52 protein-coding genes (1 of these 52 running past the window's edge) are annotated in these 56904 nt (G+C 59.5%); 36 read left to right on the forward strand and 16 right to left on the reverse strand.

All coding sequences use genetic code 11. The features are described 5' to 3' along the window. The first annotated feature begins 130 nt into the window (after positions 1 to 130). Positions 131 to 340 carry a cold-shock protein gene (locus HBO23_RS02945; protein ID WP_003219353.1) on the forward strand — a complete coding sequence of 70 codons (210 nt, stop codon included), beginning with the start codon at positions 131 to 133 and terminating at the stop codon, positions 338 to 340. Positions 341 to 477: 137 nt separating this feature from the next. Here the strand turns inward: HBO23_RS02945 and HBO23_RS02950 are convergent, their stop codons facing one another. The 4 genes from HBO23_RS02950 to HBO23_RS02965 form a co-directional block, all read right to left on the reverse strand. Then, entirely contained in the window at positions 478 to 855 is a 378-nt protein-coding gene (locus tag HBO23_RS02950; RefSeq protein WP_170036447.1) for a hypothetical protein, read from the reverse strand. 54 nt (positions 856 to 909) lie between these two features. Then, complete coding sequence (locus HBO23_RS02955) at positions 910 to 1719, reverse strand: putative RNA methyltransferase (RefSeq protein WP_170036449.1); 810 nt, start codon at positions 1717 to 1719, stop codon at positions 910 to 912. Next, a complete protein-coding gene (dapE, locus tag HBO23_RS02960; protein ID WP_017137129.1) occupies positions 1719 to 2870 on the reverse strand; it encodes a succinyl-diaminopimelate desuccinylase in 1152 nt (383 codons plus the stop codon). The genes HBO23_RS02955 and dapE overlap by 1 nt, the downstream gene beginning before the upstream one ends. Positions 2871 to 3052: 182 nt before the next feature. Beyond that, a complete protein-coding gene (locus HBO23_RS02965) occupies positions 3053 to 5644 on the reverse strand; it encodes a glycosyltransferase (protein ID WP_099548548.1) in 2592 nt (863 codons plus the stop codon). Between the two features lie 211 nt (positions 5645 to 5855). On the opposite strand from HBO23_RS02965, the gene tcdA reads away from it, so the two are divergent. Then, on the forward strand, positions 5856 to 6677 hold the full coding sequence (tcdA, locus tag HBO23_RS02970) for a tRNA cyclic N6-threonylcarbamoyladenosine(37) synthase TcdA (protein WP_026013713.1): 822 nt from the start codon (positions 5856 to 5858) through the stop codon (positions 6675 to 6677). A 99-nt stretch (positions 6678 to 6776) separates the two neighbouring features. Here tcdA and HBO23_RS02975 read toward each other — a convergent pair whose 3' ends face one another. The 4 genes from HBO23_RS02975 to HBO23_RS02990 form a co-directional block, all read right to left on the reverse strand. Beyond that, positions 6777 to 7190 (reverse strand): SufE family protein, encoded by a 414-nt coding sequence (locus HBO23_RS02975; RefSeq protein WP_170036451.1) that lies wholly within the window; start codon positions 7188 to 7190, stop codon positions 6777 to 6779. Then, positions 7187 to 8392 carry a cysteine desulfurase gene (locus HBO23_RS02980; protein ID WP_169985372.1) on the reverse strand — a complete coding sequence of 402 codons (1206 nt, stop codon included), beginning with the start codon at positions 8390 to 8392 and terminating at the stop codon, positions 7187 to 7189. The genes HBO23_RS02975 and HBO23_RS02980 overlap by 4 nt, the downstream gene beginning before the upstream one ends. Positions 8393 to 8455: 63 nt before the next feature. Further along, positions 8456 to 9490, reverse strand: coding sequence for a 2,3,4,5-tetrahydropyridine-2,6-dicarboxylate N-succinyltransferase (dapD, locus tag HBO23_RS02985; RefSeq protein ID WP_017137134.1), 1035 nt, complete (start codon positions 9488 to 9490; stop codon positions 8456 to 8458). Between the two features lie 31 nt (positions 9491 to 9521). Next, the gene (locus tag HBO23_RS02990) at positions 9522 to 9830 is read right to left on the reverse strand and encodes an arsenate reductase (protein WP_231982825.1); all 309 of its coding nucleotides are present in this window, start codon (positions 9828 to 9830) and stop codon (positions 9522 to 9524) included. A 278-nt stretch (positions 9831 to 10108) separates the two neighbouring features. On the opposite strand from HBO23_RS02990, the gene HBO23_RS02995 reads away from it, so the two are divergent. Then, entirely contained in the window at positions 10109 to 11752 is a 1644-nt protein-coding gene (locus HBO23_RS02995) for a Na+/H+ antiporter (protein WP_170036453.1), read from the forward strand. Positions 11753 to 11771: 19 nt separating this feature from the next. Here the strand turns inward: HBO23_RS02995 and HBO23_RS03000 are convergent, their stop codons facing one another. The 4 genes from HBO23_RS03000 to map all read right to left on the reverse strand — a co-directional run bounded on the left by HBO23_RS03000 (position 11772) and on the right by map (position 17544). Next, positions 11772 to 12482, reverse strand: coding sequence for a M12 family metallopeptidase (locus HBO23_RS03000; RefSeq protein WP_099548552.1), 711 nt, complete (start codon positions 12480 to 12482; stop codon positions 11772 to 11774). Positions 12483 to 12649: 167 nt separating this feature from the next. Continuing rightward, entirely contained in the window at positions 12650 to 13846 is a 1197-nt protein-coding gene (dapC, locus tag HBO23_RS03005) for a succinyldiaminopimelate transaminase (protein ID WP_169985376.1), read from the reverse strand. Between the two features lie 146 nt (positions 13847 to 13992). Continuing rightward, positions 13993 to 16695 carry a [protein-PII] uridylyltransferase gene (locus HBO23_RS03010; RefSeq protein WP_017137139.1) on the reverse strand — a complete coding sequence of 901 codons (2703 nt, stop codon included), beginning with the start codon at positions 16693 to 16695 and terminating at the stop codon, positions 13993 to 13995. A 66-nt stretch (positions 16696 to 16761) separates the two neighbouring features. Continuing rightward, positions 16762 to 17544: a type I methionyl aminopeptidase gene (gene map / locus HBO23_RS03015; protein WP_017137140.1), complete on the reverse strand. Its 783-nt coding sequence runs from the start codon at positions 17542 to 17544 to the stop codon at positions 16762 to 16764. Positions 17545 to 17931: 387 nt separating this feature from the next. On the opposite strand from map, the gene rpsB reads away from it, so the two are divergent. From rpsB to ispD, 23 genes are all read left to right on the forward strand, one after another. Beyond that, positions 17932 to 18669 (forward strand): 30S ribosomal protein S2, encoded by a 738-nt coding sequence (gene rpsB / locus HBO23_RS03020; protein ID WP_003189158.1) that lies wholly within the window; start codon positions 17932 to 17934, stop codon positions 18667 to 18669. Between the two features lie 191 nt (positions 18670 to 18860). Then, positions 18861 to 19724 carry a translation elongation factor Ts gene (tsf, locus tag HBO23_RS03025; RefSeq protein WP_053254736.1) on the forward strand — a complete coding sequence of 288 codons (864 nt, stop codon included), beginning with the start codon at positions 18861 to 18863 and terminating at the stop codon, positions 19722 to 19724. A gap of 211 nt (positions 19725 to 19935) precedes the next feature. Then, entirely contained in the window at positions 19936 to 20679 is a 744-nt protein-coding gene (gene pyrH, locus HBO23_RS03030) for a UMP kinase (RefSeq protein WP_003172271.1), read from the forward strand. Continuing rightward, the gene (gene frr / locus HBO23_RS03035; RefSeq protein ID WP_017137142.1) at positions 20676 to 21233 is read left to right on the forward strand and encodes a ribosome recycling factor; all 558 of its coding nucleotides are present in this window, start codon (positions 20676 to 20678) and stop codon (positions 21231 to 21233) included. Before pyrH ends, frr begins: the two co-directional genes overlap by 4 nt. Positions 21234 to 21250: 17 nt before the next feature. Next, entirely contained in the window at positions 21251 to 22006 is a 756-nt protein-coding gene (gene uppS, locus HBO23_RS03040; protein WP_017137143.1) for a polyprenyl diphosphate synthase, read from the forward strand. Beyond that, complete coding sequence (locus tag HBO23_RS03045) at positions 22007 to 22816, forward strand: phosphatidate cytidylyltransferase (protein ID WP_170036455.1); 810 nt, start codon at positions 22007 to 22009, stop codon at positions 22814 to 22816. Further along, positions 22813 to 24003 (forward strand): 1-deoxy-D-xylulose-5-phosphate reductoisomerase, encoded by a 1191-nt coding sequence (ispC, locus tag HBO23_RS03050; RefSeq protein WP_170036457.1) that lies wholly within the window; start codon positions 22813 to 22815, stop codon positions 24001 to 24003. The genes HBO23_RS03045 and ispC overlap by 4 nt, the downstream gene beginning before the upstream one ends. A gap of 53 nt (positions 24004 to 24056) precedes the next feature. Beyond that, positions 24057 to 25409, forward strand: coding sequence for a sigma E protease regulator RseP (gene rseP, locus HBO23_RS03055; RefSeq protein ID WP_170036460.1), 1353 nt, complete (start codon positions 24057 to 24059; stop codon positions 25407 to 25409). A 74-nt stretch (positions 25410 to 25483) separates the two neighbouring features. After that, positions 25484 to 27874, forward strand: a complete 2391-nt coding sequence (bamA, locus tag HBO23_RS03060) for an outer membrane protein assembly factor BamA (RefSeq protein WP_017137147.1) — start codon at positions 25484 to 25486, stop codon at positions 27872 to 27874. 45 nt (positions 27875 to 27919) lie between these two features. Further along, complete coding sequence (locus tag HBO23_RS03065) at positions 27920 to 28423, forward strand: OmpH family outer membrane protein (RefSeq protein ID WP_003189173.1); 504 nt, start codon at positions 27920 to 27922, stop codon at positions 28421 to 28423. Positions 28424 to 28426: 3 nt separating this feature from the next. Next, the gene (gene lpxD / locus HBO23_RS03070) at positions 28427 to 29482 is read left to right on the forward strand and encodes a UDP-3-O-(3-hydroxymyristoyl)glucosamine N-acyltransferase (RefSeq protein ID WP_099548556.1); all 1056 of its coding nucleotides are present in this window, start codon (positions 28427 to 28429) and stop codon (positions 29480 to 29482) included. A 111-nt stretch (positions 29483 to 29593) separates the two neighbouring features. Further along, entirely contained in the window at positions 29594 to 30034 is a 441-nt protein-coding gene (gene fabZ, locus HBO23_RS03075; RefSeq protein ID WP_003172281.1) for a 3-hydroxyacyl-ACP dehydratase FabZ, read from the forward strand. Continuing rightward, a complete protein-coding gene (gene lpxA / locus HBO23_RS03080; protein WP_017137149.1) occupies positions 30031 to 30807 on the forward strand; it encodes an acyl-ACP--UDP-N-acetylglucosamine O-acyltransferase in 777 nt (258 codons plus the stop codon). The genes fabZ and lpxA overlap by 4 nt, the downstream gene beginning before the upstream one ends. Before the next feature lie 2 nt (positions 30808 to 30809). Then, positions 30810 to 31949, forward strand: coding sequence for a lipid-A-disaccharide synthase (gene lpxB, locus HBO23_RS03085; protein ID WP_099548557.1), 1140 nt, complete (start codon positions 30810 to 30812; stop codon positions 31947 to 31949). Continuing rightward, positions 31946 to 32578, forward strand: coding sequence for a ribonuclease HII (gene rnhB / locus HBO23_RS03090; RefSeq protein ID WP_017137151.1), 633 nt, complete (start codon positions 31946 to 31948; stop codon positions 32576 to 32578). Before lpxB ends, rnhB begins: the two co-directional genes overlap by 4 nt. Positions 32579 to 32655: 77 nt before the next feature. Beyond that, on the forward strand, positions 32656 to 36177 hold the full coding sequence (dnaE, locus tag HBO23_RS03095; protein WP_017137152.1) for a DNA polymerase III subunit alpha: 3522 nt from the start codon (positions 32656 to 32658) through the stop codon (positions 36175 to 36177). Positions 36178 to 36306: 129 nt separating this feature from the next. Continuing rightward, the gene (locus HBO23_RS03100) at positions 36307 to 37254 is read left to right on the forward strand and encodes an acetyl-CoA carboxylase carboxyltransferase subunit alpha (RefSeq protein ID WP_017137153.1); all 948 of its coding nucleotides are present in this window, start codon (positions 36307 to 36309) and stop codon (positions 37252 to 37254) included. 189 nt (positions 37255 to 37443) lie between these two features. Beyond that, positions 37444 to 38763, forward strand: a complete 1320-nt coding sequence (tilS, locus tag HBO23_RS03105; RefSeq protein ID WP_170036462.1) for a tRNA lysidine(34) synthetase TilS — start codon at positions 37444 to 37446, stop codon at positions 38761 to 38763. A 273-nt stretch (positions 38764 to 39036) separates the two neighbouring features. After that, entirely contained in the window at positions 39037 to 40668 is a 1632-nt protein-coding gene (locus HBO23_RS03110) for a CTP synthase (protein ID WP_078741105.1), read from the forward strand. 5 nt (positions 40669 to 40673) lie between these two features. Further along, a complete protein-coding gene (kdsA, locus tag HBO23_RS03115) occupies positions 40674 to 41519 on the forward strand; it encodes a 3-deoxy-8-phosphooctulonate synthase (protein WP_010212442.1) in 846 nt (281 codons plus the stop codon). 157 nt (positions 41520 to 41676) lie between these two features. Continuing rightward, positions 41677 to 42966 carry a phosphopyruvate hydratase gene (eno, locus tag HBO23_RS03120; protein WP_017137156.1) on the forward strand — a complete coding sequence of 430 codons (1290 nt, stop codon included), beginning with the start codon at positions 41677 to 41679 and terminating at the stop codon, positions 42964 to 42966. Positions 42967 to 43136: 170 nt separating this feature from the next. Further along, positions 43137 to 43415, forward strand: coding sequence for a cell division protein FtsB (gene ftsB, locus HBO23_RS03125; RefSeq protein WP_017137157.1), 279 nt, complete (start codon positions 43137 to 43139; stop codon positions 43413 to 43415). Continuing rightward, the gene (gene ispD / locus HBO23_RS03130) at positions 43412 to 44119 is read left to right on the forward strand and encodes a 2-C-methyl-D-erythritol 4-phosphate cytidylyltransferase (RefSeq protein ID WP_170036464.1); all 708 of its coding nucleotides are present in this window, start codon (positions 43412 to 43414) and stop codon (positions 44117 to 44119) included. Before ftsB ends, ispD begins: the two co-directional genes overlap by 4 nt. Positions 44120 to 44231: 112 nt before the next feature. Here the strand turns inward: ispD and HBO23_RS03135 are convergent, their stop codons facing one another. Next, the gene (locus tag HBO23_RS03135; RefSeq protein WP_017137159.1) at positions 44232 to 45128 is read right to left on the reverse strand and encodes a LysR substrate-binding domain-containing protein; all 897 of its coding nucleotides are present in this window, start codon (positions 45126 to 45128) and stop codon (positions 44232 to 44234) included. A gap of 109 nt (positions 45129 to 45237) precedes the next feature. On the opposite strand from HBO23_RS03135, the gene HBO23_RS03140 reads away from it, so the two are divergent. The 8 genes from HBO23_RS03140 to rpoS all read left to right on the forward strand — a co-directional run bounded on the left by HBO23_RS03140 (position 45238) and on the right by rpoS (position 52370). After that, complete coding sequence (locus HBO23_RS03140; protein ID WP_017137160.1) at positions 45238 to 46350, forward strand: S-(hydroxymethyl)glutathione dehydrogenase/class III alcohol dehydrogenase; 1113 nt, start codon at positions 45238 to 45240, stop codon at positions 46348 to 46350. Positions 46351 to 46358: 8 nt separating this feature from the next. Continuing rightward, complete coding sequence (gene fghA, locus HBO23_RS03145) at positions 46359 to 47204, forward strand: S-formylglutathione hydrolase (protein WP_017137161.1); 846 nt, start codon at positions 46359 to 46361, stop codon at positions 47202 to 47204. 54 nt (positions 47205 to 47258) lie between these two features. After that, a complete protein-coding gene (gene ispF, locus HBO23_RS03150) occupies positions 47259 to 47732 on the forward strand; it encodes a 2-C-methyl-D-erythritol 2,4-cyclodiphosphate synthase (protein WP_012722614.1) in 474 nt (157 codons plus the stop codon). Beyond that, a complete protein-coding gene (gene truD / locus HBO23_RS03155; protein WP_017137162.1) occupies positions 47729 to 48787 on the forward strand; it encodes a tRNA pseudouridine(13) synthase TruD in 1059 nt (352 codons plus the stop codon). The genes ispF and truD overlap by 4 nt, the downstream gene beginning before the upstream one ends. Further along, entirely contained in the window at positions 48775 to 49524 is a 750-nt protein-coding gene (surE, locus tag HBO23_RS03160) for a 5'/3'-nucleotidase SurE (RefSeq protein WP_017137163.1), read from the forward strand. The genes truD and surE overlap by 13 nt, the downstream gene beginning before the upstream one ends. A 41-nt stretch (positions 49525 to 49565) precedes the next feature. After that, complete coding sequence (locus tag HBO23_RS03165; protein ID WP_169850588.1) at positions 49566 to 50201, forward strand: protein-L-isoaspartate(D-aspartate) O-methyltransferase; 636 nt, start codon at positions 49566 to 49568, stop codon at positions 50199 to 50201. 209 nt (positions 50202 to 50410) lie between these two features. After that, positions 50411 to 51253, forward strand: a complete 843-nt coding sequence (locus HBO23_RS03170; protein WP_170036466.1) for a peptidoglycan DD-metalloendopeptidase family protein — start codon at positions 50411 to 50413, stop codon at positions 51251 to 51253. Between the two features lie 106 nt (positions 51254 to 51359). Beyond that, on the forward strand, positions 51360 to 52370 hold the full coding sequence (gene rpoS, locus HBO23_RS03175) for an RNA polymerase sigma factor RpoS (RefSeq protein ID WP_017137165.1): 1011 nt from the start codon (positions 51360 to 51362) through the stop codon (positions 52368 to 52370). A 235-nt stretch (positions 52371 to 52605) separates the two neighbouring features. Here the strand turns inward: rpoS and HBO23_RS03180 are convergent, their stop codons facing one another. After that, positions 52606 to 52815 carry a cold-shock protein gene (locus tag HBO23_RS03180; protein ID WP_002554837.1) on the reverse strand — a complete coding sequence of 70 codons (210 nt, stop codon included), beginning with the start codon at positions 52813 to 52815 and terminating at the stop codon, positions 52606 to 52608. A gap of 389 nt (positions 52816 to 53204) precedes the next feature. On the opposite strand from HBO23_RS03180, the gene dcd reads away from it, so the two are divergent. Together dcd and HBO23_RS03190 are read left to right on the forward strand one after the other, a co-directional pair. Then, complete coding sequence (dcd, locus tag HBO23_RS03185; protein ID WP_017137166.1) at positions 53205 to 53771, forward strand: dCTP deaminase; 567 nt, start codon at positions 53205 to 53207, stop codon at positions 53769 to 53771. A gap of 107 nt (positions 53772 to 53878) precedes the next feature. Then, a complete protein-coding gene (locus HBO23_RS03190; RefSeq protein WP_017137167.1) occupies positions 53879 to 54079 on the forward strand; it encodes a hypothetical protein in 201 nt (66 codons plus the stop codon). A 25-nt stretch (positions 54080 to 54104) separates the two neighbouring features. On the opposite strand, the gene pdeM is transcribed toward HBO23_RS03190, so the two are convergent. Both pdeM and HBO23_RS03200 read right to left on the reverse strand, forming a co-directional pair. After that, positions 54105 to 54755, reverse strand: a complete 651-nt coding sequence (gene pdeM, locus HBO23_RS03195) for a ligase-associated DNA damage response endonuclease PdeM (protein ID WP_017137168.1) — start codon at positions 54753 to 54755, stop codon at positions 54105 to 54107. Then, positions 54755 to 56904: the 3' portion of a ligase-associated DNA damage response DEXH box helicase gene (locus tag HBO23_RS03200; RefSeq protein WP_138452022.1), read on the reverse strand. Its footprint extends 331 nt past the window's final position; only the last 2150 of its 2481 coding nucleotides appear in the window; its start codon lies beyond the right edge, outside the window — the gene reads right to left on this strand; it ends in the stop codon at positions 54755 to 54757. Before HBO23_RS03200 ends, pdeM begins: the two co-directional genes overlap by 1 nt.

Consider the following 56904-nt stretch of genomic DNA (forward strand, 5'->3'; position numbering starts at 1 on the left):
TGCCGTATTCGCCGAAAATCGGCAAAAAAGCAGCGATGTAAACTTGAGTTGATCGTTTTTGAGCCTGTCTTATACTCGGCAGTTCAATGCGAGCGACTCAACAATAAAAATGCATGTGGGAGTAAGACAGATGGCAACGCGTGAAACCGGCAATGTGAAGTGGTTCAACGATGCAAAGGGCTATGGCTTTATCCAGCGTGAAGACGGCAAGGATGTGTTTGTGCACTACCGCGCCATTCGCGGTGAGGGCCACCGCTCATTGGCCGAGGGCCAGCAGGTGGAATACGCCGTGGTGACCGGCGAGAAGGGCTTGCAGGCTGAGGATGTGGTGGGTCTGTAACACCCTTGTCCCGCCAACCCAATCAACTGTGGGAGCTGGCTTGCCTGCGATGCAGACACCTCGGTCTATCAGTCGGACCGCGGTGATGCTATCGCAGGCAAGCCAGCTCCCACATTGATTGGGTTTTCCGGTTTGGATCAGGCAGTTTTCCAGGTGATCTGCTCTTCACCGTCGGCACTGATGCGAATCCAGGTATCAGCGCTTTCCTCACCTTCCTCCTCAACCCAGGTACCCGGCGCGCAGCGCACTTCGACGTTCAGCGCGGCAAAGGCGGCGCGGGCGCAGGCGATGTCGTCATCCCACGGCGTCTGGTCGCTTTCCAGGTACAGGCTGTTCCACTTGCCCACGGCTTTTGGCAGCCAGGTAACCGGCACATTGCCGGCCTTGCACTTGTAGGTCTGGCCTTTCTGGACCCAGTCGGTGCACGGGCCCAGGGCGGCACCCAGCCAGGCGGCGATGGCCTTGTAGTCGACCTCGGCGTCTTTCAGGTAAATCTCGATATCAGGTTGGCGCATGGATGTTCCTCGTTGCGGGATTCGAAAATCCATTCGCGGATACTTAAAAGTCGGTTATTGAAGCACGAAATAATCGTAGCGCATCGATACGGTGACCAGCAGCGGCTCGGCGGCCTCGATCACTTCAGCACGGCGCTCGGCACTCGCGCGCCAGCCATGGGGCGTCATCGCCAGCAGGTTGGCGCGGTCCTGGGGTTCGATCAGGCTCAGGGTGAATTCCAGCGTTTCACTGTGCGCCAGGCGCATGCCTTGTGGCACCAAAGCCAAATGCTTGTCGTCGGTGTATTCACGCACTTCGTCGTACAGGCGTTCGCGCAATTCCATCAGGTGGCCGGCAGTCGGGCCAACCTTCATCAAACCGCCGCCGGGGCTGAGCAGGCGCTTGGCCTCTTCCCAGTCCAAAGGGCTGAACACGCTGGCGAGAAACTGGCAACTGCCCGACGCCAACGGCACGCGGGCCATGCTGGCGATCAACCAGGTCAGCGCCGGGTTGCGTTTGCATGCGCGTTTCACCGCTTCCTTGGAGATATCCAGCGCATAACCGTCAGCGTGGGGCAGGGCGTCGGCGATTTGCGCGGTGTAGTAACCCTCGCCACACCCGATGTCCACCCAGCGCTGCGGCGCGCGCTCGGCGGCCAGTTCGGCCAGGCGCCTGGCCACTGGCGCATAGTGCCCGGCATTGAGAAAGTCGCGGCGTGCCTCGACCATGGCGAGGTTGTCGCCTGGGTCGCGGCTGTTCTTGTGCTGCACCGGCAACAGGTTCAGGTAACCCTGGCGCGCACGGTCGAAACGGTGCCCAGCGGGGCACGCCACGCCATTATCCACCGCGTTGAGCGGTGCGCTGCAAAGGGGGCACGCGAGCATCAGGCGAGCAACTTGATCAGGGTTTGGTAGTAGATTTCGGTCAGCACATCGAGGTCGCTGGCCAGAATGCGTTCGTTGACCTGATGAATCGTCGCGTTGACCGGGCCCAGCTCCACCACTTGAGTGCCGAGGGTGGCAATGAAGCGCCCGTCGGACGTGCCGCCGCTGGTGGACGCTTTGGTCTCGCGGCCGGTAATCGCCTTGATGCTGGCCGAGACAGCATCCAGCAACGCGCCCGGCTCGGTGAGGAATGGCAGGCCAGACAAGGCCCAATCAACGTGCCAGTCCAGGCCGTGTTTATCCAGAATCGCCGCAACCCGCTGTTGCAGGCCTTCGACGGTGGATTCGGTGGAGAAACGGAAGTTGAACACTGCTGTCAGGTCACCCGGAATCACGTTGGTGGCGCCGGTGCCGGAATTGAGGTTGGAGATTTGAAAGCTGGTCGGTGGGAAGAAGGTGTTGCCATCGTCCCAATGCTCGGCAGCCAGTTCCGCCAGCGCCGGTGCCGCCAGGTGGATCGGGTTTTTCGCCAGGTGCGGGTATGCCACGTGGCCCTGCACGCCGCGCACGGTCAAGGTGGCGCCGAGGGAGCCGCGACGGCCGTTCTTCACCACATCGCCCACCAGCGTGGTGCTCGACGGTTCGCCGACGATGCACCAGTCCAGACGCTCCTTGCGTGCCGCCAGACGCTCAATCACCGCTTTGGTGCCGTGGTGCGCCGGGCCTTCTTCATCACTGGTGATCAGAAAAGCCACCGAGCCCTTGTGGTCCGGGTAGTCGGTGACAAAACGCTCCGAAGCCACCAGCATTGCCGCCAGGCTGCCTTTCATGTCCGCTGCGCCACGCCCGCAGAGCATGCCGTGCTCGTCGATCAACGCATCGAACGGGTCGTTCTGCCAGGCCTGCACCGGGCCGGTTGGCACCACGTCGGTGTGGCCGGCAAAGCACAGCACCGGGCCTTCGTGCTTGCCATGGGTGGCCCAGAAGTTGTCCACATCTTCGATACGCATCGGCTCAAGTGCAAAACCTGCGTCGCCCAGGCGCTGCATCATCAGCTTCTGGCAGTCGGCATCAATCGGCGTCACTGAGGGGCGACGGATCAAGTCGATGGCAAGTTGAAGGGTCGGCGAAAGGTCGGCATGGGCCGTCATGGGAAAACTCCGGGAAGCGTGTAATGGGCGCGCAGGACGAATGTGGATAAAACAGGGTTCGATGTGGGAGCAGGCAAGCCAGCTCCCACAGAAAGCAGGGCCTGGCCAAGTCTCGTAAAACGGCCGTTATCTTATAGCAAAACGGCGGCCAGAGGCCGCCGTTTAGTGCATTGCGCAAGTTTTTACTCAGCGGTTGCCGGCTCAACCTTAGGTGCAGGTTTTGGCAGCGACGACAGGAACGCCATGATCAGCGCCGCCACATACGGCAGCGATTGCACCAGCAGCATCACCACCCAGAAGCGTATGTCATTGCTCGGCAGGCCCTGCACCAGGTAAATCCCGAGTGCGGCGCCCCACAACAGCAACATGATGAACATCTCTTCGCGGGCTTCGGAAATGGCTACCCAGAAGCCGTGGTTATCGGCGTTTTTCGGTGTGCGAAAGAACGGAATACTGGTGGTGAAGAAGCCATACAGCACCGCCTTGGCGATGGTGTGTGACAACGCCAGCCCGGCCAGCGCCGCGCAGAATGCGTCCTTCAAGTTCACACCCACCGCACGGCGGTAGAGGAAGATGATCTTGCCGACCTTGAACACAAACAACGCCAACGGCGGGATCGCGAAAATCAGCAGCGGCGGGTCAACACGGGTCGGCACGATGATCATCGCCGCCGACCACAACAGGGCGCCGACGGTGAAGAAGATGTTCATGCCATCCGCCACCCACGGCAACCAGCCCGCGAGGAAGTGGTAGCGCTGGCCACGGGTCAGCTCGGTGCCCTTGCCGCGCAACAGGCTGGCGGTGTGGCGCTTGATGATCTGGATCGCGCCGTAGGCCCAGCGGAAACGCTGCTTCTTGAAGTCGATAAAGGTATCCGGCATCAAGCCCTTGCCGTAGCTGTCGTGGTAATACGCGGCCGACAGGCCTTTCTCGAACACGCGCAGGCCGAGTTCGGCGTCTTCACAGATGCACCAGTCGGCCCAGCCCAGTTCCTCGAGCACCGAGCGACGGGTCATGGTCATGGTGCCGTGCTGGATGATCGCGTCACGGTCGTTGCGGGTGACCATGCCGATATGGAAGAAGCCTTTGTATTCGGCGTAGCAGAGCTTCTTGAAAGTGCTCTCGTTCTGGTCGCGGTAGTCCTGCGGCGACTGCACCACGGCGATTTTCGGGTCGGCGAAGTGCGGCACCATGTGCTTGAGCCAGTTGGGCGACACGCAGTAGTCCGAGTCGATCACTGCGATCACTTCGGCATCCTTGGCGGTATGCGGGATCAGGTAGTTCAGCGCGCCGCCCTTGAAACCGGCCAGGGGCGAGACGTGGAAGAACTTGAAGCGCGGGCCGAGGGTTTCGCAGTAGTCACGTACGGGCTCCCAGACGGCTGGGTCCTTGGTGTTGTTGTCGATGATCAGGACTTCGAAGTCCGGGTAATCGAGGGCGGCCAGGGCGTCGAGGGTCTGTTTGACCATCTCTGGCGGCTCGTTGTAGCACGGCACATGGATCGAGACTTTCGGGCGGTAGTCCGAATCGCCTTCCACCGGCAGGAATTCACGCCGGCGCTTGTGGGTCCACACCGCTTCAGCCAGTTCGTGGGCTTCGGTGAGCAACACGATAAACACGCCCAACGCGCCGAGGGCCAGCAAAATGCCGACGGTGACGCTGAACCAGGTGCTGTATTGCTGGCTGTAGTCGTAACCGATCCAGACCAATACCGAACCACAGAGGAACGCGATAAAGGTCAGGAAGGTGCGGCCACGCTGGCGCAGGGCCGAGCCGTCGATCATCAGCAGGGTCAGCGACAGCAGCGCCAGCACCACCGAGCCGATGGCCAGCACGCGCCATTGCGGGATCGCGACGACCGGGCCTTCAAAGTTGAATTTCTGCTGGCGTGCGGCGTTGTACACGCCCCAATAAGCGCCCGCCGAGCCTTCGTCGCTGACTTTCCACGGCTGGTCGAAGGCCTCGATCACGAAGTAGTTGTAACCCTGGCGGTTCAGTTTGTTCACCAGCGTACGCAGGTAAATCGCCTGGTCTGCCGGCGAGCTTTCATTGCCACCGCGCATACGGCCGTTGCTCGGCCAGCCCACTTCCGAGAGCAGCAGCGGTTTTTTCGGGAACAGCTTTTTCAGATCCCGTGCACGGTCCAGTACGTACTGGCCGGCCTTGTCCATCGGGATGAACTCCCAGAACGGCAGGATGTGCGCGGCGATCAGGTCGACGTGCTTGGCCAGTTGCGGGTTCTTTTCCCAGATGTGCCATTGCTCGGAGGTGGTCACCGGCACTTTCACGGCGGCGCGCACCCGGTCCAGCAGCACGATCAGCGCCTCTGGGGTGATTTCTTCGCGAAATAGCGCCTCGTTACCGACGACCACGCGCACGACACTGCGGGAGTTGTTGGCGATCTCGATGGCGCGCTGGATTTCACGCTCGTTGCGTTCCAGGTCCGGGCTGATCCAGATCCCCAGGGTCACGCGCAGGCCGAACTCTTCGGCCAGTTTGGGGATATCGCCCAAGGTGCCGTCGACTGAGTAAGTACGGATGTTGTCCGTCAGCTTGCTCATGATCGCCAGGTCCTGGCGCATCTGGTCGTCGGTGGGGTACTGGTCTTTCTGCGGGAACTGGCCTTGTTGGAACGGCGAGTAGGAGAACCCGGAGATCTGTTCAGGCCAGTTAGGGGTGGTGACCGGGCGGTTTATCAGCGCCCAGAAGCCGGTAAACAGCGCGGCAATTGCCAGCACTACCACCAGGTTGAGTCCAAATTTACGCGATGACATGGCTATTTCGGGTTCCAAAGGGTGTGGAACGAAAAGAGGTGTCGGCCTACGCCGAACGGCGCGCATCCTACACCGGCCTTTAACTGAGCGTACAGCAGACAGAGAAAAGCCGGACGTTAGTCAGCGAAAGACCCTCTAAGTTCTTTACTTGTAGCTGGAAGCTTCGAACTTGTCGCTGTGTAGTCCATAATGCGCGCCGGTTTTTGGGGTAATGGTCATGAGCACAGAAGATCCGCGGTTTGCAGGCGTCGCCCGCTTGTATGGCATTGAAGGCCTGGAACGCTTGAAAGCGGCCCATGTGGCGATCGTCGGCGTCGGCGGCGTGGGCTCTTGGGCGGCGGAAGCCATGGCCCGTTGCGGCGTGGGCGAGATTTCGCTGTTTGACCTGGACGATGTCTGCGTCAGCAACAGCAACCGCCAGTTGCACGCCCTGGACAGCACCGTGGGCAAGCCCAAGGTCGAGGTAATGGCCGAACGCCTGCGCGGCATCAACCCGGATTGCACGGTGCACGCGGTGGCGGACTTCGTGACCCGTGACACCATGGCTGAGTACATCACGCCGAATATCGATTGCGTGATCGACTGCATCGACGCCGTGAACGCCAAGGCCGCGCTGATCGCCTGGTGCAAGCGCCGCAAGATCCAGATCATCACCACCGGCGGCGCCGGCGGGCAAATCGACCCGACGCTGATCCAGGTCTGCGACTTGAACCGCACCTTCAACGACCCGCTGGCCTCGAAAGTGCGCTCCACGCTACGCCGCGACTACGGCTTTTCGCGCACCGTGACCCGCCATTACAGCGTGCCGTGTGTGTTCTCTACCGAGCAGCTGCGCTATCCCAAGCCGGACGGCAGCATTTGTTTGCAGAAAAGTTTTGTCGGTGACGGCGTGAAGCTGGACTGTGCGGGCGGGTTTGGCGCGGTGATGATGGTCACGGCCACGTTTGGCATGGTGGCGGCGACCAAGGCGGTGGACAAGATTGTGGCCGGGGTGCGCAGGCCGTCGGAGCGGGTTAAACCTACCCAGATCTAGCTGTCCTGCACAAAACAAAATGTGGGAGCTGGCTTTGACTGATAGACCGAGGTGCCTGCATCGCAGGCAAGCCAGCTCCCACACAAGCCAGCTCCCACATTAGTTTTGCGTACAGGTCAGCTCTTGCATGCGCTGCAGTACAGCATTAAGCCCATTGCTGCGCGACGGCGACAGCTGGCGCGACAGGCCCAACTGTGTAAACCAGTCCGGCAAGTCAACCGCCTGCAACTCACTTGCCGACAACCCATTGACCCGTGCCAGCAGCAACGCCACCAACCCCCGGATCATTCGCGCATCGCTGCTCGCGGCAAACTGCCAATGGCCGTCCTGTAAACGGCCGACCAACCACACCAGGCTTTCACAGCCCTGCACGAGGTTGGCCTCAACCTTTTCGTCAGCCGTCAACGCCGGCAGCCGCTCGCCCCACTGCATCAGCATGCGGGCGCGTTGTTCCCAACTGCCTACTGCCTGAAACGACTCAAGCGCGCTGATGGCATCCGCAGGCAAGCTCATCGCAACATATCCAGCGCCTGATCCAGCGCTTCAAAGAAGCGCTCCAGGTCATCGGAGTCGTTATACAGCGCCAGGGACACACGGATCGCTCCGGACAAGTGCATGGCCTTGAGCAATGGCATGGCGCAATGATGGCCAGCTCGCACGGCAATGCCTTGTTCGGTCAACAGATGAGCCAGGTCGGCGTTATGCACGCCCTCCACCACGAAACTGGCGAGTGCCACCTGGGGCGAGCCCAGTACGCGCACGCCATTGCGTGCTTTCAGGCCGCGCAGCAGGTAGTCATGCAGGGCTGCTTCATGGGCGACCACGGCCGGCTGGTCCAGAGAGTTCAGGTAGTCCAGCGTGGCACCCAGGCCGATCACACTTGCAATCGGCGGCGTGCCCGCTTCGAAACCCAGCGGGGCAGGGCGAAAGCTCGCACTTTGATACTCGGCCTGCTGCACCATCTCGCCGCCAAACTGCCAGTGGCGCAGGTGATGCAGCGCTTCGTTGCGGCCATACAGCACGCCGACGCCGTCCGGGCCGTAGAGCTTATGACTGGAAAACACGTAGAAGTCGCAACCCAGCGCCTGTACGTCGTGGCGACCATGGACAATGCCTTGGGCGCCATCGACCACGGTCAAGGCACCGTGGGCCTTGGCCATTGGCAGCAAGACCTCCAAAGGTTGCCAGGCGCCGAGTACGTTGGACAGCTGGCTCACTGCCAGCAAGCGCGTGCGCGGGCTGATCAATTCGGCGGCGGCTTGCAGGTCAATCACGCCATCATCGCCAAGGGGCAAGACCACCAGCGTCAGCGCGCGACGTTTGGCCAGTTGCTGCCAGGGCAGCAGGTTGGCGTGGTGTTCCAGGGCGCTGATGACAATTTCATCACCCGCATTGAATAAGTGCTCAAGGCCATAGGCCAGGAGGTTCAGCGCAGACGTCGCGCCGTGGGTAAACACGATCTGCCCGCTGTCACCTGCATTCAACCACTGCGCGACCTTGCTGCGACTGTCTTCAAACGCTTGGGTCGCGTGGGCACCCGGCAAATGCTGGGCACGGTGCACATTGGCTGCGCCATTGGCGTAGTAATGGCTGATGGCATCCAACAGGGCTTGGGGTTTTTGCGTGGTGGCGGCGTTGTCCAGGTAGGTCTGGTCTTGCCGTTGCAGGGTGGCGATGGCCGGAAAATCGGCGCGCCAGGGGGAGGGCACAAGCATGGTCTTAAGACTCGTATAAGCGAGCCCCAGGTGTGGGGCCCGCTAGTGGCATCGAGTGGCTGCTTAGTTGTGAGCGTGCAGCGCTTCGTTCAGTTCGATCGCCGATTTGTGGGTTTTGCACTCCACGGCACCGGTCTGGGAATTGCGGCGGAACAGCAGGTCCGGCTGGCCGGCCAGTTCGCGCGCCTTGACCACTTTGACCAGTTGGTTGTGCTCGTCTAGCAGAGCAACCTTGGTACCGGCAGTCACGTACAGGCCCGACTCCACGGTATTGCGGTCGCCCAACGGGATACCGATACCGGCGTTGGCGCCGATCAGGCAGCCTTCGCCCACCTTGATCACGATGTTGCCGCCGCCCGACAGGGTGCCCATGGTGGAGCAACCGCCGCCCAGGTCCGAACCCTTGCCGACGAATACACCTGCCGATACACGGCCTTCGATCATGCCCGGGCCTTCGGTGCCACCGTTGAAGTTGACGAAACCTTCGTGCATCACGGTGGTGCCTTCGCCCACGTAGGCGCCCAGGCGGATGCGCGCGGCATCAGCGATACGCACGCCAGCCGGCACTACGTAGTCAGTCATTTTCGGGAACTTGTCCACCGAGAACACTTCCAGCAGCTCGCCACGCAGGCGTGCTTCCAGTTGGCGCTCGGCCAGCTCGTTGATGTCGATTGCGCCCTGGCTGGTCCACGCCACGTTCGGCAACTGCGGGAACACACCGGCCAGGCTCAGGCCGTGGGGCTTGACCAGGCGGTGGGACAGCAGGTGCAGCTTGAGGTAGGCCTCAGGCGTGGAGGTCAGTGCGGCGTCTTCGGCCAACAGGGTGGCGACCAACGGGGTGTGGCTTTCAGCCAGGCGGCTGAGCAGCGCGGCCTGGGCCGTGTCGACACCTTTGAGCGCGTCAGCCAGTTGCAGCGCCTGGCTCACGGTGAAAGTAATGGCCTGGTTGCCTTCGGTATAACCGAGGATCGGCGCGATGGCGGCAACGATCTCGGCCGACGGGTTGAGCAGCGGTTGTGCGTAAAACACTTCCAGCCAAGCACCTTGGCGGTTCTGAGTGCCGACGCCGAAGCCCAGGCTGAACAGGGAATTGGACATGCTGTTACCTCTACAAAAATGGAAGGCTGGCCTACTTGAGGGCCGCCGAATAACTATCTGGCTTGAAGCCAATCAGGGTTCTGTCACCGAGATCGAGCACCGGGCGCTTGATCATCGAGGGTTGTGCGAGCATCAATTCAATGGCTTTCGACTGATCGAGATCGGCTTTGCGTTCGTCTTCGAGTTTGCGAAAGGTGGTGCCCGCACGGTTCAAAACCACCTGCCAACCGTGCTCGTTGCACCATTGGGTCAAGTGTTCGCGGTCGATACCGGCTGTTTTGTAGTCGTGGAACTCATAGCTCACAGCGTGCTCATCGAGCCAGGTGCGCGCCTTTTTCATGGTGTCGCAGGCTTTGATGCCGAAAAGGTGCAAGGTTGTGCTTGAAGCGGTCAAGGAATTGCCCCCCTTTGGACGTATGAAAGTTAAAGGTCACGGATTATGCCACGACCAGCGGGTTTGGGTGCCGCTCGTCATACTTGCCGATGATTCAGTGCGACTTATGTGCAAAAGCCGTTGCGCAGCCAAGCGGGTAACATAGCCGGTTAATATGGCACTTCAACGGCCAGTTGTTGCCAGATCGGTGTCATAGCAAGTCGATTGTCCGGGAAACCCGCGTTATGCAAACCGCCTATACCGTTCTTATCCTGCTGATGCTGGTCAGCGTTTCGCGCCTTGTCGGGCGCATTGTTCCCCTGCCGTTGCCCTTGGTGCAGATCGCCGCCGGCGCCTTGCTGGCCTGGCCTACGCTGGGGTTGCACGTGGCGCTGGACCCGGAGCTGTTCCTGTTTTTGTTCCTGCCGCCGTTGCTGTTCTCCGATGGCTGGCGCATGCCCAAGCGCGAATTGTGGCGGCTCAGAGGCCCGATCCTTACGCTGGCGGTGGGGCTGGTGCTATTTACCGTGGTGGGCGCCGGTTACTTCATCCATTGGATATTGCCCACGATCCCGTTGCCGGTGGCCTTCGCCTTGGCGGCCGTATTGTCCCCGACTGACGCCGTGGCGGTGTCGGCCATTTCCCAAAATCGCCTGCCAAAACCTTTGATGCATATGCTTCAAGGCGAGGCATTGATGAATGATGCCTCGGGCCTGGTGACCTTCAAGTTCGCCCTGGCGGCGGCGTTGACCGGCGTGTTTTCCCTGGCCGATGCCAGCCTGACTTTTGTGCTGGTAGCGGTGGGCGGCCTTGCGGTAGGCGTGGCGCTGAGCTGGTTGGTCGGCCGTTTACGCGCCTGGATGATTGCCCGTGGCTGGGACGACCCGGCCACCCACGTGGTGTTTATGTTGCTGCTGCCGTTCGCAGCCTACGTGCTGGCCGAGCGCCTGGGTGCATCCGGCATCCTGTCGGCGGTGGCGGCGGGCATGATGCAAAGCTGGCTCGACTTGCTGCCACGCCAGACCAGCACGCGCTTGCTCAACCGCAGTGTGTGGTCGCTGCTGGAGTTTGCGTTTAATGGCCTGATCTTCCTGCTACTGGGCCTGCAACTGCCGGACATCATCAAGGCCGTGGTCAGTCACGAACCGACACTGTGGCCAACGCTGTTGTATCGCTGCCTGGATGTGGTTGCGATCTTCCTGGTGCTGGTGGTGCTGCGCTTTATCTGGGTGCAAAGCATCTGGCGTTTGTCGGGCCTGTTACGGCGGCTGCGTGGGAAAAGCGAGCTGACACTCGTGCCTACGGCCCGGTCCTGCTGGCTATTGACCGTGGGTGGCGTGCGCGGTGCGGTCACTTTGGCGGGTGTGATGTCGGTGCCTTTATTGCTGGCGCCTGGCCAGGATTTTCCCGAGCGCGACCTGCTGATCTTTATCGCCGCCGGCGTGATCCTGCTGTCGCTGGTGGCCGCCTGCATTGCGTTGCCGCTGCTATTGCGTGGCATCGAGCAGAGCCCCGATGAAAAGCGCCATAACGAAGTGCGTGAGGCGTGGAAAAAAACCGCCGTAGCCGCCATCCACGCGCTGGAAGCGGACGAGCCTGCCGAAACCGAAACCCCAGACGCCGCCCAGGCAGCACTCGCGACCGAGCTAAAGGCGCGGCTGATGTCGGAATACCGTCATCAGTTGGAAGTATTCAACGATTCAGCCGAAGCCCAGGCACTGGCGCATCAGATGGACCTGCTTGAACGCAAATTGCGCCTCAAGGCCCTGCGCGCGCAGCGCTTGGAGTTGTACAGCCTGAGCCGTCATCACCAGATTGGTGATGACGTGTTGCGCGAGGTCTTGGCGGATCTGGATATGAGTGAGGCGAATCTGGGTGTGATGAAGTAGTTGTCCACACCGCGGTGCCTTAAGGTTTGGGGTACTGCTCGGCTATGAAAGACTTATCCAGTTCTGTCAATCGGGTGGGCCAAGGGATTGCCGGCTGCTTCCATAGTTCGTCTCTGGTGAAGCCGTAATGCATGATTGAGTTTCTATCGTATTTGGAGGCAGCGACGTTTTTTCCAGTGAGGCGCTGGAGAATGTCTTTATGGATGGCTTCATTCGATCCATGGCCTTTAAAGTGTCTGTAGATGGTTGGCGTATTAAAATCAATCGTTCTATTGGGGTGTTTATGTTCGTGATGCAACCCTAGGGCATGCCCGAACTCATGGGCTGCAATGGCTTCGAATCTTGGGTTGTCGTAAGGGTTTGGCAACACCATGGTCGGTAGGTAGAGGGGCACTTTTTGCGCGTCGGTTCCAAGTGCAGAGCTGCCTGATTGAGTCTCCCCATAGTCCAGCGCGATGCGTATATCTCCCTCTTCCCCTGAAACAAATTCAAAGGTCAGGTTGATATGCGACAGCCAAAGATTCGCCGCCTTTTTTATGTGCTCCAGTGCTTCTTCGTCGGCATCATAGACAGCAATCTTCAGCGTGGAATTTTGCGGCCAGTATTTGTCGGGTGCTGAAACAGCGCGGGTTTTTCTTGAGTGGGATTTATCCGGGGGCGCTTGATATATATCAATGTCGTGAGTGCGTGTGGAGGTGAAACCGAGAGTTGCTGTGCTCAGGTTTGTCATCGTGCCATGTCTACATTGTTCAAGACGTTAATGAACATTGAGTGGCACTTGTCGTTGATAGGATTCCACCGATTATCGTTTTTACGCAAATGGCTACTTATGCAGCGCAGTGTCGATCGTGTGGCGCTGCCCGCACTTTATCTACAGTGCGGGCATTGTGGGGGTGTTCAGCGACGGTTTATGAAGTCCCGAATCCGTTCCGCCGCTTCCACACACTCCGACAACGGCGCAACCAGCGCCAGGCGTACGCGACCGGCGCCAGGGTTGAAGCCGTCGACTTCGCGCGACAGGTACGAACCCGGCACTACGGTCACGTGTTCTTCCACGAACAAGTCACGGCAGAACGCGGCATCGTCGCCCTTCACATTCGGCCACAGATAGAAGCCGCCGTCTGGGGCTTGTACATCCAGCACCGGCTTGAGAATCGCCAGCACGGCGTCGAATTTCTCCCGATACATGTCACGGTTGGCCAATACGTGGGGCTCATCCTGCCAGGCAGCAATGCTGGCCAGTTGGGTTTGCACCGGCATCGCGCAGCCGTGATAGGTGCGGTACAGCAGGAAGGCCTTGAGGATATCGGCATCGCCGGCCACGAAGCCCGAGCGCAGGCCTGGCAGGTTGGAGCGCTTGGACAGGCTGTGGAACACCACGCAACGCTTGAAGTCCTGGCGGCCCAGTTCCACACAGGCGCTGAGCAGGCCTGGCGGCGGGGTTTGTTCGTCGAAGTACAGCTCGCTGTAGCACTCGTCGGCGGCGATCACGAAGTCATATTCGTCGGCCAGGGCGATGAGCTTTTTCAGGGTCTCGACCGGGATCAGCGCGCCGGTCGGGTTGCCGGGTGAGCACAGGAACAGGATCTGGCAGCGTTTCCAGATGTCTGGCGAAACGGCGTCGAAGTCCGGGTTGAAACCATTGCTGTCCAGGCACGGCAGGTAATGCGGCTTGGCCCCGGCCAGGAACGCAGCGCCTTCATAGATCTGATAGAACGGGTTGGGGCTGACCACCAGTGCATCGTCAGCGCGGTTGACCACGGTTTGGGTGAAGGCAAACAGCGCCTCGCGGGTGCCGTTGACCGGCAAAATGTTGCGCGCCGGGTCGAGCCAACCTTTGGGCACGTTGAAGCGCCGTTCGCACCAGGCGCCGATGGCCTCGCGCAGGGCCGGGATGCCCAGGGTGGTCGGGTACACCGCCATCTGGTCGAGGTTATCCGCCAGGGCCTTGGCTACGAAGGCCGGGGATTTGTGCTTCGGCTCGCCGATGGACAGCGCGATCGGGCGCTTATCCGGGTTCGGTGTAACGCTGCCGAGCAGGGCGCGCAGTTTTTCGAACGGGTAGGGCTGGAGCTGGTTCAGGGCGTTGTTCATGTAAGCCTCGATCAAGATGAGTGCGGCCTTTTGTGGGAGCTGGCTTGCCTGCGATCACATCGCTGCGGTGTACCAGATGCACCGCGGCGCCCGCATCGCAGGCAAGCCAGCTCCCACAGGGACCGTGCCCACTGGGAAGTTAAAAATCAAATGGTCAGTCTGGTCAGCTCGACACCCGGTTCCTGGCTCACGCTCAATTGCTGCACGATGGCTTCCTGCAAGCGCAGGCACAGCTGCGGGTCGGACAGCGGCTGGTTGTCGGCGTCGGTAATGAAGAACACGTCTTCCACGCGTTCCCCCAGGGTCGCAATCTTGGCGTTTTGCAGCGACAGGTCGAACTCCAGGAAGATCCCGCCGATGCGCGCCAGCAAGCCTGGGCGGTCCGGTGCGCTGAGTTCCAGCACGGTCACTGGGCGCTGGGCGTCGTTGGAAATGGTCACCTGGGGCGCAAACGCAAAGTGCTTGAGCTGGCGCGGCACCCGGCGCTGGATGATGGTTGGGTAGTCATCAGGGTTGCGCAGGGCCTCGGTAAGGCCTTCGCGGATCTTTTTCACGCGCACCGGGTTGTCGCCGATCGAGTCACCGTCGGTGTCGAGCACAATGTAGGTGTCGAGGGTGAACTGGCTGCTGGAGGTGATAACCCGCGCATCATGGATGTTCAGGTTGAGCTGGTCCATGGCGGCCACGGTCACGGCGAAGAAGTCGTGCTGGTCCGGCGCGTAGATGAAGATCTGCGTGCCGCCCTCGAATTCGCGCTGGGTGGTTTCCTTGATCAGCACCAGTGGGCCGCCGTCGGCCGGCTGTTGCAGGATCGCGTCACTGTGCCAGGCCACGTCGCCGGCGGTGTGGCGCAGGAAGTAATCATCGCCCAGTTGCGACCATAGCTGCTCGACGTCATCCGGGTCGTTGCCGCCGCGCACGAGGATATCCAGGGCCGCGCTTTGGGTGCGGCGGATCTGCTCCTCGCGGTCCACCGGGTTTTCCAGGCCACGGCGCAGCGCGCGCTTGGTCTCGGTGTAGAGCTGGCGCAACAGGCTGGCGCGCCAGGAATTCCACAGTGTCGGGTTGGTGGCGTTGATGTCGGAGACGGTCAGCACGTAAAGATAGTCGAGGCGGGTTTCATCACCGACGATCCCGGCAAAGTCGTGGATCACCTGCGGGTCGGAGAGGTCCTTGCGCTGCGCGGTCGTCGACATCACCAGGTGGTTCTGCACCAGCCACACGATCAGGCGGCTGTCCCACTGCGGCAATTGGTGGCGCTGGCAGAAGGCTTCGGCATCGACCGCGCCGACTTCAGAGTGGTCGCCATGCCGGCCTTTGCCGATGTCGTGGTACAGGCCGGCCAGATAGATCAGTTCGGGTTTGGGTAGCTTGGCCATGAGTTTACTGGCCAGCGGGAATTTTTCTGACACCTGGGTGTACTGCAACTTGCGCAGGTGTTTGATCAAATTGAGGGTGTGGGCGTCGACGGTATAGATGTGGAACAGATCGTGCTGCATCTGCCCGACGATAAAGCCGAACTCCGGCAGGTAGCGGCCGAGGATGCCGTAACGGTTCATGCGCCGCAGGTTGCGGTGAATGCCGATCTTGCACTTGAACAGTTCGATAAACAGGCTGGTGTTACGGATGTCGTTGCGAAAATCATCGTCGATCAGGTGACGGTTTTCCCGCAGCAGGCGGATGGTATCGGCGCGCACGCCTTTGATTTCCGGCTGCTGGGCCATCAGCACAAAGATTTCCAGCATGGCGAACGGCGTGCGACGGAACACATTGTCGTTGCGCGCCTCGATATAGCCGTCGTGCAGTTGGAAGCGCGAGTTGATCGGCTGCGGCGGGGCTTCGTCTTCCGGCGCCAGGATCACCTCTTCGAAGTGCTGGATGATCAGGTCGCTGAGCTGGGCAATGCTCATGACCACGCGGTAATACTGCTGCATGAAGCTTTCGATGCTGGTTTTCGCGTCCTCGCCTTCAAACCCCAGCAGGGTGGCGATGGAGCGCTGGTGGTCGAACAGCAGGCGGTCTTCGGAGCGCCCGGCGAGCATGTGCAGGGCGTAACGCACCTTCCACAGGAACTCCTGGGACGAGGCCAGCAGCGCATTTTCGCTCTCGACCAGAAAGCCTTCACCGGCCAAGGCGCGCAGGTTGAGGGTGCCGTACTGGCGGCGGGCCACCCATAAGATGGTCTGGATGTCGCGCAGCCCGCCCGGAGAGCCTTTGACGTTGGGTTCCAGGTTGTATTCGGTGTCGTTGTACTTGTGGTGCCGGGCTTTTTGCTCGGCACGCTTGGCCAGGAAAAACTCCTTGCTTGGCCACATATGCGCGGTGCTGGTGACCTCCAGCATGCGCTGGCGCAGGCGTTCCGGCCCGGCAATGGTGCGGCTTTCCATCAGGTTAGTGATGACGGTGAGGTCGGCGCGTGCCTCTTCGGCGCATTCGTCCACCGAGCGCACGCTCTGGCCGACCTCCAGGCCGATGTCCCACAACAGCGTCAGAAAACGCTCGATGGAATCGCGAAAGATCTCATGATCGGCACTGTCCAGCAGGATCAGCAGGTCGATGTCGGAGTAGGGGTGCAACTCACCTCGACCGTAGCCGCCGACCGCTACCAGGGCGATGTCGGCGTCTTCACTCCAACTGAACTGCTCCCAGGCCTTTTGCAGGATATTGTCGACGAACCAGGCGCGGTCCTCGATTAGCCGACGAATGTCCCGGCCGCTGCGAAAGCGCTCATCGAGCACCTCGCGGGCCTGGCGGATAGCCTTCTTGAAGGCGGCGATGGGGCTTGCCTTCAGGGCCAGTTCGGCCTGGAACTGGCCACGGTCGAAGAGTTCGGGGTCCACCTGGGGCATCGATCGGCTTTCCTATCTGTCTATTGAGTCAGTCACAACGGTGTAGCTGGAAAACCGAGGCAACCATCACGCCGAAACGCGAGGGATCGTGTCGTCTGCGCGCAGGGTGAAGATCTCGTAGCCGGTTTCGGTGACCAGCAGGGTATGTTCCCACTGGGCTGAGAGCTTGCGGTCCTTGGTGATGGCGGTCCAACCGTCGCCCAGCACCTTGGTGTCGGCTTTGCCCTGGTTGATCATTGGCTCGATGGTGAAGGTCATGCCTGCCTTGAGCTCCATGCCGGTGCCGGCGCGGCCGTAGTGCAGGATCTGTGGTTCTTCGTGGAATACGGTGCCGATACCGTGGCCGCAGAATTCGCGCACCACCGAAAAGCCGTTCTTTTCTGCGTGCTTCTGGATCACTTCACCGATATCGCCCAGGCGGCAACCAGGTTTTACGATCTCGATGGCCTTGTACATGCATTCCTGGGTGACCTGGGACAGGCGCTCAGCCCAGACCGGCACGTTGCCGACGTGGAACATACGGCTGGTATCGCCGAAATAGCGGTCCTTGATCACGGTGACGTCGATGTTCAGGGTGTCGCCGTCCTTCAACGGCTTGTCGCCTGGAATCCCGTGGCAGACCACGTGGTTGACCGAGGTGCAGATCGATTTGGGGAAGCCCTTATAGTTCAGTGGGGCAGGGATGGCCTTTTGCACGTTGACTATATAGTCGTGGCAGATCTGGTTCAGAGTGTCGGTGGTGACGCCTGGCTTGACATGCTCGGCAATCATTTCCAGCACGTCGGCAGCCAGTTTGCCGGCAATGCGCATGCCGGCGATGTCTTCGGCGGTTTTCAAACTAACGGTCATACAGGCTCTCTCTAGCGCGACGCGCTGAAATCAATACGGTTTACGGGCGTGCGACAAATGGTTACGAAATTCGCACAAGCCTCAAAAAACGCGATTCTAACAGACGATGGCGTCAAATCATGATCCTCTGATAATCGCATCTCTCTATAGAGTAGGGGTATGTCGGCTCTATTCAAGGGGTTACACGAACACGGTTGCTGGCAAATGTGATTGCGGGTTTCGTTTTCGTCCTTCGTGTGGTATAAAATGCGCCGCTTTCCGGGGATACCCCGCAAAGCTTAAATCCACACACGTGTCGACACGATGACCTGGGTGCCGGAGGCCTTGATGCCGCTGGTTGGTCATTGGGATACGTGGAGGCCAAACCCGACTTATTAAGGAACTATCATGTCCCAAGTCAACATGCGCGATATGCTGAAGGCCGGTGTGCACTTCGGTCACCAGACCCGTTACTGGAACCCGAAAATGGGTAAATACATTTTCGGCGCGCGTAACAAGATCCACATTATCAACCTTGAAAAAACCCTGCCAATGTTCAACGAAGCTCTGACTTTCGTAGAGCGTCTGGCCCAGGGCAAAAACAAGATCCTGTTCGTCGGCACCAAGCGTTCCGCTGGCAAGATCGTTGCTGAAGAAGCAGCACGTTGCGGTTCGCCGTACGTCGATCACCGCTGGTTGGGCGGCATGCTGACCAACTTCAAAACCATCCGTGCTTCCATCAAGCGTCTGCGTGACCTTGAAGTGCAAGCCGAAGACGGTACTTTCGCCAAGCTGACCAAGAAAGAAGCGCTGATGCGCTCCCGTGACCTGGAAAAGCTCGATCGTTCCCTGGGTGGTATCAAGGACATGGGCGGTCTGCCTGACGCACTGTTCGTTATCGACGTTGATCACGAGCGCATCGCGATCACCGAAGCCAACAAGCTGGGCATCCCTGTTATCGGCGTAGTCGATACCAACAGCAGCCCGGAAGGCGTTGACTACATCATCCCAGGCAACGATGACGCAATCCGCGCTATCCAGCTGTACATGGGTTCGATGGCTGACGCTGTAATCCGTGGTCGCAACCACGTTGCTGGTGGTACCGAGCAGTTCGTTGAAGAAGCTCCGGTAGCTGCCGCTGAGTAATTAGCGCCCTGGCGTTGACTCAGTAAGCAAAAAGGGGGCTTGGCCCCCTTTTTGCCACCTCGAAAACCATTTGTCGGCAGCGCAGCTACAACTTCTGTAACGTGCAGCGGCCTACAAGGGTGATTCGGGAAGAATTGATCGCCCGTTTGATCGGGTGGAATGGTTGAAAACCTATCCAAGAGGATTTTGAAATGGCAGAGATTACTGCAGCGTTGGTTAAAGAACTGCGTGAGCGTACCGGCGAAGGCATGATGGATTGCAAAAAGGCCTTGACCAAGGCTGGCGGCGACATCGAAAAAGCCATTGATGACATGCGTGCTTCCGGCGCCATCAAGGCTGCCAAGAAAGCAGGCAACGTTGCTGCTGAAGGCGCTATCGCTCTGGTTGAAGACGGCAAGGCTGCCGTTCTGCTGGAAGTGAACTCCCAGACCGACTTCCTGGCTCTGCAGGACGACTTCAAGGCATTCGTTGCTGCCAGCGTCAAGAAAGCATTCGACGACAAGCTCACTACCGTTGAGCCGTTGATCGAAGCTCAAGAAGCTGATCGCCTGGTACTGGTCGGCAAGGTTGGCGAAAACGTCAACATCCGTCGCCTGGCCCGCATTGAAGGCGATGTGGTTGGTGGTTACCTGCACGGTAACAAAATCGGCGTCGTGGTTGCCCTGAAAGGCGGCGACGTTGAGCTGGCAAAAGACATCGCTATGCACGTAGCGGCCAGCAACCCGGAATTCCTGCTGCCATCGGAAGTGTCCGCTGACGCAATCGAACGCGAAAAAGCCGTGTTCCTGAGCCTCAACGCTGACAAGATCGCCGGCAAGCCGGAAAACATCGTTGAAAACATGATCAAAGGCCGTATCAGCAAGTTCCTGGCTGAAGCGAGCCTGGTTGAGCAGGCGTTCGTCAAGAACCCTGAAATCAAGGTTGGCGAACTGGCCAAGAAAGCCGGTGCTGAAATCGTTTCCTTCACCTACTACAAAGTAGGCGAGGGCATCGAGAAGCCGGTCGACAACTTCGCTGAAGAAGTTGCTGCCCAGCTGGCTGCCGCCAAGCAATAAGACAGTTTTCAACTGTCGCCGAAAGAGGCTGCCCGCTCACGCGCGCAGCCTCTTTTCAAATGGGAAGGCCAATTTTTATTTGGCTTCCTTTCGGAACTGGCTTACAAAGCCGTGTTCCGATGGCGCTGTGATAGCGTCCAGCTAGAGTGAACGCAAGCCGTAAACGGCTCGCCAAGAATTTTTAAAAAATACGCCGCAGGAGAGATTCGCAATGGCTCAGCAGGGCAGTGGTTATCAGGCTCGCTATAAACGCATTCTACTCAAGCTCAGCGGCGAGGCCCTGATGGGCTCGGAAGAGTTCGGGATCGATCCCAAGGTGCTCGACCGCATGGCGCTCGAAGTCGGCCAACTGGTCGGCATCGGCGTTCAAGTCGGCCTGGTGATTGGCGGCGGTAACCTGTTCCGTGGCGCGGCACTGAGTGCTGCCGGTATGGACCGGGTCACTGGCGACCACATGGGCATGCTGGCCACTGTGATGAACGCCCTGGCCATGCGCGACGCCCTGGAGCGCGCCAATATCTCGGCCATCGTGATGTCGGCTATTTCCATGGTTGGCGTGACTGATCATTATGATCGTCGCAAAGCCATGCGCCACCTGAACGCCAAGGAAGTCGTGATCTTTGCCGCAGGCACGGGTAACCCGTTCTTCACGACCGATTCGGCTGCCTGCCTGCGTGCCATCGAAATCGATGCTGACGTGGTGCTCAAGGCCACCAAGGTAGACGGCGTCTATACTGCCGACCCATTCAAAGACCCGCATGCCGAGAAGTTCGATCATCTGACCTACGATGAAGTGCTGGATCGCAAGCTGGGTGTGATGGACCTGACGGCTATTTGCCTGTGCCGCGACCACAAGATGCCGCTGCGCGTATTTAACATGAACAAGCCCGGCGCCCTGCTGAATATCGTACACGGCGGCGCGGAAGGGACTCTGATCGAGGAAGGCCAACAATGATCAACGAAATCAAGAAAGACGCTCAAGAGCGTATGCAGAAATCCCTGGAGTCTCTGGCCCATGCATTTGGCCAGATTCGTACCGGCAAGGCTCACCCAAGCATCCTGGGTAGTGTGATGGTGCCGTACTACGGCGCAGATACCTCCATCACCCAGGTGGCCAACATCACCGTAAAAGACTCGCGCACCCTGCAAGTCGTGGCTTTTGAGCGCAACATGCTCGGCGCTGTCGACAAAGCCATCCAGAGCGCTGGCTTGAACCTCAACCCGACCAACCTGGGCGAGTTGTTGCTGATCTCCATGCCGGCCCTGACCGAAGAAACCCGTAAGGGCTTCACCAAGCAGGCGAGCGCTGCGGCTGAGGATGCACGGGTTGCCATGCGAAACATTCGCCGTGATGCCATGGGTGAGCTGAAGAAGCTGGTCAAGGATAAAGAAATCAGTGAAGACGAAGAGCGTCGTGCTGCTGCTGATATCGACAAGCTGATCAAGGATTTCGAAGGCAAGATCACCAAGGCCTTCGAGGAGAAAGAAAAGGACCTGATGGCCGTATAAGGGGTCAGGACACCTTCATGGAAAAGACCAAGCAGACTGTGCCCTCTGTGGTGCCGCGCCATGTCGCGATTATCATGGATGGGAATAATCGCTGGGCGAAAAAACGCTTTATGCCGGGTGTCGCCGGGCATAAAGCGGGTGTCGATGCAGTGCGCGCGGTGATTGAGGTATGTGCCGAGGCCAAGGTCGAAGTGTTGACCCTGTTTGCCTTCTCCAGTGAGAACTGGCAACGGCCGGCCGAAGAAGTCAGCGCCTTGATGGACCTGTTCTTCAAGGCTTTGCGTCGTGAGGCCAAGCGCCTCAACGACAACAACATCAGCCTGCGTATCATCGGTGACCGTTCGCGGTTTCATCCGGAGCTGCAGGCGGCCATGCGCGAAGCTGAAGCCATCACCGCTGGCAGCAACCGTTTTGTACTGCAGATCGCGGCCAACTATGGCGGCCAGTGGGATATCGCCCAGGCCGCGCAGCGCCTGGCTCGCGAGGTACAGGCCGGGCACCTGCGGCCCGACGACATCACGCCCGAATTGTTGCAAACCTGCCTGGTGACCGGTGACCTGCCGTTGCCGGACCTGTGTATCCGCACCGGTGGCGAGCACCGCATCAGCAACTTCCTGTTGTGGCAGTTGGCCTACACCGAGCTGTACTTCTCCGACCTGTTCTGGCCGGACTTCAAACACGATGCCATGCGTAATGCACTGGCCGATTTCGCTTCCCGTCAGCGCCGCTTCGGTAAAACGAGCGAGCAGATCGAAGCTGGAGCCCGGGTTTAAATGCTTAAACAACGAATCATCACCGCACTGATCCTGCTGCCGATCGCCTTGTGTGGGTTTTTCCTGCTCGACGGTTCCGGCTTTGCGCTGTTTATCGGCGTGGTCGTGACCCTGGGTGCCTGGGAGTGGGCGCGTCTGGCGGGCTTTAATGCGCAATTGCCACGCGTGGTCTACGCCGCTGTTGTAGCGCTGTTGCTGTTTCTGATGCATACCCTGTCGAGCATCGTGGTGCCTTGGGTATTGGGCGCTGCGGTGCTGTGGTGGGCGCTCGCGACCTTCCTGGTGCTGACCTTTCCGCGCACCAGTGGCCAGTGGTCCAGTGTTGCCAGCAAATTGGTGATTGGCTTGTTGATTTTGCTGCCGGCCTGGCAAGGCCTGGTGGAAATCAAGAATGCACCGATGGGCAACTGGCTGATCATGGCGGTGATGGTATTGGTGTGGGGCGCCGATATTGGCGCCTACTTCTCTGGTCGCGCCTTCGGCAAGCGCAAGCTGGCCCCGGCTGTCAGTCCTGGCAAGAGCTGGGAAGGCGTCTACGGCGGCTTGGCGTTGACCTTGCTGATCACGCTCGTAGTGGGTGTTGTGCGCGACTGGTCGGTGAAGGAAATACTCCTGGCCCTGCTGGGTACGGCGGTCGTGGTGTTCATCTCGGTGGTGGGCGACCTGACTGAAAGCATGTTCAAGCGCCAGGCCGGGATCAAGGACAGCAGCAACCTGCTGCCGGGCCATGGCGGCGTGCTGGATCGTATCGATAGCCTTACCGCTGCTATCCCGATCTTTGCAGTGCTGTTGTGGATGACGGCTTCGTGAGCCGCCTGCAACAGGTGACCGTGTTGGGTGCAACCGGCTCGGTGGGGTTGAGCACCCTGGATGTGATCGCTCGCCATCCTGACCGTTATCAGGTGTTTGCCTTGACCGGGTTCACCCGTTTGGCCGAGCTGCTGGCCCTGTGCGTGCGTCATACGCCGCGCTTTGCCGTAGTGCCTGAAGTGGCGGCAGCACGTGGCTTGCAGCAACAGTTGCAGGCTGCCGGGCTGGCTACGCAGGTGCTGGTGGGTGAGGAAGGGCTGTGCCAGGTGTCGGCCGATGCCGAGGTGGACACCGTGGTGGCGGCCATCGTCGGCGCAGCGGGTTTGCGCCCGACGCTGGCAGCGGTGGGTGCCGGCAAGAAGATCCTGCTGGCCAATAAAGAAGCGCTGGTGATGTCCGGCACGCTCTTTATGCAGGCAGTACGCAAGAGCGGCGCAGTGTTGCTGCCCCTCGACAGCGAACACAACGCAATCTTCCAGTGCATGCCCGGTGATTTTGCCCGCGGCTTGAGCCAGGTGGGTGTACGACGGATTCTTCTTACGGCATCCGGTGGCCCGTTCCGGCAAACTCCACTGGCTGATCTGGAGCACGTGTCGCCTGATCAGGCCTGTGCACACCCGAACTGGTCCATGGGGCGCAAGATTTCCGTGGACTCGGCGAGCATGATGAACAAAGGCCTGGAGTTGATCGAGGCGTGCTGGTTGTTCGACGCTCGGCCGGATCAGGTTGAAGTGGTGATCCATCCGCAAAGTGTGATTCATTCCCTGGTCGACTATGTGGACGGCTCGGTGCTGGCGCAGTTGGGTAACCCGGACATGCGCACGCCGATCGCCAATGCCCTGGCCTGGCCGGAGCGGATTGACTCGGGGGTCGCGCCGTTGGACCTGTTCGCCATTGCGCGCCTGGACTTCGAGGCGCCGGACGAACAACGCTTCCCGTGCCTGCGTTTGGCGCGGCAAGCAGCAGAGGCGGGCAACAGTGCGCCGGCGATGCTTAATGCGGCTAACGAGGTGGCTGTGGCGGCGTTTCTGGACGGGCGTATTCGCTTCCCGCAGATCCCGAGTATCATCGAGGAAGTTTTGAGCCTTGAGCCCGTTGTGGCAGTGGAAGATTTGGGTGCAGTGTTCGAGGCCGATGCAAAGGCCCGTGCCCTGGCCGAGCAATGGTTGAACCGCAACGCGCGTTAGCCTGTGGGCAGGTTTGAGCCTTCAGGCACTGGATTGGAATGCGGAGAAATTAGATGAGTGCGCTCTACATGATTGTCGGCACCCTGGTTGCTCTGGGTGTGCTGGTCACCTTCCACGAATTCGGCCACTTTTGGGTGGCGCGTCGTTGCGGCGTCAAGGTACTGCGTTTTTCCGTCGGTTTCGGCATGCCGTTGCTGCGTTGGCACGATCGTCGTGGCACCGAATTCGTAATTGCGGCCATTCCGCTGGGTGGCTACGTCAAAATGCTCGATGAGCGTGAAGGCGAAGTGCCGGCTGATCAATTGGACCAGTCCTTCAATCGCAAGACCGTTCGTCAGCGTATCGCGATTGTGGCTGCCGGTCCGATCGCCAACTTCCTCTTGGCGATAGTGTTCTTCTGGGTCTTGGCCATGATGGGCAGCCAGCAGGTGCGCCCGGTCATCGGCGCGGTCGAAGCGGACAGCATGGCGGCCAAGGCAGGCCTGGTCGCAGGGCAGGAAATTGTTTCCATTGATGGCGAACCGACCACAGGGTGGGGCGCGGTCAATTTACAGCTGGTGCGCCGCATGGGTGAAAGCGGCACCATTAATGTGGTGGTGCGCGAACAGGATTCCACCGCCGAGACGCCTCGCGCCCTGGCCCTGGATCACTGGCTCAAGGGCGCAGATGAGCCTGATCCGATCAAGTCGCTGGGGATTCGGCCTTGGCGCCCGGCCTTGCCGCCGGTACTGGCCGAGTTGGATTCGAAAGGCCCGGCGCAAGCCGCAGGTCTGAAAACCGGCGATCGTTTGTTGGCCCTTGATGGCCAGGCGCTGGGCGACTGGCAGCAAGTGGTTGATCTGGTGCGTGTACGCCCTGATACCAAAATTGTGCTGAAAGTTGAGCGCGATGGTGCTCAAATCGACGTCCCTGTGACCCTGGCGGTACGCGGGGAAGCCAAGGCCGCTGGGGGCTACCTGGGTGCCGGGGTGAAAGGTGTCGACTGGCCACCCTCGATGGTGCGGGAGGTCAGCTTCGGGCCGTTGGCGGCGATTGGCGAGGGTGCAAAACGCACTTGGACCATGAGTGTGCTGACCCTCGAATCGCTCAAGAAAATGTTGTTCGGCGAGCTCTCGGTAAAAAACTTGAGTGGACCGATAACCATTGCTAAAGTGGCGGGCGCTTCTGCCCAGTCGGGTGTCGCGGATTTCCTGAATTTCCTGGCTTATCTGAGTATTAGCCTTGGAGTTCTGAATTTGCTGCCCATTCCAGTATTGGATGGGGGGCATCTGTTGTTTTATCTGGTCGAGTGGGTGCGTGGTCGCCCCTTGTCGGATCGGGTGCAGGGTTGGGGGATACAGATCGGTATCAGTTTGGTGGTTGGAGTGATGTTGTTAGCTCTGGTCAACGATCTGGGACGACTGTAACGCTTCGCTGAATTGCGAATCTGCCGCATTTTGCGGCAGTTTGTTTATTGCCAGTTGGAATAAGAAAGGACTTCATGAAACGTCTGCTGCTAACTGCGGTTCTCACCGTATTGATGATCGCCGAAGTTCACGCCGAGTCCTTCACTATCTCCGATATTCGCGTCAACGGCCTCCAGCGGGTTTCCGCCGGTAGCGTCTTTGGTGCCTTGCCGTTGAACGTCGGGGAACAGGCGGATGATCGTCGCCTGGTGGAATCCACTCGTGCGCTGTTCAAAACCGGGTTCTTTCAAGATATCCAACTGGGTCGCGAAGGTAACGTCCTGGTCATCACTGTCGTTGAGCGACCTTCCGTCGCCAGTATCGAGATCGAGGGTAACAAGGCGATCTCCACTGAAGACTTGATGAAGGGTCTCAAGCAATCCGGCCTGGCCGAAGGCGAGATCTTCCAGCGCGCCACCCTCGAGGGTGTGCGTAACGAACTGCAACGTCAGTACGTCGCCCAGGGTCGCTATTCCGCGTCCGTGGAAACCGAAGTGATTCCGCAGCCTCGTAACCGTGTTGGCCTCAAGGTCAAGATCAATGAAGGCACCGTGGCGGCGATCCAGCACATCAACGTGGTGGGGAACACCAAGTTTGCTGATGACGACCTGATCGACCTGTTCGAACTCAAGACCACCAACTGGCTGTCGTTCTTCAAGAACGATGACAAGTACGCCCGTGAAAAACTCTCCGGTGACCTGGAACGTCTGCGTTCCTACTACCTGGACCGTGGCTATATCAACATGGATATCGCTTCGACCCAGGTGTCCATCACCCCGGACAAGAAACACGTCTACATCACCGTCAACGTCAACGAAGGTGAGAAATACACCGTGCGTGACGTCAAGCTCAGCGGCGACCTGAAAGTCCCTGAAGACCAGGTGAAGTCGCTGTTGCTGGTGCAGAAAGACCAGGTGTTCTCGCGCAAGCTGATGACCACCACGTCCGAACTGATCACCCGTCGCCTGGGTAACGAAGGCTATACCTTCGCCAACGTCAACGGCGTGCCGACCCCGCACGACGAAGACCACACCGTGGACATCACCTTCGTTGTCGACCCAGGCAAGCGTGCCTACGTGAACCGCATCAACTTCCGTGGCAACACCAAGTCTGCGGACGAAGTGCTGCGTCGTGAGATGCGTCAGATGGAAGGTGGCTGGGCGTCGACTTACCTGATCGACCAGTCCAAGACCCGTCTTGAGCGCCTGGGCTTCTTTAAGGAAGTCAACGTCGAAACCCCGGCCGTACCGGGTGTGGATGACCAGGTTGACGTGAACTACGCCGTTGAAGAACAGGCCTCGGGTTCGATCACTGCCAGCGTCGGTTTTGCACAGAGTGCCGGTCTGATCCTCGGTGGTTCGATCACCCAGAACAACTTCCTCGGTACCGGTAACAAGGTCTCCATCGGCCTGACCCGAAGCGAATACCAGAGCCGCTATAACTTCGGTTATGTCGACCCCTACTGGACAGCTGACGGTGTGAGCCTGGGCTACAACGCCTTCTACCGCACCACCGACTACAAAGACCTGAACGTTGACGTTGCCAGCTACGCGATCGACAGCCTCGGCGCCGGTGTCAACATCGGTTACCCGATCAGCGAGACTTCGCGTCTGACCTTCGGTTTTACTGCGCAACAGGACAAAATCAAGACCGGTGTGTACACCACGGATGAGATTTTCGACTTCGTGCGCCGTGAAGGTGACCAGTTCCTGAACTTCAAGGCGTCGGTTGGCTGGTCGGAATCGACCCTGAACAAAGGTGTGCTGGCGACACGTGGCCATTCCCAAAGCCTGACTGCTGAAGCCACCACGCCGGGCAGCGACCTGTCGTTCTTCAAGCTCGACTACCGTGGCCAGTTGTTCCAGCCGCTGAGCGACAACTACACCGTGCGCCTGCACACCGAATTGGGTTATGGCGACGGTTATGGTTCGACCAGTGGTCTGCCGTTCTATGAGAACTACTATGCAGGCGGTTTCAACTCGGTTCGTGGCTTCAAGGACAGTACCTTGGGCCCGCGTGGTACGCCGAGTCGTGGTCAAGCGGTAACCGGTAACCAAGGCACGCTCCCTGACTCCAACAATGACGCTCTGGCATTCGGTGGTAACGTACTGATCCAGGGTGGTGCCGAGCTTCTGTTCCCGCTGCCATTCGTCAAGGATCAGCGTTCGCTGCGTACTTCGGTCTTCTGGGACGTGGGTAACGTGTTTGACTCCAAGTGCCAACAGGTCAACAACCCGACTCCTGGTTCTGTGTCCAACACCCAGTGCAATGACGTCAGTCTGACCAACCTCGCCAGTTCCGTAGGTGTAGGTGTGACGTGGGTGACTGCACTTGGCCCATTGAGCTTTGCTCTGGCCATGCCGATCAAGAAACCGGATAACGCTGAAACCCAGATTTTCCAATTCTCCCTCGGCCAGACGTTCTAAGCGTCTGACCCAAGATAACGACAACGGATTCTGTAGGAGTACATCGTGCGTAAGTTGACTCAATTGGTTCTGCTGGCCACCGTGCTGGTAACCACCCCGGCCTTCGCCGAAATGAAAATCGCCGTCCTGAACTATCAGATGGCCCTGCTGGAATCCGACGCGGCCAAGCGTTACGCCGTGGATGCCGAGAAGAAGTTCGGTCCGCAACTGACCAAGCTCAAGACTCTGGAAAGCAGTGCCAAGGGTATCCAGGATCGTCTGGTAGCCGGTGGCGACAAAATGCAGCAAGGCGAGCGTGAGCGTCTGGAGCTTGAATTCAAGCAAAAGGCCCGCGACTACCAGTTCCAGTCCAAGGAGCTGAACGAAGCCAAAGCCGTTGCTGACCGTGAAATGCTCAAGCAGCTCAAGCCTAAGCTCGACAGCGCCGTGGAAGAAGTCATCAAGAAAGGTGCCTTTGACCTGGTGTTCGAGCGCGGCGCCGTGATTGACGTCAAGCCTCAATACGACATCACCCGCCAGGTGATCGAGCGCATGAACCAGCTGAAGTAAGCCATGACCGCGACTATCAAGCTCGGCGAGTTGGCCGAGTTCCTGGGGGCCACCTTGCGTGGCTCCAAGGAGAAAGAAATTACTGGGCTAGCCACCTTGCAGGAGGCTGGCCCAGCTCAGTTGAGCTTCCTCGCAAATCCCCAATACCGTAAATACCTGGTCGACAGCCAAGCCGCAGCCGTGTTGCTGAAGGCCGCTGACGCCGAAGGGTTTACCGGGGATGCGCTGGTGGTTGCCGACCCTTACCTGGCGTATGCCCGGGCGTCGCACCTGTTCGATCCGAAACCCAGGGCGGCGGCTGGTATTCACCCGTCGGCCGTGATTGCCGATGATGCCCAGGTTGACCCTGCGGCCAGCATTGGCGCGTTTGCCGTGATCGAGAGTGGTGCGCGCATTGCTGCCGGTGTCACGGTGGGGGCTCATTGCTTTATCGGTGCGCGCTGCGAAATCGGCGCCGATGGTTGGCTGGCGCCTCGCGTCACCCTTTACCACGACGTGCGTATTGGTGAGCGGGTTGTCATTCAGTCAGGCGCAGTGATCGGTGGCGAAGGTTTCGGTTTTGCCAACGCCAAAGGCATCTGGCACAAAATTGCCCAGGTCGGCGGCGTATTGATCGGCGACGACGTGGAAATCGGTGTCAACACCGCTGTGGATCGCGGGGCCTTGGCCGATACCGTACTCGGTAACGGCGTGAAGCTCGACAACCAGATCCAGATCGCCCACAACGTGCAGATTGGCGATCACACCGCCATGGCGGCGTGCGTGGGTATCTCCGGCAGTACCAAGATCGGCAAGCATTGCATGCTCGCCGGTGGCGTTGGGCTGGTGGGGCATATTGAAGTTTGCGACAACGTCTTCATCACCGGCATGACCATGGTGACCCACTCGATTACCGAGCCGGGTGCCTACTCTTCCGGTACGGCCATGCAGCCTGCGGCTGAATGGCGAAAAAGTGCGGCACGTTTGCGCAAGATCGACGACATGGCCCGACGCCTCAAGCAGGTCGAAAAGCGTGTCGAGGACGTGACCCCTGGCGGTAATGCTTCATCAGAAGGCTGATACCATTTCCATATCAAGTGTGCACAGCCGCTAGACTGCCTCCTTGATTTGCTAGCGGGGCGTGCGTTTAGTTCGCCCGCCCCCAATCTTTATTACAGGCTTCCCCCCGAAATGATGGACATCAACGAGATTCGCGAATACCTGCCTCACCGTTACCCGTTCCTGCTGGTGGACCGTGTAGTGGACCTCAATGTCGAGGAAAAGCGCATTCGTGCCTACAAGAATGTCAGCATCAACGAACCGTTCTTCAATGGTCACTTCCCCGCGCATCCGATCATGCCGGGCGTGCTGATTATCGAAGCGATGGCCCAGGCTGCCGGTATCCTTGGTTTCAAAATGCTCGACCTCAAGCCTGCCGACGGCACGCTTTACTATTTCGTGGGCTCCGACAAACTGCGCTTTCGCAACCCGGTCACCCCGGGTGACCAGTTGATCCTGGAAGCCAAGTTCATCAGCTGCAAGCGCCAGATCTGGAAGTTCGAATGCCAGGCCTCGGTGGACGGCAAGCCGGTGTGTTCCGCTGAGATCATCTGTGCGGAACGCAAACTATGAGTTTGATTGACCCTCGCGCAATCATCGATCCGTCGGCCGTTCTGGCCGCCGACGTTGAGGTCGGCCCTTGGTCGATCATCGGCGCAGGTGTTGAAATCGGCGAGGGGACTGTCATCGGGCCACACGTGATCCTCAAAGGTCCGACCCGCATTGGCAAACACAATCGTATCTACCAGTTTTCCTCGGTAGGCGAAGACACCCCGGACATGAAGTACAAGGGTGAAGAAACACGCCTGGTAATCGGTGATCACAACATCATCCGTGAAGGTGTGACCATTCACCGTGGCACTGTGCAGGATCGTGCCGAAACCACGTTGGGTGATCACAATCTGATCATGGCCTATGCGCATATCGGCCATGACAGTGTGATCGGCAACCATTGCATCCTGGTCAACAACACGGCGCTGGCCGGCCATGTGCACGTTGACGATTGGGCGATCCTGTCCGGCTTCACCCTGGTCCACCAGTACTGCCATATCGGCGCCCACAGCTTTTCCGGCATGGGCACAGCGATTGGCAAGGATGTTCCGGCATTTGTCACGGTGTTCGGCAACCCTGCCGAAGCCCGCAGCATGAACTTCGAAGGCATGCGCCGTCGCGGTTTCAGTGAAGACGCGATTCACGCTCTGCGCCGCGCCTATAAGACGGTTTACCGTCAGGGGCTGACGGTTGAGCAGGCACTGACTGAACTGACCGAGCCAGCAGCGTTGTTCCCGGAAGTCGCGGTGTTCCGCGACTCTATCCAGGCATCGACGCGCGGCATCACCCGCTGATCATGGCTACTCTGCGTATTGCGCTGGTGGCCGGTGAAGCTTCCGGCGATATCCTGGGCGCTGGGCTGATGCGGGCGCTCAAGGCCCAGCATCCAGCGGTGGAGTTTATTGGCGTGGGCGGCCCGCTCATGCAGGCCGAAGGTCTGACATCCTACTTTCCCATGGAGCGCCTGTCGGTCATGGGGCTGGTGGAGGTGCTGGGCCGCCTGCGTGAGTTGCTGGCACGCCGCAAGCTGCTGATTCAAACCCTGATCGAAGAAAAGCCCGACGTCTTTATTGGCATCGATGCGCCGGACTTCACCCTCAATATCGAACTCAAGTTGCGTCAGGCCGGCATCAAGACCGTGCATTACGTCAGCCCGTCCGTATGGGCGTGGCGGCAGAAGCGTGTGCTGAAGATCCGCGAAGGCTGCGACTTGATGCTGACCTTGCTGCCGTTCGAAGCCAGGTTCTACGAAGAGAAGGGCGTACCGGTGCGGTTTGTCGGGCATACCTTGGCCGACACCATCCCGCTACAAGCTGACCGCGCCGCCGCGCGCGCCCAGCTGGGCTTGCCTGACGGTCCGCTGGTGGCATTGATGCCAGGCAGTCGTGGCGGCGAAGTCGGGCGTCTGGCCAGTGTGTTTTTCGAGGCTGCCGAACGCCTTCAAGCCTTGAAGCCAGGCGTGCGTTTCGTATTACCTTGCGCCAGCCCGCAACGGCGTGCGCAAATCGAGACGTTGCTCGAAGGCCGCAATCTGCCGTTGACCTTGCTCGACGGCCAGTCGCACCTGGCTCTAGCCGCCTGTGATGCGGTATTGATTGCCTCGGGCACCGCGACCCTGGAGGCGCTGCTGTACAAACGCCCGATGGTCGTGGCTTATCGCCTGGCGCCGCTGACGTTCTGGATTCTCAAGCGCATGGTCAAGAGCCCTTACATCTCCTTGCCTAACCTGCTGGCCCAACGCCTGCTGGTACCGGAGTTGTTGCAGGACGATGCAACGCCCGAAGCCTTGGCACAAACCCTACTACCCTTGATCGACGGCGGCGAAGAGCAGACCCGTGGTTTTGACGACATCCACCGCACCCTGCGGCGTGATGCATCGAACCAGGCAGCCGATGCCGTACTGACCTTGATCGGGCAAAAACAGGACGCTTTATGACCACGCAAATGGGCCTGGATTTCAGTCTGGTCGCACACGCCGACGCACTGGTCGCCGGTGTGGATGAAGTGGGGCGTGGCCCGTTGTGTGGCGCGGTGGTGACGGCGGCGGTGATCCTCGACCCAAATCGCCCGATCCTCGGTCTCAATGACTCGAAAAAACTCACCGAAGCGCGCCGTGAAAAGCTCTACGACGAGATCTGCGAAAAAGCGTTGAGCTGGCACATCGCCCGGGCCGAAGTCGAAGAGATCGATGAGCTGAACATCCTTCACGCCACCATGCTGGCCATGCAGCGCGCCGTCGAAGGGCTGCACATCACACCGAAAATGGCGATGATCGACGGCAACCGCTGCCCCAAACTGGCGATGCCTTCAGAAGCCGTGGTCAAGGGGGATAGCAAGGTCCCGGCGATTGCCGCCGCCTCGATCCTGGCCAAAGTCAGCCGCGACCGCGAAATGGCGGCGTTTGAATTGATCTATCCGGGCTACGGCATCGGTGGTCATAAAGGTTACCCGACGCCCGTTCATCTGGAAGCCTTGGCTCGCCTGGGCCCGACGCCGATCCACCGTCGTTCGTTCGCCCCGGTCCGTCAGGCTTACGAGGCGCGTGAGAGTCTCAGCGAGGTTTAGTCGCGAGGCTGATGTTTTGCTCAAGGCCCGGTACAATCCCGGGCCTTGTTGTTTCTAAGTTTTTAGACAGGATCACTATGCCGGCTTCATTCGTTCACCTGCGCCTGCACACTGAATACTCCCTGGTCGACGGCCTGGTACGGATCAAACCGCTGGTCAAAACCCTGGTGGGCATGAACATGCCTGCGGTGGCGGTTACCGACCAGAACAACATGTGTTCCCTGGTCAAGTTTTACAAGAACGCCATGGGCGCCGGCATCAAGCCGATTTGCGGCGCCGACCTGTGGCTGTCGAACAAAGACCCGGATAACCCCCTGAGCCGCATCAGCCTGCTGGCGATGAATGGCGTGGGTTATCGCAACCTCACCGAATTGATCTCGCGCGGTTTTATCGACGGCCAGCGCAACGGCTCGATCATCATTGAGCGTGAGTGGGTGGCTGAGGCGAGTGAGGGCGTGATCATGCTCTCGGCCGCCAAAGAGGGCGAGATCGGTATCGCGCTGCTGGGCGGCAACCCCCAGGAAGCCGAAGTGTTGGCCCGCGAGTGGATGGACGTGTTTCCCGACCGCTTCTATCTGGAAGTCCAGCGCACCAATCGCCCCAATGACGAAGAACACCTGCACGCCGCCGTGGCCCTGGCCGACAAGCTGGGCGCGCCGCTGGTTGCGACCAACGATGTGCGCTTTATCAAGAAAGAAGATTTCGAGGCCCACGAAACCCGCGTGTGCATTGGCGAAGGCCGGGCACTGGATGACCCGCGCCGCTCCAAGAACTACAGCGAAGAGCAGTACCTCAAAAGCGCCGATGAAATGGCCGAGCTGTTCAGCGACCTGCCTGAGGCGCTGGAAAACTCGGTCGAAATCGCCAAACGCTGCAATATCGAAGTGAAGCTGGGCAAGCACTTTCTGCCCAACTTCCCGATTCCCGATGGCATGACCATCGATGAGTATTTCCGCAAGGTGTCGTTCGACGGTCTGGAAGAGCGATTGAGCGTTCTGCTGCCCAAGGACACCACCGAAGACTACGACGCCAAGCGCCAGGTCTACGTCGACCGGCTGAATTTCGAGCTGGATATCATTATCCAGATGGGGTTCCCCGGTTACTTCCTGATCGTAATGGACTTTATCCAGTGGGCCAAGAGCAACGGCGTGCCGGTAGGCCCAGGGCGGGGTTCGGGTGCCGGGTCGCTGGTGGCCTATGTGCAGAAGATCACCGACCTTGACCCGCTGGAATACGACCTGCTGTTCGAACGGTTCCTGAACCCGGAACGGGTTTCCATGCCCGACTTCGACGTCGACTTCTGCATGGACGGTCGCGACCGTGTGATCGAGTACGTGGCCGAGAAATACGGCCGCAATGCTGTGAGCCAGATCATCACCTTCGGTTCCATGGCGGCCAAGGCCGTAATCCGTGACGTGGCGCGGGTGCAAGGCAAGTCCTACGGTCTGGCGGACCGTCTATCGAAGATGATTCCGTTTGAAGTCGGCATGACGCTTGAGAAGGCTTACGAGCAGGAAGAAATCCTGCGCGACTTCATCAAGATCGATGAAGAAGCCGCCGAAATCTGGGACATGGCACGCAAACTCGAAGGCGTGGTGCGTAACGTCGGCAAACACGCCGGTGGTGTGGTGATTGCGCCAACCAAGCTCACCGACTTTTCGCCGATTTATTGCGATGAAGAAGGCGATGGCCTGGTCACCCAGTTCGATAAGGATGACGTGGAGGCAGCCGGCCTGGTGAAGTTCGACTTCCTCGGCCTGCGAACCCTGACGATCATCGACTGGGCGCTCAAGACCATTAACCGCGAGCGCGCCAAGGTCGACGAAGAACCGCTGGATATCGCGTTTATCCCGCTGGATGACAAACCTACCTACCAGCTGCTGCAAAAAGCCGAAACCACCGCGGTGTTCCAGCTTGAGTCGCGCGGCATGAAAGAGCTGATCAAAAAGCTCAAGCCCGACTGCCTGGAAGACTTGATCGCACTGGTGGCCTTGTTCCGCCCAGGCCCGCTGCAGTCGGGCATGGTGGATGACTTTATCAACCGTAAGCACGGCCGCGCCGAACTGGCGTACCCGCACTCCGATTACCAGTATGAAGGCCTAAAACCGGTACTGGCGCCGACCTACGGCATCATCCTGTATCAAGAACAGGTGATGCAGATTGCCCAGGTCATGGCCGGTTACACCCTTGGCGGTGCGGACATGCTGCGTCGCGCCATGGGTAAGAAAAAGCCCGAGGAAATGGCCAAGCAGCGCGGCGGTTTCATTGAGGGTTGCGCCACCAACAATATCGACGCGGACCTGGCCGGTAACATTTTCGACCTGGTAGAGAAGTTCGCCGGTTACGGCTTCAACAAATCCCACTCCGCCGCCTACGGCCTGGTGTCGTACCAGACCGCCTGGCTGAAAGCCCACTACCCGGCGCCGTTCATGGCGGCGGTACTCTCGGCGGATATGCACAACACCGACAAGGTCGTGACCTTGATCGAGGAAGTGCGCACCATGAAGCTGCGCCTCGACGCGCCGGACGTGAACGCCTCGGAGTTCAAGTTCACGGTGAACGACGAAGGCCGCATCATCTATGGCCTGGGCGCCATCAAGGGCGTGGGCGAAGGGCCGGTTGAAGCAATCACCGAAGCGCGTCAGCATGGGCCGTTCGAGGATTTGTTCGACTTCTGCGCACGGGTTGACCTCAAGCGCATCAACAAGCGCACCCTCGATGGTTTGATCCGCAGTGGCGCGCTCGATCGTCTCGGCCCGTATTTCCATGATGAACCGAAGGCTTACCAGGCGAACATCGACCGCAACCGGGCGGTGCTGCTCACAGCCATGGAAGAAGCGATCAAGGCCGCCGAACAGACCGCCCGCACCCATGACAGTGGCCACGCCGACCTGTTTGGCGGGCTGTTTGTCGAGGAAGATGCCGACGTTTATGCCAACCATCGCAAGGCCAAGGAGCTGACCCTCAAGGAGCGTCTCAAAGGTGAGAAAGACACCCTGGGCCTGTACCTGACCGGTCACCCGATCGACGAGTACGAAGGTGAAATACGCCGTTTCGCCCGTCAGCGCATCATCGACCTGAAGCCAGCGCGCGATACCCAGACCGTCGCCGGCATGATCATCGCCCTGCGCGTGATGAAAAATAAGAAGGGCGACAAGATGGGCTTTATCACCCTCGATGACCGCTCGGGCCGCATCGAGGCGTCGCTGTTTGCCGATGCGTTTCACTCCGCGCAGTCACTGCTGCAGACCGATGCCATGGTGGTGGTGGAAGGCGAGGTCAGCAACGATGACTTCTCCGGCGGCCTGCGCCTGCGGATCAAGCGGGTGATGAGCATGGAAGATGCGCGCACCAACCTGGCCGAAAGCCTGCGCTTGAAGGTCAAGACCGAAGCCCTTAAAGGCGATCAGCTACGCTGGTTGGGTGACTTGCTCAAACGTCACCGTGGCGCGTGCCCGGTGACCATGGAATACACCGGCAATGACGCCAAGGCGATGTTGCAGTTTGGTGAGACGTGGCGAATTGATCCCGCTGATGGCTTGATTCAAGCTTTGCGTGACCAGTTCGGGCGAGACAACGTCTTCCTCCAATACCGCTGACGGTCAGATACGTCTGATCTCGGCTGAACATTTAATCTCGACCTAAACGCGCCTCTCCCTTAAGGTAGGGCGCGAATAGACAACCGGCTGGCCAGGCACTCCTTGGCCGTCGACCCAAGACGGACGCTTATGAACCCGAATTTTCTTGATTTCGAACAGCCGATCGCTGACCTGCAAGCCAAGATTGAAGAACTGCGCCTGGTCGGCAATGACAATTCGCTGAATATCGGCGATGAGATCGCTCGCCTGCAAGACAAGAGCAGCACGCTCACCGAAGACATTTTCGGCAAGCTGACCAGCTGGCAGATCGCGCGCCTGGCCCGCCACCCGCGCCGTCCGTACACCCTGGATTACATTCAGCACATTTTCACCGAATTCGACGAGTTGCATGGCGATCGCCACTTTTCCGACGACGCGGCCATCGTGGGCGGTATTGCCCGCCTGGACGACCAGCCAGTGATGGTGATCGGTCACCAGAAAGGCCGTGAAGTGCGTGAAAAGGTTCGCCGTAACTTCGGCATGCCGCGCCCGGAAGGCTACCGCAAGGCGTGCCGTCTGATGGAAATGGCCGAGCGCTTCAAGATGCCGATCCTGACCTTCATCGACACCCCGGGTGCTTACCCCGGTATCGATGCCGAAGAGCGCAACCAGAGCGAAGCGATCGCGTGGAACCTGCGCGTCATGTCCCGTCTGAAAACCCCGATCATCGCCACCGTGATTGGTGAGGGTGGTTCCGGCGGTGCACTGGCCATTGGCGTCTGCGACCAACTGAACATGCTGCAATATTCGACCTACGCGGTGATTTCGCCGGAAGGTTGCGCCTCGATCCTGTGGAAAACCGCCGAAAAAGCGCCGGACGCTGCCGAAGCCATGGGCATCACCGCCGATCGCCTGAAAGGCCTGGGCATCGTTGATAAGGTTATCGCCGAGCCATTGGGCGGCGCCCACCGCGATCCGGCTGCCGCTGCTGCGACTATCCGTGCCGAGCTGGGTTCGCAACTGGCGATGCTCAAGAAGCTGGACAACGAAGCGCTGCTCAAGCGTCGTTATGAGCGCCTGATGAGCTACGGCCTCTAAGTCCCGCAGTACCCAATGTGGGAGCTGGCTTATGTGGGAGCTGGCTTGCCTGCGATAGCATCAACTCGGTGTAACAGATGAACCGAGTTGTCTGCATCGCGGGCAAGCCCGGCTCGCACACAAGCCCGCTCCCACATTTGCTTTGTGTATGCTTGGCTGTCGTATTCCAGTTCTGCGCCGGTATTTTTGATGAGCCCTACTTTACCCGCCAAACTTCTGCGAAACCTCGCCCCTTGGCGCAACGCCCCCGCCTGGCATATCGCCTTCTCTGGCGGCCTTGATTCCACCGTCCTGCTGCACCTCCTGGCCTCCCTGGCAAACACCGAAACCCTGCCGCCCCTCAGCGCAATCCATGTCCATCATGGTCTGCAAGCTGCCGCCGATGCCTGGCCAAGTCATTGCCAGGGCGTATGTGACGAGCTGGGCGTGCCCTTGCAGGTGGTGCTTGTGCAAATCCAGTCGGGTGCCAGCGTTGAGCGCGCAGCGCGGGAGGCGCGCTACCGGGCGTTTACCGAAGTGACCGGGGCAGGGCAGGTGATGCTCACCGGCCAGCATCGTGACGATCAAGCCGAAACCCTGTTGTTTCGCCTGTTGCGTGGCGCGGGGGTGCGAGGCTTGGCGGCCATGCCGGTGCATCGCCCATTGGGGGGAGGGCACTTGCTGCGGCCCTTGCTGGATGTCTCACGCGTCGAGCTGCAAGCCTATGCGCACCAGCACCAGTTGCAGTGGATCGAAGACCCATCCAACGCCGATTCCCGATTTTCGCGCAATTACCTGCGCAATCGTGTGTTCCCGCTGCTGAGCGAGCGTTGGCCCCAAGCGGTCGCCAGCCTGGCCCGCACTGCCGAGCACTTGAGCGAAGCCCAGGGCTTGCTCGACGAATTGGCCGTCATTGACCTGCAAACCGCCGACCAGCCTTCGCCGTTTCCCTGGCTGGCCTTGCCGTCATTGGCCCTCGCTCCCTTGCGCGAATTTTCCGATGCCCGCCAACGCAATGCCCTGCGCCACTGGCTGACGCCGCTGACGCGCTTGCCCGACAGCGACCACTGGGCCGGTTGGTATTCCTTGCGGGATGCCAAGGGTGATGCGCAACCGCTGTGGCGCCTGGCCGATGGTCAATTGCACCGCTGCGGCGAGCGTGTGTGGTGGCTGCCTTCCACCTATTCAGCGTTTTCCGACACGCCGGTGAGCTGGCCCCATCCGCAAAACCCACTAGAGTTACCGGGTAATGGTCAGCTTGAACTTATCGGAGAGGCACCTGCAGGCCCGTTGGTGATTCGTTATCGCCAGGGCGGCGAAATCATCGATGTGCCTGGTCGGGGCCGGCGGGACTTGAAGCGCCTGCTGAATGAAAGTAGCTTGCCGGGCTTCATCCGTGGCAGATTGCCGCTGCTCTATCAGGGCGAGCAATTGCTGGCTGTCCCAACCCTTGCGGGGCTATGCGCCTGCTCGACTGGCAAGTGGCAATTACATTGGATGCCACAGAGGTGCGATCAAGGTTTGAGCTGATAGAGGCTTTCCGGTAGACTACGCTCCCTTCTTGATACAACTTCTGTGGATTCAACTGAATCGCAGCAGTTGCCGATTACCAAGCAGTCTTTGCTGGGCGATTCCAAAAAATGTGTAGCGATCAACGTACCGGTGTTTCATTGCTGGTCTGTCACCACGCGGCGGTTTTTTTGAAAGGTGCACTGTGATTAATGCAGGTGATCGGGGGCTTCGGCCTTCCTTCGCTTTCCCCGGCGGCTCGGACCGCTTTAACGCAGACTTCTAGGGTTTTTCATGACGCGCTACATATTCGTCACGGGCGGTGTTGTTTCTTCATTGGGGAAAGGCATTGCCTCCGCTTCATTGGCGGCCATCCTGGAGGCGCGGGGACTTAAGGTCACCATGCTCAAGCTGGACCCGTACATCAACGTTGACCCGGGCACCATGAGCCCGTTCCAGCACGGTGAAGTGTTCGTCACCCACGACGGCGCCGAAACCGACCTGGACCTGGGCCACTACGAGCGGTTCATCCGCACGACCATGACCCAGAACAACAACTTCACCACCGGTCGTGTCTACGAGCACGTGCTGCGCAAAGAGCGCCGTGGTGACTACCTGGGTGCAACCATCCAGGTGATTCCGCACATTACCGACGAAATCAAACGCCGCATCATCAAGGGTGCAGGCGATGCCGACGTGGCAATGGTCGAGATCGGTGGCACCGTGGGTGACATCGAATCCCAACCGTTCCTCGAAGCCATCCGCCAGTTGCGTTTCGAAGTCGGCGCCAAGCGCGCGATGCTGATGCACCTCACGTTGGTGCCGTACATCGCCACCGCCGGCGAGACCAAGACCAAGCCAACCCAGCACTCGGTAAAAGAGCTGCGTTCGATTGGCCTGCAGCCGGACGTGCTGGTGTGCCGCTCCGATCACCCGATCGACATTTCCTCGCGTCGCAAGATCGCGCAATTCACCAACGTTGAAGAACGTGCGGTCATCGCGCTGGAAGACGCCGACACCATCTACAAGATCCCGGGCATCCTGCACTCGCAAGGCCTGGACGATTTTGTGGTCGAGCGTTTCGGCCTGCAGTGCAATGGTGCAGACCTGTCCGAGTGGGAAGCCGTGGTTGACGCCAAGCTCAACCCTGAGCACGAAGTCACCATCGCCATGGTCGGCAAGTACATGGAACTGCTGGATGCGTACAAGTCGCTGATCGAAGCGATGAGCCACGCGGGAATCAGCAACCGTACCAAGGTCAACCTGCGCTACATTGATTCCGAAGACATCGAGAACCAGGGCACTGCACTGCTCGAAGGTGTTGACGCGATCCTCGTACCCGGCGGTTTCGGCCTGCGTGGCGTGGAAGGCAAGATCACCGCGGTTCAATACGCTCGTGAAAACAAAGTGCCGTACCTGGGTATCTGCCTGGGCATGCAAGTGGCCGTTATCGAGTTCGCCCGTAACGTGCTGGGCTGGAAAGACGCCAACTCCACCGAGTTCGATCACACCAGCGGCCACCCGGTCGTGGGCCTGATCACCGAGTGGGAAGACGCCACCGGCGCCGTTGAAACCCGTACCGAAACCTCCGACCTGGGCGGCACCATGCGCCTTGGCGCACAGGACTGCCTGCTGGAGCCGGGCTCGCTGGTTCACGACTGCTACGGCAAGGACGTGATCGTCGAGCGTCACCGTCACCGCTACGAAGTGAACAACAACCTGCTGCCGCAGATCAAAGAAGCCGGCCTGAAAATCTCTGGTCGCTCCGGTGATGGCAAGCTGGTTGAAGTGGTCGAGGCGCCGGATCATCCGTGGTTCGTGGCCTGCCAGTTCCACCCTGAGTTCACCTCGACGCCGCGCGATGGTCACCCGTTGTTCAGCGGTTTCGTTAAAGCAGCACTGACGCAACATCAGAAGAAGGCGTAAACCTGATGGCCCAGAAGATCATTCGCGTAGGCGACATCGAGATTGCCAACGACAAGCCCATGGTGCTGTTCGGCGGCATGAACGTGCTGGAAAGCCGCGACATGGCGATGCAGGTCTGTGAAGAGTACGTAAAAGTGACCGAGAAACTCGGTATCCCTTACGTGTTCAAGGCCAGCTTCGACAAGGCCAACCGTTCGTCCGTGACCTCCTATCGTGGCCCCGGCCTTGAAGAAGGCATGCGGATCTTCCAGGACATCAAGCAAGCCTTTGGCGTGCCGATCATCACCGACGTCCACGAGCCTGAACAGGCTGCCGTGGTCGCCGAGGTGTGCGACATCATCCAGTTGCCGGCCTTCCTGTCGCGCCAGACCGATCTGGTCGTTGCGATGGCCAAGACCGGCGCTGTGATCAATATCAAAAAAGCCCAGTTCCTCGCGCCTCAGGAAATGAAACACATCCTGAACAAGTGCGTGGAAGCGGGTAACGACCAGTTGATCCTCTGCGAGCGTGGTTCGAGCTTCGGCTACAACAACCTCGTGGTGGACATGCTCGGTTTCGGCATCATGAAACAGTTCGAATACCCGGTATTCTTCGACGTGACCCACGCGCTGCAAATGCCCGGTGGTCGCGCCGATTCTGCTGGCGGGCGACGTGCCCAGGTGCTGGACCTGGCCAAGGCGGGCATCAGCCAGTCGCTGGCGGGCCTGTTCCTGGAAGCTCACCCGGACCCGGACAACGCCAAGTGCGACGGCCCTTGCGCCCTGCGCCTGGACAAGCTGGAGCCGTTTTTGGCCCAGTTGAAGCAGTTGGACGAACTGGTCAAGAGTTTTCCGACGGTAGAGACCGCGTAAGCCGCGTTTCTCCGGTAAAGTATCCCACGCTAAACGCTCAGGCCTGCGGGCCTGAGCCTTGTCGCCTGCAAGTCTGCCCTGTTGTTCCACCCTTGCGGTCGGTCAAAAGATTTCCTACAGCTGCGTCGTTTTCGTCAACTTTGGAGTGTTTACAACAATGGCAAAAATCGTCGACATCAAAGGTCGTGAAGTTCTCGACTCCCGTGGCAACCCCACCGTCGAAGCCGACGTGCTTCTCGATAACGGCATCATCGGCAGCGCTTGCGCGCCGTCCGGTGCGTCTACCGGTTCGCGCGAAGCGCTGGAACTGCGTGATGGCGACAAGAGCCGTTACCTGGGCAAAGGTGTACTCAAAGCTGTAGCCAACATCAACGGCCCGATCCGTGACCTGTTGCTGGGCAAAGACCCGCTGGACCAGAAAGCCCTGGACCACGCGATGATCAAGCTCGACGGCACCGACAACAAAGGCAGCCTGGGCGCCAACGCCATCCTCGCCGTGTCCCTGGCCGCTGCCAAGGCGGCTGCGCAGGACCAGGACCTGCCGCTGTACGCACACATCGCCAACCTGAACGGTACCCCGGGTGTTTACTCGATGCCGGTGCCGATGATGAACATCATCAACGGTGGCGAGCACGCCGATAACAACGTCGACATCCAGGAATTCATGGTGCAGCCGGTTGGCGCCAAGACCTTCTCCGAAGGCCTGCGCATGGGCACCGAGATTTTCCATCATCTCAAGGCTGTGCTGAAGGCCCGTGGCCTGAGCACTGCGGTGGGTGACGAAGGTGGCTTTGCACCGAACCTGGCGTCCAACGAAGATGCACTTAAAGTCATCTCCGAAGCTGTGGCCAACGCTGGCTACAAGCTGGGCACCGACGTGACCCTGGCCCTGGACTGCGCGGCCAGCGAATTCTACGAAGACGGCAAGTACAACCTGTCCGGCGAAGGCCACGTGTTTACGTCGGAAGGTTTTGCTGATTACCTCAAAGGCCTCACCGAGCGCTACCCGATCATCTCGATCGAAGACGGCCTGGACGAGTCCGACTGGGATGGCTGGAAAGTCCTCACCGACAAGATCGGCGAGAAAATCCAGCTGGTGGGTGACGACCTGTTCGTCACCAACACCAAGATCCTGAAAGAAGGCATCGATAAAAAGATCGCCAACTCGATCCTGATCAAGTTCAACCAGATCGGCACCCTGACCGAAACCCTGGAAGCCATCCAGATGGCCAAGGCTGCGGGCTACACTGCCGTGATCTCGCACCGCTCCGGCGAAACCGAAGATTCGACCATTGCCGACCTGGCTGTGGGCACCTCGGCGGGCCAGATCAAGACCGGCTCCCTGTGCCGTTCCGATCGCGTGTCCAAGTACAACCAATTGCTGCGTATCGAAGAGCAACTGGCAGGTAAAGCCAAGTACAACGGTCGTAGCGAGTTTCGCGGCTGATTGTTAAGTGGTAAAAGTCTAAGGATTGTGTCGGAAAGTTCACGACAGTGTGTATTTCGGCGCTAATCTGATGGCTATCAAGCACAAGCCTGGGTCTTCCAGGCTTCGTGCTATCAGTTGCTGTAGAAGTTTTGCATGGCTGTCTTTTTTTACTGGATACCCGGATTTCGATGCGCAGTCCCAATTGGTTGTTCCTCGTCTTGCTCTTGTTGCTGGCTGGCCTGCAATACCGCCTATGGGTGGGTAATGGCAGCTTTGCGCAGGTAAAAGAGTTGACCCAGCAGATTGCCGACCAGCATGCCGAAAACGAACGTCTGCTGGAGCGTAACCGCGTCCTCGATGCCGAAGTGCTTGAGCTGAAAAAAGGTACGGAGACCGTTGAAGAGCGGGCTCGCCATGAGTTGGGCATGGTCAAGGAGGGTGAAACCCTCTACCAGTTGGCCCAATGAGTAACGATTTACCGGCCTTCTGGGCCGTGATTCCTGCCGCGGGCGTCGGTGCCCGTATGGCTGCGGACCGTCCCAAGCAGTATCTGCAACTGGGCGGGCGCACTATTCTGGAACACAGCCTTGGCTGTTTTCTCGACCATCCAGGCCTCAAGGGGCTGGTGGTCAGCCTTGCTGTCGATGATCCCTATTGGCCAAACCTGTCGTGTGCCAACGACCCTCGCATCGTGCGTGCGGACGGCGGCGACGAGCGCTCGGGCTCGGTGCTCAATGCGCTGTTGCAACTCAATGCCCTGGGCGCCAGTGATGATGATTGGGTGCTGGTGCACGATGCCGCACGGCCAAACCTGAGCCGGGATGACCTCGACACACTCCTGGCTGAACTGGCGGATGATCCGATCGGCGGCCTGCTGGCGGTGCCGGCGCGCGACACCCTCAAGCGCGTCGACAAACATGGACGTGTGGTTGAAACCGTCGACCGCAGCCTGATCTGGCAGGCGTATACGCCGCAGATGTTTCGTCTGGGTGCGTTGCATCGTGCCTTGGCCGATAGCCTGGTGGCCGATGCGGTGATCACTGATGAAGCCTCGGCCATTGAATGGTCCGGTCAAGCGCCGCGCTTGATCGAGGGGCGAGCGGACAACATCAAGGTGACCCGGCCAGAGGATCTTGAATGGCTCAGGTTACGGTGGGCTAACCGCAGGTAGTCAGTTAAACCGTGTCGACTTCATCGCAGGCAAGCCAGCTCCCACCTTTGAAATGCATTCCCCTGTGGGAGCCGGGCTTGCCCGCGATGAGGCCGGTACAGGCGCCGAATAATCAGCCACAGTACTCCGGCCTTTCAGCCAACCCAGCCTTCAAAAAGTCCACCAGCTTCCTGACCTTCGGCGACAAATGCCGCTGCTGCGGATACAACGCCCACACCGCCGTATTCGGCGGCTGATGCGCCTCCAGCAACGACACCAGCGCGCCAGTGTGCAAATGTTCCAGCACGTAATAATCCGGCAGTTGGCACAACCCAACCCCTTGCAGCGCCGCATCCAGTACCGCCTGCCCACTGTTACAGCGCCAGTTTCCCTGCACTCGCTGGGAAAATTCCCGTCCATCCTGAGCCAGTTGCCAGATATCCGAGCTGCCGATCAGACAGTTATGCCGACTCAATTCCGACAAACTATGTGGCCGACCATACCGCGCTAAGTAGGACGGCGATGCGCACAGGTACATGCGCCGAGGTGCCAGGCGGCTGGCGACCATGCGTGAGTCTTGCAAGCGCCCCAGGCGAATCGCCAGGTCCAGCCCCTCGTGCACGAGGTCCAACTGGCGATTACTCAATTCGATATCCACGCGCAACTGCGGGTACAGCCCCATGAACCGCGTGACCAACGGCACGATGAAGCGCTCGCCGTAAGCCACCGCGCAGGTCATGCGCAACATGCCCTTGGGTTCGCTGGTGAGGTCGCCCACCGCGCGCAACGCTTCTTCACGACCATCTTGCAAACGCTGGCAATGTTGCAGAAAGGTCTGGCCGGCTTCGGTGAGCGTCACCTTGCGCGTACTGCGATACAGCAAGCGCGTTTGCAGCCGTTCCTCCAGGCGCGCCACCTGCCGGCTGATATGCGATGAAGACACCCCAAGCCGCTCGGCCGCCGCGGTGAACTGGCTGCATTCAGCCACGGCGACGAACTCATCTATGCCTTCCCAGCGGTTTTCCAGCATGTTGATTGTCCCTGTGCAGCAATAATGTTTTGCTTTTGCCTGGATTATTTATCAGTGAGCCATGTTTTACACTCACTGCCTCAGTTTTTAACTCCCTGGAGAAACCCGGATGATCAAGTCCCGCGCCGCCGTAGCCTTTGAAGCTAAAAAGCCCCTTGAGATCGTTGAAGTGGATGTCGCCATGCCCAAGGCCGGCGAGGTGCTGTTGCGTGTGGTTGCGTCCGGCGTGTGCCATACCGACGCCTACACCTTGTCGGGCGCCGACCCGGAAGGCATCTTCCCGTCGATCCTCGGCCACGAAGGCGGTGCGGTGGTTGAAGCGATCGGCGAAGGCGTTACCTCGGTAGCGGTTGGCGACCACGTGATCCCGCTGTACACCCCGGAATGCGGCAAGTGCAAATTCTGCCTGTCGGGCAAGACCAACCTGTGCCAGGCCATTCGCTCCACCCAGGGCAAAGGCCTGATGCCCGACGGCACCACGCGTTTCTCCTACAAGGGCCAGCCGATTTTCCACTACATGGGCACCTCGACCTTCTCCGAGTACACCGTGTTGCCGGAAATCTCCGTGGCCAAGATCCCTAAAGAAGCGCCGCTGGAAAAAGTCTGCCTGCTGGGCTGCGGTGTCACCACCGGCATTGGTGCAGTGATCAACACTGCCAAGGTCAAGCCGGGCGACACCGTGGCCATCTTCGGCCTCGGCGGCATCGGCCTGTCGGCGGTGATTGGCGCGGTGAAAGCCAAGGCCGGTCGCATCATTGCCATCGACATCAACCCGGCCAAGTTCGAAATCGCCAAGCAACTGGGCGCCACCGACTGTATTAACCCGAAAGACTATGACCGCCCGATCCAGGACGTGATCGTCGACTTGACCGACGGCGGCGTGGACTTCTCCTTCGAGTGCATCGGCAACGTACAACTGATGCGCGCCGCCCTCGAGTGCTGCCACAAAGGTTGGGGCGAGTCGGTCATCATCGGTGTGGCCGGTGCCGGCCAGGAAATCTCCACCCGCCCATTTCAATTGGTCACCGGTCGCGTCTGGCGCGGTTCGGCGTTCGGCGGTGTGCGCGGTCGTACCGAATTGCCAAGCTATGTGGAAATGGCCCAGACCGGCGAAATCCCGCTGGACACCTTTATCACTCACACCATGGGCCTGGAAGACATCAACAAAGCGTTTGATCTGATGCATGAAGGCAAGAGCATTCGTACCGTCATCCACTTCTGAGGTCGGCCATGAACCTGGAAAACCTGTCGTGCCAGAAGAGCTTCGGTGGCTGGCATAAACGCTACAAGCACCATTCCGATGTGCTCGGTTGCGACATGACTTTCGCCGTCTACCTGCCGCCGCAAGCGGAGCAGGGCGGCAAGTTGCCAGTGCTGTACTGGCTGTCGGGGCTTACCTGCACCGATGAGAACTTCATGCAAAAGGCCGGCGCCCAGCGCATGGCCGCCGAGCTTGGGTTGATCATTGTCGCACCCGACACCAGCCCGCGTGGGCCGGGTGTGCCGGGCGACCCGGACAACGCCTGGGATTTTGGCCTGGGTGCCGGCTTCTATCTGAATGCCACGCAGGAACCGTGGGCCAAGCACTATCGGATGCATGATTATGTCGTGCAGGAATTGCCTGCCTTGGTTGAAGCGCATTTCCCGGCTTCAGACAAGCGCGGCATCAGCGGCCACTCCATGGGCGGTCACGGTGCGCTGGTGTGTGCCTTGCGCAACCCGGGGCGTTACCAATCGGTGTCGGCGTTTTCGCCGATCAACAATCCGATGGATTGCCCGTGGGGCCAGAAAGCTTTCTCCCGTTACCTGGGCGAAGAGCGCTCCAAATGGCGCGAGTGGGATGCCTGCGTGCTGATCAGCGAAGCCTCGGAAAAACTGCCGCTGCTGGTGGATCAGGGCGATCGCGACGATTTCCTTGCCGTGCAGCTTAAGCCTGAGGCGTTGCAGCAAGCGGCCAAGGCTGCCAACCATCCGCTTGAACTGCGCCTGCAGCCGGGTTATGACCACAGTTACTTCTTTATCGCCAGCTTCATCGAAGATCATTTGCGACATCATGGTCGTGCTTTGCTCGGTTAATGTGAGGCAAAAGTAGGTAGAATCACGCCCTGAATTAAATCGGGGCGTTTTTTTATGCGTATTGGCCACGGCTACGATGTGCACCGTTTCGCTGAAGGCGATTTCATCACCTTGGGCGGCGTGCGCATTGCACACCACCATGGGTTGCTGGCTCATTCCGACGGCGACGTTGTGCTGCATGCCTTGAGCGATGCCTTGCTCGGCGCGGCTGCGTTGGGCGATATCGGCAAGCACTTTCCAGACACCGACCCGACCTTCAAGGGCGCGGACAGCCGTGTCTTGCTGCGCCACGTGGTCGGCCTGATCCATGCCAAGGGCTGGAAGGTCGGCAACGTCGACAACACCATCGTGGCCCAGGCACCGAAAATGGCACCCCACATCGAATCGATGCGCGCGCTGATTGCCGCCGACCTGCAAATTGAATTGGATCAAGTCAACGTGAAAGCCACCACCACCGAAAAGCTCGGGTTTACCGGCCGGGAAGAAGGCATCGCGGTGCACTCCGTCGCCTTGTTGCTGCGCGCATGAATGATCTGCAATTGCTGGGCCCGCGTGCCTATGGCGAGGCTCTGGGCCGCGCGGTTTTGAAAGCGACGGCTGAAGATTTCCAGGTCGACGAAGTGCTGGACATTCCCCTGAGCGGCGACGGTGAGCACCTGTGGCTGTGGGTAGAAAAGCGCGGCCTGAATACCGAAGAGGCTGCGCGCCGTATCGCCAAGGCTGCTGGCGTGCCCTTGCGCACCGTCAGCTATGCCGGGCTCAAGGACCGTCAGGCGTTGACCCGTCAGTGGTTCAGCGTGCAACTGCCGGGCAAGGCCGACCCGGACATGAGCGGCGCCGAAAACGACACCCTCAAGATCCTCAAAATGGGCCGCCACAAGCGCAAGCTGCAACGCGGCGCGCATTCGGCCAACGGGTTTACCCTGCGCCTGACGCAATTGGCCGGCGATACCGCCGCCATCGACGCACGCTTGCAACTGATCGCCCAGCACGGCATCCCGAACTACTTCGGTGCCCAGCGTTTCGGGCATAACGGCGGCAACGTGGTGGATGCCCGTGAGTGGGCGGCGCGCAAGGCGTTGCCCGAGCAGCGCAATGTGCGTTCGCGGCTGCTGTCGACCGCGCGCAGCTTTCTGTTTAACAAAGTGTTGGCGGCGCGGGTCGCGGACGGCTCCTGGCAACGTGCCCAGGTCGGTGACCTGCTGGCGTTTACCGACAGTCGCAGTTTTTTTCCGGCGGGTGAGGCTGAATGCAGCGACCCGCGCCTGGCGATTCTGGATCTGCACCCCACCGGCCCACAGTGGGGCGAGGGTGATTCACCGGCCGGCGGCGCGACCCACACGCTTGAGCAAACCATTGCCGCGAGCGAGCCAGAGCTGCGCGATTGGCTGGTGAACGCCGGCATGAGCCAGGAACGTCGCATTCTGCGACTGCCCATTGGCGGGTTGACGTGGCATTATCCCGGTCCTGACATTCTGCAATTGGAATTCGTCCTGCCGGCCGGATGCTTCGCCACTGTGTTGGTGCGCGAGCTTGTTGATCTGGTGCCGGTGGGGCCGACGGACAACCCATGCGTATTCTGATATCAAACGATGACGGTGCCACCGCACCCGGTCTTGCCGCGCTTTATGCTGCGCTGCAGGATTACGCCGAGTGTGTGGTGGTTGCCCCGGACCAGGACAAGAGCGGCGCCAGCAGTTCGCTGACGCTCGACCGTCCGCTGCACCCGCAGGTTCTGGCCAATGGCTTTATCAGCGTGAACGGCACCCCCACCGACTGCGTGCACCTGGCAATCAACAGCTTGTTGGACCAGGAGCCGGATCTGGTGGTGTCGGGCATCAACCTGGGCGCCAACCTGGGCGATGACGTGCTGTATTCCGGCACCGTGGCGGCGGCCCTTGAAGGGCGTTTCCTGGGGCGCACCTCATTCGCTTTTTCGTTTGCCTCACGGCAACTGGATAACCTGGCGACGGCGGCGTATTTCGCCCGCAAGCTGGTGGAGGCCCACGGCTCGCTGGACTTGCCACCGCGCACGGTGCTCAACGTTAATATCCCCAATTTGCCCCTCGACCATATCCGCGGCATCCAGTTGACGCGCCTGGGCCATCGCGCTCGTGCGGCAGCACCGTTGAAGGTGGTCGACCCGCGTGGCAAGGAAGGTTACTGGATTGCCGCCGCCGGCGATGCCGAAGACGGCGGCCCCGGCACCGACTTTCATGCGGTGATGCAAGGTTATGTTTCGATTACCCCGTTGCAGCTCGATCGCACCTTCAGTGATGCCTTCAGTAGTCTGGATGGCTGGCTTGAGGGGTTGCGTTAATGGCGCGTGAACAAGACGACCTGTTGCGTCGTGGTATCGGGATGACCTCCCAGCGTACCCGCGAGCGTTTGATCCAGCGTCTGTATGAAGAAGGCCTGTCCAACGCCCAGGTGCTGGAAGTCATCCGGCGCACGCCTCGGCATCTGTTCGTGGATGAGGCGCTGGCGCATCGTGCCTATGAAGACACTGCGTTGCCAATCGGCCATAACCAGACCATCTCGCAACCTTATATGGTCGCGCGCATGAGTGAACTGCTGCTGGCGGCGGGGCCGTTGGACAAGGTGCTGGAGATCGGCACCGGTTCGGGTTACCAGACCGCCGTGCTCTCGCAGCTGGTGGAACGGGTGTTCTCGGTGGAGCGCATCAAGGTCCTGCAGGACCGCGCCAAGGAGCGCCTGGTGGAGCTCAACCTGCGCAACGTGGTGTTCCGTTGGGGCGACGGTTGGGAAGGCTGGCCGGCGCTGGCGCCGTATAACGGCATTATCGTCACGGCGGTCGCCACCGATGTGCCCCAGGCGTTGCTCGATCAGCTCGCCCCTGGCGGGCGCTTGGTCATCCCGGTGGGCTCTGGCGAAGTGCAACAATTGATGCTCATTATTCGCGAGGACGAAGGCTTTTCCCGGCATGTACTGGGTGCTGTGCGCTTCGTTCCGCTGCTCAATGGCCCGCTGGCCTGATCATTTCTTTGCAAACAGTGAATTCTGTTGATGGGGATGTGTCTTACGGCGGGGCTTATTGAGTCAACATGATTGGAAGCCGGGTTTAAACGCGATGAATTTTTCGTTTCAGTCGTGTACCGGTAAAAAGCCAATGCCCAGTTATACTTGCGACATATTTCAAGCCTGATACAGGCATTCATGTTCGGCCAGCACAAAGGGAGCGGCGGGTGAGTCTCACAGGTCTAGCGCAGCGTATGAGTAAAACAAGTTTTCAGCGACTGGTGCTTGGCCTTGTCTTGAGTTCCTTATTGGTGGGTTGCTCAAGCTCTCCGTCCAGCGGCGCTCGGGTTGTCGACCGAAACGGTGCCAGCGCCGTGCCGCAAAAACCGACAGTCACCACCGGGCAATATGTAGTGCGAAAGGGGGACACGATGTTCTCAATCGCCTTCCGTTACGGCTGGGATTACAAGGCGCTCGCAGCTCGTAACAATATTCCTGTGCCGTATACGATACATCCCGGGCAAACCATCCGTTTCGATGGGCGTACCGGTTCGGCATCTACGGCAGTTGTGACAAAGTCCGGATCTTCGGCCTCGTCCTCAAGCAAAACCACAATCATCACCAGGCCTGCAGGCACCGCTGCGCCTACGGTTGCGAGCAAGCCGGCAGCCACGCCGTTGTCACCTGCCGGGCCGGCGCCGACCGGTTGGGGATGGCCTTCAAACGGGGTGCTGATTGGAAAATTCTCTTCAAACGGTAGTTTGAATAAAGGCATTGATATCGCCGGGGATTTGGGACAGCCTGTTTTAGCTGCGTCTGATGGGACAGTGGTTTACGCCGGGAGTGGTTTACGGGGCTACGGCGAGCTGGTCATCATCAAACACAGCGATACCTACGTCAGTGCCTACGGTCATAACCGCAGGCTGTTGGTTCGGGAGGGGCAGCAGGTCAAAGTCGGACAGACAATTGCCGAAATGGGGTCAACTGGTACAGACCGGGTGAAACTGCACTTTGAGATTCGCCGCCAAGGGAAGCCTGTAGATCCGCTGCAATTCCTACCCCGTCGTTGATGTGTTGCACAGCCTGTTCCCTCACGTAGAAGGAACAGGCTCCAGCGTTGCCAAGGATAAAGGCGTCGCTTGAGCTTGAGGTCGAACTCACCAAAGGACTATAACAATGGCTCTCAGTAAAGAAGCGCCGGAGTTTGACATCGACGATGAGGTTCTCCTTGAAATGGAGATCCTCACCGAAAAGGAATCGATGTCGAATGATGAAGGAGCTGCTAAACCTTCAGTTCGCACCAAATCCAAAAACGCCACCGCGTTAAAGCAGCACAAGTACATTGACTACACGCGGGCGCTCGACGCTACGCAGTTGTACCTCAATGAAATTGGCTTTTCCCCTTTGCTGACTCCCGAAGAAGAAGTCCATTTTGCGCGCTTGTCGCAAAAGGGCGATCCGGCTGGGCGCAAGCGCATGATTGAAAGTAACTTGCGGCTGGTGGTGAAAATCGCCCGACGCTACGTCAATCGTGGCCTGTCGCTGTTGGACCTGATCGAGGAGGGCAACCTGGGCTTGATCCGGGCAGTGGAGAAGTTCGACCCTGAGCGGGGCTTCCGCTTTTCTACCTATGCCACCTGGTGGATTCGCCAGACCATCGAACGGGCGATCATGAATCAGACCCGTACGATCCGGTTGCCGATCCATGTGGTCAAGGAGCTCAACGTCTACCTGCGGGCGGCACGTGAGCTGACACAAAAACTCGATCATGAACCTTCGCCTGAGGAAATCGCCAACCTGCTGGAAAAGCCAGTGGGCGAGGTTAAACGCATGCTCGGCTTGAACGAGCGCGTGTCTTCGGTCGATGTCTCGCTGGGTCCGGATTCGGATAAAACCCTGCTGGACACCCTGACAGATGATCGCCCGACAGATCCTTGTGAGCTGTTGCAGGACGATGATCTTTCCCAAAGCATTGACCAGTGGCTGTCCGAACTCACGGACAAGCAGCGCGAGGTGGTGATTCGCCGTTTCGGCTTGCGCGGCCATGAGAGCAGCACCCTGGAGGATGTAGGCCTGGAGATCGGCTTGACCCGTGAGCGGGTGCGGCAGATTCAGGTGGAGGGCCTCAAGCGCTTACGTGAGATCCTCGAGAAGAACGGCTTGTCGAGTGAGTCGTTGTTCCAATAAAGACGCAGTACAAAATGTGGGAGCGGGCTTGTGTGGGAGCTGGCTTGCCTGCGATAGCATCACCTCGGTGTACCTGATACACCGAGGTGTCAGTATCGCAGGCAAGCCAGCTCCCACATAAAGCTCGCTCCCACATTTTTTTGTGCCTGGTATTACCTGGGGGCCGGGACTAAATCCCAGGCATAAAAAAACCCCGCTTTTAAGGGCGGGGTTTTTTCGACTAAGTCAGTACAAGTTAGATAACTTGAACTTCTTCAGCTTGCATGCCTTTCTGACCGCGGGTAGCGATGAAAGAAACCTGTTGGCCTTCTTTCAGGCTTTTGAAGCCGTCGGATTGGATAGCTTTGAAGTGAACGAACAGGTCGTCACCGGATTGTGGAGTGATGAAGCCGAAGCCTTTTTCATCGTTGAACCACTTAACGGTACCAGTTTGGCGATTAGACATGGTGTATCTCCTTGGACAAAGTTAACTGCGACTCAGGAAAAGCCCTGGCCGAGACTGAGTGCAAAGAGCAGGAAAAATTCTTGGAGATGGTTGGATCGAAATTCAACATATCGTGTAGAGATTCTCAGTGACACAAGCAGCACAGTGGCGCCACCTTAACCCTTTTTCCGGGACGTGCCAATGGTATTTCCGAAGGTTTCTCTATTTTCGTGACTGGCGGTGGTATTTACAGTCACCTGGCACTGTAATGTGGGGCCCGGCCCCGCTGGCTGCCGCTTATAGACGGCTGCACATTCATCAACAAATGCCCTGCGCCCTTTGAACCCCAGGGCCAGCCCCGGTAAGATGCCCAACAGAATTTTTCCACCTCGCTATTCAGGACACCCGCCATGAGCATCAAATCGGACAAGTGGATTCGCCGCATGGCGCAAGAACACGGCATGATCGAACCTTTCGTTGAACGCCAGATCCGTGGCGAAGGCGCGGCTCCCGTGATTTCCTACGGTGTTTCCAGCTACGGCTACGACGTACGCTGTGCCGATGAATTCAAGGTGTTCACCAACATCAACTCGGCGATCGTCGATCCGAAAAACTTCGACGAAAAGAGCTTCGTCGACGTTAAAAGCGACGTGTGCATCATTCCGCCAAACTCCTTTGCCCTGGCGCGCACCGTGGAGTTCTTCCGTATTCCACGTGACGTGTTGACCATCTGCCTGGGTAAAAGCACCTACGCGCGCTGCGGCATCATCGTTAACGTGACGCCGCTTGAGCCGGAGTGGGAAGGCCACGTGACCCTGGAGTTCTCCAACACCACCACCTTGCCGGCAAAGATCTACGCCAACGAAGGCGTGGCGCAGATGCTGTTCCTGCAGTCCGACGAAGCCTGTGAAGTGTCCTATAAAGACCGCGCCGGCAAGTATCAGGGCCAGCGTGGCGTTACTCTCCCACGCGCTTGATCGAAAGGTCTTACACGCAAAGGGAATTAGTCTGCGTGAAGTGACTCTATTGGGTGTACTGCCTCGGTGCGTGCAAAACGCGCCGAGCCACGCTTGAGGAGTACTTTATGAAGATCGACCCGCGAATCAGCGCCGAACTCGCCCGGCTTGAACCCAACCAGATTGGTGTTCTGGCCTGGTCCCTGATGGCCGACCCAGCGTATGCGGGTGGCATCCCTGGCCAACCTGACGAAGATTGGCCGCAGCAGCCCACCGAGCCCGGTGAGCCAGTCCTTCCCGATGAGCCGCCTCCCGCGCCTGTCGCCTGACTTATCAAAAGACATGGCTGGCGCTTCAGCACACCGGCCATACGTCTTGATCGCCGATCACAAATACTTGCCGATCGTCGCTTTTCTCTACGGAGTAACCGCCGGTAAAAGCTCCGAATGCCGGCAGCAAGCTGATCTTCGAGCCGATCTGGAAGCACGGCAAACGCAAACTCTGCCGACCTTTGCCGCGCAACCGGTACACAGGATGCACATGCCCGGCCAGCACATGCTGGCTGGGATGGGCATCCGGCTCATGCTGCAATGCAAATGGCCCCATCAATAGCGGCTCGGCCACCACTTCAATCCTCAAGTCGGCAGGCGGGTCGCCAGCGCGTTTATCGTGATTGCCGCGAATCAAGGTCAGGTTCAGTGCGTGATTGCGCTCGCGCCAGGTTCTCAAGGCGCTCAGGGTGCCGCTGGCGTGCGAACCCGGGCCGTGCAGGAAGTCACCGAGAAAGATCACCTGCGCACACGGCAGGGCCGATAACAGGCGGTCCAGGCGCTGCAGGTTGTCGGTAGTGGTGCCCTGCGGCACCGGTTGCCCGAGGCTGCGGTACGCCGAGGCCTTGCCAAAATGCGCATCGGCGATCAGCAGGCACTGGCGGGCGGGCCAGTAAATCGCCTTTTCCGCCAGCAGCCACAACTCCTCACCCTCAAGCGTCAGCGAATAATGCATCAACGTTTCCCGGTATCCGCGACTTTTTCCAGGTCCTTGACCATGCGTGCAATACGCTCGGACAGCTTCTCCGAACTCATGCTCTCGCGCATTCGCTCAACCAGCAGTGGAAAAGCCAGCGGCGTCGGCCGTTCGATCATGTGCAGGTCGAGTTTCAGCGCCGACAAATGACGCAATGTCTCTTCCAGCCGACGAATATCCAACTCATCACGCAGGACTTCTTCTCCGGCCTGGGTCAGCAAAAGGTTCTCTGGGTCGTATTGTTTGAACACCTCAAAGAACAAGCCGCTGGAAGCCTGCACCTGCCGTGTGCTTTTCGGCGCGCCAGGGTAACCGGCAAACACCAGCCCGGCGATGCGGGCGATTTCGCGAAAGCGGCGCAGCGCCAGCTCACCGGCATTCAAGCTGGCCGCCACGTCCAACAGTAAGTTCGTTGGGCTCAGCAACGCTTGATTCAACACAACCGGCCAGTCCACCGGCGTAGCGCTCAATAGTTCCAGCCCGTAATCATTCACCGCAATCGAAAAGGTCACCGGCTGGCCTTGGCTGACCCTCCACGCCAGCAGGCTCGCCAGCCCCAGATGCACCTGGCGACCGGCGAACGGGTAGAGAAACAGGTGCCAGCCTTCCCGCGACTTCAGGGCTTCCGCCAGCAAGTACGCACGTGTCGGCAGGCCAGACCAGCGCAACTGGGTTTGTAACAGGGGTTGCACTGCCCGCATCTCCGGGCCATCGAAGTGCCCGTGGGCGGCTGCATCAAAGCGCTCGACCACCGCCTGCGCCAATTCATTGGATAGCGGCATGCGCCCGCCATTCCAGCGCGGCACGGCAGCCTTTTTCGCGGTGCTGCGCCGTACATACGCGGTCATGTTTTCCACTCGCACCAACTCCAGCAAACGCCCTGCAAACAAAAAACCGTCGCCAGGCTTGAGCCGGGCGATAAAACCTTCCTCGACACTGCCCAGATTCTTGCCGCCGCCGCCCTTGCTCCAGAATTTCAACTGGATACTCGCATCGCTGACGATAGTGCCCACGCTCATGCGATGACGCCGCGCCAGGCGTGCATCCGGCACGCGCCACACGCCATGCTCGTCGGGTTCCACTCGGCGGTAATCCGGATAGGCCGTCAACGACAGGCCGCCATGGCGCACAAACCCCAGCGCCCAGGCCCAGTCGGCGTCAGTAAGGTCACGATAAGCCCAGGCATCACGCACCTCCGCCAACAGCGCATCCGGGGTAAAACCACCGCCCAGGGCCATGCTCACCAAGTGTTGTACGAGCACATCCAATGGCTTGTAGGGCGATTCGCGAGCTTCGATGCGCCGCTGCGCTATCGCGTCCTGGGCGGCGGCGGCTTCCACCAGTTCCAGGCTATGGGTTGGCACCAACGTCACCCGTGATGGCCTGCCTGGCGCATGACCAGAGCGGCCGGCGCGCTGCATCAGGCGCGCCACGCCTTTGGCCGAGCCGATTTGCAGCACGCGCTCCACCGGCAGGAAATCCACACCCAGGTCCAGGCTCGAGGTACACACCACGGCCTTGAGCTGGCCGTCTTTCAGGGCGCGCTCCACCCAGTCGCGTGTTTCACGCGACAGCGAGCCATGGTGCAGGGCAATCACGCCCGCCCAGTCCGGACGCGCCTCCAGCAACGCCTGGTACCAGATCTCCGACTGTGCCCGCGTATTGGTAAACACCAGGCAACTGCTGCTGGCGTCCACTTCGGCCACCACTTGCGGGAGCATCTTCAAGCCGATATGGCCAGCCCAGGGAAATCGCTCGGTGGTCGGCGGTAACAAGGTGTCGACCTTCAGTTCTTTAGCCGTCTGCCCCTGCACATTGATCCCACCGCCTTGTGGGACAAGAACCTCAAGGGCGTGAGACTGATTGCCCAAGGTCGCGGAAATCCCCCACACCATCAAATCCGGATGCCAACGCCGCAAGCGCGCCAACGCCAGTTGCAGTTGCACGCCACGCTTGTTGCCAATCAGTTCGTGCCACTCATCCACGATCACCATGCGCAGGTGCGCCAGGCTGGTCTCACTGTCGGCACGCGCGAGCATCAATGTCAGGCTTTCCGGCGTGGTCACCAGCGCGGTGGGCTGACGCCGGGTTTGGCGCGCGCGTTCGCTGCTGCTGGTGTCGCCGGTAC

This window comes from Pseudomonas sp. WS 5532, from assembly GCF_012985445.1.
Lineage (GTDB): Bacteria > Pseudomonadota > Gammaproteobacteria > Pseudomonadales > Pseudomonadaceae > Aquipseudomonas > Aquipseudomonas edaphica.

What these genes read in the sequence shown, in the direction of transcription:
- ispF (WP_012722614.1), top strand. Translation starts at nt 47,259, where the DNA reads ATGCGTATTGGCCACGGCTACGATGTGCACCGTTTCGCTGAAGGCGAT.
- surE (WP_017137163.1), top strand. Translation starts at nt 48,775, where the DNA reads ATGCGTATTCTGATATCAAACGATGACGGTGCCACCGCACCCGGTCTT.
- HBO23_RS02965 (WP_099548548.1), bottom strand. Translation starts at nt 5,644, where the DNA reads ATGTCATCGCGTAAATTTGGACTCAACCTGGTGGTAGTGCTGGCAATT.
- bamA (WP_017137147.1), top strand. Translation starts at nt 25,484, where the DNA reads ATGAAACGTCTGCTGCTAACTGCGGTTCTCACCGTATTGATGATCGCC.
- fabZ (WP_003172281.1), top strand. Translation starts at nt 29,594, where the DNA reads ATGATGGACATCAACGAGATTCGCGAATACCTGCCTCACCGTTACCCG.
- rpoS (WP_017137165.1), top strand. Translation starts at nt 51,360, where the DNA reads ATGGCTCTCAGTAAAGAAGCGCCGGAGTTTGACATCGACGATGAGGTT.
- ftsB (WP_017137157.1), top strand. Translation starts at nt 43,137, where the DNA reads ATGCGCAGTCCCAATTGGTTGTTCCTCGTCTTGCTCTTGTTGCTGGCT.
- lpxD (WP_099548556.1), top strand. Translation starts at nt 28,427, where the DNA reads ATGACCGCGACTATCAAGCTCGGCGAGTTGGCCGAGTTCCTGGGGGCC.
- HBO23_RS02995 (WP_170036453.1), top strand. Translation starts at nt 10,109, where the DNA reads ATGCAAACCGCCTATACCGTTCTTATCCTGCTGATGCTGGTCAGCGTT.
- frr (WP_017137142.1), top strand. Translation starts at nt 20,676, where the DNA reads ATGATCAACGAAATCAAGAAAGACGCTCAAGAGCGTATGCAGAAATCC.
- HBO23_RS03165 (WP_169850588.1), top strand. Translation starts at nt 49,566, where the DNA reads ATGACCTCCCAGCGTACCCGCGAGCGTTTGATCCAGCGTCTGTATGAA.
- kdsA (WP_010212442.1), top strand. Translation starts at nt 40,674, where the DNA reads ATGGCCCAGAAGATCATTCGCGTAGGCGACATCGAGATTGCCAACGAC.
- dapC (WP_169985376.1), bottom strand. Translation starts at nt 13,846, where the DNA reads ATGAACAACGCCCTGAACCAGCTCCAGCCCTACCCGTTCGAAAAACTG.
- dcd (WP_017137166.1), top strand. Translation starts at nt 53,205, where the DNA reads ATGAGCATCAAATCGGACAAGTGGATTCGCCGCATGGCGCAAGAACAC.
- uppS (WP_017137143.1), top strand. Translation starts at nt 21,251, where the DNA reads ATGGAAAAGACCAAGCAGACTGTGCCCTCTGTGGTGCCGCGCCATGTC.
- fghA (WP_017137161.1), top strand. Translation starts at nt 46,359, where the DNA reads ATGAACCTGGAAAACCTGTCGTGCCAGAAGAGCTTCGGTGGCTGGCAT.
- pdeM (WP_017137168.1), bottom strand. Translation starts at nt 54,755, where the DNA reads ATGCATTATTCGCTGACGCTTGAGGGTGAGGAGTTGTGGCTGCTGGCG.
- HBO23_RS03045 (WP_170036455.1), top strand. Translation starts at nt 22,007, where the DNA reads ATGCTTAAACAACGAATCATCACCGCACTGATCCTGCTGCCGATCGCC.
- HBO23_RS02950 (WP_170036447.1), bottom strand. Translation starts at nt 855, where the DNA reads ATGCGCCAACCTGATATCGAGATTTACCTGAAAGACGCCGAGGTCGAC.
- HBO23_RS02945 (WP_003219353.1), top strand. Translation starts at nt 131, where the DNA reads ATGGCAACGCGTGAAACCGGCAATGTGAAGTGGTTCAACGATGCAAAG.
- lpxB (WP_099548557.1), top strand. Translation starts at nt 30,810, where the DNA reads ATGGCTACTCTGCGTATTGCGCTGGTGGCCGGTGAAGCTTCCGGCGAT.
- HBO23_RS03135 (WP_017137159.1), bottom strand. Translation starts at nt 45,128, where the DNA reads ATGCTGGAAAACCGCTGGGAAGGCATAGATGAGTTCGTCGCCGTGGCT.
- rseP (WP_170036460.1), top strand. Translation starts at nt 24,057, where the DNA reads ATGAGTGCGCTCTACATGATTGTCGGCACCCTGGTTGCTCTGGGTGTG.
- ispD (WP_170036464.1), top strand. Translation starts at nt 43,412, where the DNA reads ATGAGTAACGATTTACCGGCCTTCTGGGCCGTGATTCCTGCCGCGGGC.
- dnaE (WP_017137152.1), top strand. Translation starts at nt 32,656, where the DNA reads ATGCCGGCTTCATTCGTTCACCTGCGCCTGCACACTGAATACTCCCTG.
- pyrH (WP_003172271.1), top strand. Translation starts at nt 19,936, where the DNA reads ATGGCTCAGCAGGGCAGTGGTTATCAGGCTCGCTATAAACGCATTCTA.
- HBO23_RS02955 (WP_170036449.1), bottom strand. Translation starts at nt 1,719, where the DNA reads ATGCTCGCGTGCCCCCTTTGCAGCGCACCGCTCAACGCGGTGGATAAT.
- tsf (WP_053254736.1), top strand. Translation starts at nt 18,861, where the DNA reads ATGGCAGAGATTACTGCAGCGTTGGTTAAAGAACTGCGTGAGCGTACC.
- dapE (WP_017137129.1), bottom strand. Translation starts at nt 2,870, where the DNA reads ATGACGGCCCATGCCGACCTTTCGCCGACCCTTCAACTTGCCATCGAC.
- HBO23_RS02975 (WP_170036451.1), bottom strand. Translation starts at nt 7,190, where the DNA reads ATGAGCTTGCCTGCGGATGCCATCAGCGCGCTTGAGTCGTTTCAGGCA.
- HBO23_RS03190 (WP_017137167.1), top strand. Translation starts at nt 53,879, where the DNA reads ATGAAGATCGACCCGCGAATCAGCGCCGAACTCGCCCGGCTTGAACCC.
- tilS (WP_170036462.1), top strand. Translation starts at nt 37,444, where the DNA reads ATGAGCCCTACTTTACCCGCCAAACTTCTGCGAAACCTCGCCCCTTGG.
- HBO23_RS02990 (WP_231982825.1), bottom strand. Translation starts at nt 9,830, where the DNA reads ATGAAAAAGGCGCGCACCTGGCTCGATGAGCACGCTGTGAGCTATGAG.
- HBO23_RS03180 (WP_002554837.1), bottom strand. Translation starts at nt 52,815, where the DNA reads ATGTCTAATCGCCAAACTGGTACCGTTAAGTGGTTCAACGATGAAAAA.
- lpxA (WP_017137149.1), top strand. Translation starts at nt 30,031, where the DNA reads ATGAGTTTGATTGACCCTCGCGCAATCATCGATCCGTCGGCCGTTCTG.
- HBO23_RS02980 (WP_169985372.1), bottom strand. Translation starts at nt 8,392, where the DNA reads ATGCTTGTGCCCTCCCCCTGGCGCGCCGATTTTCCGGCCATCGCCACC.
- HBO23_RS03110 (WP_078741105.1), top strand. Translation starts at nt 39,037, where the DNA reads ATGACGCGCTACATATTCGTCACGGGCGGTGTTGTTTCTTCATTGGGG.
- map (WP_017137140.1), bottom strand. Translation starts at nt 17,544, where the DNA reads ATGACCGTTAGTTTGAAAACCGCCGAAGACATCGCCGGCATGCGCATT.
- eno (WP_017137156.1), top strand. Translation starts at nt 41,677, where the DNA reads ATGGCAAAAATCGTCGACATCAAAGGTCGTGAAGTTCTCGACTCCCGT.
- dapD (WP_017137134.1), bottom strand. Translation starts at nt 9,490, where the DNA reads ATGTCCAATTCCCTGTTCAGCCTGGGCTTCGGCGTCGGCACTCAGAAC.
- truD (WP_017137162.1), top strand. Translation starts at nt 47,729, where the DNA reads ATGAATGATCTGCAATTGCTGGGCCCGCGTGCCTATGGCGAGGCTCTG.
- HBO23_RS03010 (WP_017137139.1), bottom strand. Translation starts at nt 16,695, where the DNA reads ATGCCCCAGGTGGACCCCGAACTCTTCGACCGTGGCCAGTTCCAGGCC.
- rnhB (WP_017137151.1), top strand. Translation starts at nt 31,946, where the DNA reads ATGACCACGCAAATGGGCCTGGATTTCAGTCTGGTCGCACACGCCGAC.
- rpsB (WP_003189158.1), top strand. Translation starts at nt 17,932, where the DNA reads ATGTCCCAAGTCAACATGCGCGATATGCTGAAGGCCGGTGTGCACTTC.
- HBO23_RS03140 (WP_017137160.1), top strand. Translation starts at nt 45,238, where the DNA reads ATGATCAAGTCCCGCGCCGCCGTAGCCTTTGAAGCTAAAAAGCCCCTT.
- tcdA (WP_026013713.1), top strand. Translation starts at nt 5,856, where the DNA reads ATGGTCATGAGCACAGAAGATCCGCGGTTTGCAGGCGTCGCCCGCTTG.
- HBO23_RS03000 (WP_099548552.1), bottom strand. Translation starts at nt 12,482, where the DNA reads ATGACAAACCTGAGCACAGCAACTCTCGGTTTCACCTCCACACGCACT.
- HBO23_RS03100 (WP_017137153.1), top strand. Translation starts at nt 36,307, where the DNA reads ATGAACCCGAATTTTCTTGATTTCGAACAGCCGATCGCTGACCTGCAA.